The sequence below is a fragment of the Dyella sp. SG609 genome (assembly GCF_012275375.1).
GTDB lineage: Bacteria > Pseudomonadota > Gammaproteobacteria > Xanthomonadales > Rhodanobacteraceae > Dyella_D > Dyella_D marensis.
The window spans coordinates 287,690-344,707 of sequence record NZ_JAAZQJ010000002.1; the positions used below are offsets into that span (position 1 = coordinate 287,690).

48 protein-coding genes (2 of these 48 only partly in view) are annotated in these 57,018 nt (G+C 67.3%); 9 read left to right on the forward strand and 39 right to left on the reverse strand.

Annotated elements, in window-relative coordinates; genetic code table 11:
* The 5 genes from tssF to FHW85_RS04595 all read right to left on the reverse strand — a co-directional run.
* Positions 1 to 799, reverse strand: the 5' portion of a protein-coding gene (tssF, locus tag FHW85_RS04575; RefSeq protein WP_168647510.1) for a type VI secretion system baseplate subunit TssF. Its footprint begins 1,013 nt before the window's first position; 799 of the gene's 1,812 nt are visible here — the first part of the coding sequence; its start codon is at positions 797 to 799; the stop codon falls past the left edge of the window.
* 8 nt (positions 800 to 807) lie between these two features.
* Positions 808 to 1,200 (reverse strand): hypothetical protein, encoded by a 393-nt coding sequence (locus tag FHW85_RS04580; protein WP_168647511.1) that lies wholly within the window; start codon positions 1,198 to 1,200, stop codon positions 808 to 810.
* A gap of 192 nt (positions 1,201 to 1,392) precedes the next feature.
* A complete protein-coding gene (locus tag FHW85_RS04585; protein WP_167257428.1) occupies positions 1,393 to 1,959 on the reverse strand; it encodes a type VI secretion system tube protein Hcp in 567 nt (188 codons plus the stop codon).
* Positions 1,960 to 2,008: 49 nt separating this feature from the next.
* The gene (gene tssC / locus FHW85_RS04590) at positions 2,009 to 4,369 is read right to left on the reverse strand and encodes a type VI secretion system contractile sheath large subunit (RefSeq protein ID WP_168647512.1); all 2,361 of its coding nucleotides are present in this window, start codon (positions 4,367 to 4,369) and stop codon (positions 2,009 to 2,011) included.
* A 1,067-nt stretch (positions 4,370 to 5,436) separates the two neighbouring features.
* Positions 5,437 to 6,450 (reverse strand): sigma-54 dependent transcriptional regulator, encoded by a 1,014-nt coding sequence (locus FHW85_RS04595; protein ID WP_343203624.1) that lies wholly within the window; start codon positions 6,448 to 6,450, stop codon positions 5,437 to 5,439.
* 92 nt (positions 6,451 to 6,542) lie between these two features.
* Here FHW85_RS04595 and FHW85_RS04600 point away from each other — a divergent pair, with 92 nt between their 5' ends.
* Complete coding sequence (locus tag FHW85_RS04600) at positions 6,543 to 7,145, forward strand: SPOR domain-containing protein (protein WP_168647513.1); 603 nt, start codon at positions 6,543 to 6,545, stop codon at positions 7,143 to 7,145.
* Here FHW85_RS04600 and FHW85_RS04605 read toward each other — a convergent pair.
* Positions 7,137 to 7,421: a DUF6150 family protein gene (locus tag FHW85_RS04605; RefSeq protein ID WP_167257432.1), complete on the reverse strand. Its 285-nt coding sequence runs from the start codon at positions 7,419 to 7,421 to the stop codon at positions 7,137 to 7,139. The genes FHW85_RS04600 and FHW85_RS04605 overlap by 9 nt on opposite strands.
* 255 nt (positions 7,422 to 7,676) lie before the next feature.
* Complete coding sequence (locus tag FHW85_RS04610; RefSeq protein WP_168647514.1) at positions 7,677 to 8,516, reverse strand: NAD(P)H-binding protein; 840 nt, start codon at positions 8,514 to 8,516, stop codon at positions 7,677 to 7,679.
* 102 nt (positions 8,517 to 8,618) lie between these two features.
* On the opposite strand from FHW85_RS04610, the gene FHW85_RS04615 reads away from it, so the two are divergent.
* Positions 8,619 to 9,389, forward strand: a complete 771-nt coding sequence (locus tag FHW85_RS04615; protein WP_168647515.1) for a LysR substrate-binding domain-containing protein — start codon at positions 8,619 to 8,621, stop codon at positions 9,387 to 9,389.
* 126 nt (positions 9,390 to 9,515) lie between these two features.
* Here the strand turns inward: FHW85_RS04615 and FHW85_RS04620 are convergent, their stop codons facing one another.
* The 18 genes from FHW85_RS04620 to FHW85_RS04705 all read right to left on the reverse strand — a co-directional run bounded on the left by FHW85_RS04620 (position 9,516) and on the right by FHW85_RS04705 (position 39,551).
* Positions 9,516 to 10,403 (reverse strand): type II secretion system protein GspK, encoded by an 888-nt coding sequence (locus FHW85_RS04620; protein ID WP_168647516.1) that lies wholly within the window; start codon positions 10,401 to 10,403, stop codon positions 9,516 to 9,518.
* Positions 10,400 to 11,092 (reverse strand): prepilin-type N-terminal cleavage/methylation domain-containing protein, encoded by a 693-nt coding sequence (locus tag FHW85_RS04625; RefSeq protein WP_168647517.1) that lies wholly within the window; start codon positions 11,090 to 11,092, stop codon positions 10,400 to 10,402. The genes FHW85_RS04620 and FHW85_RS04625 overlap by 4 nt, the downstream gene beginning before the upstream one ends.
* A complete protein-coding gene (locus tag FHW85_RS04630) occupies positions 11,092 to 11,481 on the reverse strand; it encodes a prepilin-type N-terminal cleavage/methylation domain-containing protein (RefSeq protein WP_168647518.1) in 390 nt (129 codons plus the stop codon). Before FHW85_RS04630 ends, FHW85_RS04625 begins: the two co-directional genes overlap by 1 nt.
* Positions 11,482 to 11,615: 134 nt before the next feature.
* Entirely contained in the window at positions 11,616 to 12,890 is a 1,275-nt protein-coding gene (locus FHW85_RS04635; protein WP_167257438.1) for a substrate-binding domain-containing protein, read from the reverse strand.
* Positions 12,891 to 13,134: 244 nt separating this feature from the next.
* Complete coding sequence (locus FHW85_RS04640) at positions 13,135 to 13,458, reverse strand: hypothetical protein (protein WP_168647519.1); 324 nt, start codon at positions 13,456 to 13,458, stop codon at positions 13,135 to 13,137.
* A gap of 194 nt (positions 13,459 to 13,652) precedes the next feature.
* The gene (locus tag FHW85_RS04645; RefSeq protein WP_168647520.1) at positions 13,653 to 26,747 is read right to left on the reverse strand and encodes a filamentous haemagglutinin family protein; all 13,095 of its coding nucleotides are present in this window, start codon (positions 26,745 to 26,747) and stop codon (positions 13,653 to 13,655) included.
* 244 nt (positions 26,748 to 26,991) lie between these two features.
* Positions 26,992 to 27,342: a hypothetical protein gene (locus tag FHW85_RS04650; RefSeq protein WP_167257441.1), complete on the reverse strand. Its 351-nt coding sequence runs from the start codon at positions 27,340 to 27,342 to the stop codon at positions 26,992 to 26,994.
* Positions 27,339 to 27,956: a hypothetical protein gene (locus FHW85_RS04655; protein WP_168647521.1), complete on the reverse strand. Its 618-nt coding sequence runs from the start codon at positions 27,954 to 27,956 to the stop codon at positions 27,339 to 27,341. The genes FHW85_RS04650 and FHW85_RS04655 overlap by 4 nt, the downstream gene beginning before the upstream one ends.
* A gap of 11 nt (positions 27,957 to 27,967) precedes the next feature.
* Positions 27,968 to 29,707, reverse strand: coding sequence for a putative porin (locus FHW85_RS04660; protein WP_168647522.1), 1,740 nt, complete (start codon positions 29,705 to 29,707; stop codon positions 27,968 to 27,970).
* A gap of 29 nt (positions 29,708 to 29,736) precedes the next feature.
* Positions 29,737 to 30,399 carry an energy transducer TonB gene (locus FHW85_RS04665; RefSeq protein ID WP_168647523.1) on the reverse strand — a complete coding sequence of 221 codons (663 nt, stop codon included), beginning with the start codon at positions 30,397 to 30,399 and terminating at the stop codon, positions 29,737 to 29,739.
* A 2-nt stretch (positions 30,400 to 30,401) separates the two neighbouring features.
* Positions 30,402 to 30,809 (reverse strand): biopolymer transporter ExbD, encoded by a 408-nt coding sequence (locus tag FHW85_RS04670; RefSeq protein WP_167257445.1) that lies wholly within the window; start codon positions 30,807 to 30,809, stop codon positions 30,402 to 30,404.
* A gap of 14 nt (positions 30,810 to 30,823) precedes the next feature.
* A complete protein-coding gene (locus FHW85_RS04675; protein WP_168647524.1) occupies positions 30,824 to 32,614 on the reverse strand; it encodes a DUF2341 domain-containing protein in 1,791 nt (596 codons plus the stop codon).
* A gap of 50 nt (positions 32,615 to 32,664) precedes the next feature.
* Positions 32,665 to 34,263, reverse strand: a complete 1,599-nt coding sequence (locus tag FHW85_RS04680) for a ShlB/FhaC/HecB family hemolysin secretion/activation protein (protein WP_210427708.1) — start codon at positions 34,261 to 34,263, stop codon at positions 32,665 to 32,667.
* Positions 34,264 to 35,126: 863 nt separating this feature from the next.
* Complete coding sequence (locus FHW85_RS04685) at positions 35,127 to 36,098, reverse strand: DUF4880 domain-containing protein (protein ID WP_168647525.1); 972 nt, start codon at positions 36,096 to 36,098, stop codon at positions 35,127 to 35,129.
* 5 nt (positions 36,099 to 36,103) lie between these two features.
* On the reverse strand, positions 36,104 to 36,646 hold the full coding sequence (locus tag FHW85_RS04690) for an RNA polymerase sigma factor (protein ID WP_168647526.1): 543 nt from the start codon (positions 36,644 to 36,646) through the stop codon (positions 36,104 to 36,106).
* Between the two features lie 7 nt (positions 36,647 to 36,653).
* Entirely contained in the window at positions 36,654 to 37,343 is a 690-nt protein-coding gene (locus tag FHW85_RS04695; RefSeq protein WP_168647527.1) for a secretin and TonB N-terminal domain-containing protein, read from the reverse strand.
* 146 nt (positions 37,344 to 37,489) lie between these two features.
* Positions 37,490 to 38,662 (reverse strand): class C beta-lactamase, encoded by a 1,173-nt coding sequence (ampC, locus tag FHW85_RS04700; protein WP_168647528.1) that lies wholly within the window; start codon positions 38,660 to 38,662, stop codon positions 37,490 to 37,492.
* A gap of 118 nt (positions 38,663 to 38,780) precedes the next feature.
* A complete protein-coding gene (locus FHW85_RS04705; protein ID WP_168647529.1) occupies positions 38,781 to 39,551 on the reverse strand; it encodes an SDR family oxidoreductase in 771 nt (256 codons plus the stop codon).
* Between the two features lie 162 nt (positions 39,552 to 39,713).
* Between FHW85_RS04705 and FHW85_RS04710 the strand changes: the two genes are divergently transcribed.
* From FHW85_RS04710 to FHW85_RS04720, 3 genes are all read left to right on the forward strand, one after another.
* Positions 39,714 to 40,607, forward strand: coding sequence for an AraC family transcriptional regulator (locus FHW85_RS04710; protein ID WP_168647530.1), 894 nt, complete (start codon positions 39,714 to 39,716; stop codon positions 40,605 to 40,607).
* Positions 40,608 to 40,712: 105 nt separating this feature from the next.
* Entirely contained in the window at positions 40,713 to 40,910 is a 198-nt protein-coding gene (locus FHW85_RS04715) for a hypothetical protein (RefSeq protein WP_167257453.1), read from the forward strand.
* A gap of 137 nt (positions 40,911 to 41,047) precedes the next feature.
* The gene (locus tag FHW85_RS04720; RefSeq protein ID WP_168647531.1) at positions 41,048 to 41,716 is read left to right on the forward strand and encodes a DoxX family protein; all 669 of its coding nucleotides are present in this window, start codon (positions 41,048 to 41,050) and stop codon (positions 41,714 to 41,716) included.
* Here the strand turns inward: FHW85_RS04720 and FHW85_RS04725 are convergent.
* Positions 41,688 to 42,875, reverse strand: a complete 1,188-nt coding sequence (locus FHW85_RS04725; protein ID WP_168647532.1) for an acyltransferase — start codon at positions 42,873 to 42,875, stop codon at positions 41,688 to 41,690. The genes FHW85_RS04720 and FHW85_RS04725 overlap by 29 nt on opposite strands.
* Positions 42,876 to 42,993: 118 nt before the next feature.
* Complete coding sequence (locus FHW85_RS04730; RefSeq protein ID WP_167257456.1) at positions 42,994 to 43,230, reverse strand: hypothetical protein; 237 nt, start codon at positions 43,228 to 43,230, stop codon at positions 42,994 to 42,996.
* Between the two features lie 97 nt (positions 43,231 to 43,327).
* Between FHW85_RS04730 and gnd the strand changes: the two genes are divergently transcribed.
* Positions 43,328 to 44,233 (forward strand): phosphogluconate dehydrogenase (NAD(+)-dependent, decarboxylating), encoded by a 906-nt coding sequence (gene gnd, locus FHW85_RS04735; RefSeq protein ID WP_168647533.1) that lies wholly within the window; start codon positions 43,328 to 43,330, stop codon positions 44,231 to 44,233.
* A 3-nt stretch (positions 44,234 to 44,236) separates the two neighbouring features.
* On the opposite strand, the gene tkt is transcribed toward gnd, so the two are convergent.
* Together tkt and tal are read right to left on the reverse strand one after the other, a co-directional pair.
* On the reverse strand, positions 44,237 to 46,285 hold the full coding sequence (gene tkt, locus FHW85_RS04740) for a transketolase (protein WP_168647534.1): 2,049 nt from the start codon (positions 46,283 to 46,285) through the stop codon (positions 44,237 to 44,239).
* Between the two features lie 36 nt (positions 46,286 to 46,321).
* A complete protein-coding gene (tal, locus tag FHW85_RS04745) occupies positions 46,322 to 47,404 on the reverse strand; it encodes a transaldolase (RefSeq protein ID WP_168647535.1) in 1,083 nt (360 codons plus the stop codon).
* Positions 47,405 to 47,786: 382 nt separating this feature from the next.
* Between tal and FHW85_RS04750 the strand changes: the two genes are divergently transcribed.
* On the forward strand, positions 47,787 to 48,614 hold the full coding sequence (locus tag FHW85_RS04750; protein WP_168647536.1) for an alpha/beta hydrolase: 828 nt from the start codon (positions 47,787 to 47,789) through the stop codon (positions 48,612 to 48,614).
* A 96-nt stretch (positions 48,615 to 48,710) separates the two neighbouring features.
* Here FHW85_RS04750 and FHW85_RS04755 read toward each other — a convergent pair whose 3' ends face one another.
* From FHW85_RS04755 to dbpA, 6 genes are all read right to left on the reverse strand, one after another.
* Positions 48,711 to 48,995 (reverse strand): hypothetical protein, encoded by a 285-nt coding sequence (locus FHW85_RS04755; RefSeq protein WP_168647537.1) that lies wholly within the window; start codon positions 48,993 to 48,995, stop codon positions 48,711 to 48,713.
* A 59-nt stretch (positions 48,996 to 49,054) separates the two neighbouring features.
* On the reverse strand, positions 49,055 to 50,419 hold the full coding sequence (locus FHW85_RS04760) for an amino acid permease (RefSeq protein ID WP_167257463.1): 1,365 nt from the start codon (positions 50,417 to 50,419) through the stop codon (positions 49,055 to 49,057).
* A 50-nt stretch (positions 50,420 to 50,469) separates the two neighbouring features.
* Positions 50,470 to 50,709 carry a DUF333 domain-containing protein gene (locus FHW85_RS04765; RefSeq protein WP_167257464.1) on the reverse strand — a complete coding sequence of 80 codons (240 nt, stop codon included), beginning with the start codon at positions 50,707 to 50,709 and terminating at the stop codon, positions 50,470 to 50,472.
* An 82-nt stretch (positions 50,710 to 50,791) separates the two neighbouring features.
* A complete protein-coding gene (locus tag FHW85_RS04770; protein WP_168647538.1) occupies positions 50,792 to 51,448 on the reverse strand; it encodes an NADAR family protein in 657 nt (218 codons plus the stop codon).
* A gap of 83 nt (positions 51,449 to 51,531) precedes the next feature.
* A complete protein-coding gene (locus FHW85_RS04775) occupies positions 51,532 to 52,314 on the reverse strand; it encodes an ATP-grasp domain-containing protein (RefSeq protein ID WP_168647539.1) in 783 nt (260 codons plus the stop codon).
* Between the two features lie 44 nt (positions 52,315 to 52,358).
* Positions 52,359 to 53,738: an ATP-dependent RNA helicase DbpA gene (dbpA, locus tag FHW85_RS04780; protein ID WP_168647540.1), complete on the reverse strand. Its 1,380-nt coding sequence runs from the start codon at positions 53,736 to 53,738 to the stop codon at positions 52,359 to 52,361.
* Positions 53,739 to 54,021: 283 nt separating this feature from the next.
* Here dbpA and FHW85_RS04785 point away from each other — a divergent pair, with 283 nt between their 5' ends.
* Together FHW85_RS04785 and FHW85_RS04790 are read left to right on the forward strand one after the other, a co-directional pair.
* Entirely contained in the window at positions 54,022 to 54,300 is a 279-nt protein-coding gene (locus FHW85_RS04785; RefSeq protein ID WP_168647541.1) for a type II toxin-antitoxin system RelE/ParE family toxin, read from the forward strand.
* 9 nt (positions 54,301 to 54,309) lie between these two features.
* A complete protein-coding gene (locus FHW85_RS04790; RefSeq protein ID WP_167257467.1) occupies positions 54,310 to 54,594 on the forward strand; it encodes a HigA family addiction module antitoxin in 285 nt (94 codons plus the stop codon).
* 19 nt (positions 54,595 to 54,613) lie between these two features.
* Here the strand turns inward: FHW85_RS04790 and FHW85_RS04795 are convergent, their stop codons facing one another.
* The 4 genes from FHW85_RS04795 to FHW85_RS04810 form a co-directional block, all read right to left on the reverse strand.
* Positions 54,614 to 55,777 (reverse strand): AAA family ATPase, encoded by a 1,164-nt coding sequence (locus tag FHW85_RS04795; RefSeq protein WP_168647542.1) that lies wholly within the window; start codon positions 55,775 to 55,777, stop codon positions 54,614 to 54,616.
* Between the two features lie 104 nt (positions 55,778 to 55,881).
* The gene (locus FHW85_RS04800) at positions 55,882 to 56,391 is read right to left on the reverse strand and encodes an O-acetyl-ADP-ribose deacetylase (RefSeq protein WP_168647543.1); all 510 of its coding nucleotides are present in this window, start codon (positions 56,389 to 56,391) and stop codon (positions 55,882 to 55,884) included.
* A gap of 15 nt (positions 56,392 to 56,406) precedes the next feature.
* A complete protein-coding gene (locus FHW85_RS04805) occupies positions 56,407 to 56,892 on the reverse strand; it encodes a hypothetical protein (protein WP_168647544.1) in 486 nt (161 codons plus the stop codon).
* A gap of 43 nt (positions 56,893 to 56,935) precedes the next feature.
* Positions 56,936 to 57,018, reverse strand: partial view of a hypothetical protein gene (locus tag FHW85_RS04810; RefSeq protein WP_168647545.1) — the final stretch only. The gene runs 202 nt beyond the window's last position; only the last 83 of its 285 coding nucleotides appear in the window; its start codon lies beyond the right edge, outside the window — the gene reads right to left on this strand; it ends in the stop codon at positions 56,936 to 56,938.

Sequence of the window (57,018 nt, forward strand, 5' to 3'; positions counted from 1 at the left end):
GGAATTTCTGCGGAAAGGCGAAGTATTCCTGCACCAGCCGGTAGCCCGGATGGGTCAGCGGGTTGGCGCCGAGCACCGCTTCCTTGTCGTCGAAGCCGCGCCACTGCAGCTGCGCGGCGTCCAGATAGCGCAGCTCGCCGGTGGCGCGCACGCGCACCGCCATGCGCACCAGGTGCATGGCCAGGCCGTCGTACAAGGCATAAGCCAGCTTGTGGTCGGCATGGATGCAGAAGCGCAGCGACTTCATCTGCATTGCATGCACCGGCTCCTTGCCGGTGCGCGTGATGGTGGCGCTGAGGATGGACGCTGTGCGCGTGTCGTTCGGGTCCAGCGGATAGGCGTTGGCCGCCATCGACTCCACGTGGGTAATCTTCAGCGGCCACAGCGGCGTGTCGTAGCACGTGCGGAAGCGGCAGCGCACCTGCTGGCCGAATTCGTTGGTGGCCAGCGCGTAGACGTAGCGGCCGCGCTCCAGGGTGGCGCCGTGCGCGAAGTTGGCGCCGTCCGGGCGCACTTCGATCTCGCCCACCAGCATCGACGGCAGCGGTGCCTCCAGATGCGGATACAGCAGGCCCATCAGCGCATTGGGCAGCACCGCCTGGTCGGTCTCCAGCTGGTAGCGCAGGCGCCCCGCCATCCAGGCGAAGGACTGCACCAGCATCTCCACGTGCGGGTCGCTGCTGCGCCCGCCGCTCAGCTCCAGCGCCTTGGCGATGGCCGGGAAGGACGCGCCGAAATCTGCCGCCTCGTCGCGCAGCGACGCCAGCTCCTGCTCGAACCACATTTTGAGGCGGGGCACATCGGCATTCATGCCAGGTCGTCCGGGCAAGGCAGTTCGAAACGGAACGTGCTGGGCTGGTCCTCCACCTGCACGGTGCCGTGCACGACCAGCGCATACGGCTTGAGCGCCCTGCCCGTCGCCAGCCATTCCAGCCGCGGCGCGCGCAGGCGCGGTTCGAAGCGCGCGATCGCTTCCAGCAAGCGCGCGCCAAAACGTTCGTGGTCAGGCAGGCCGATGCCGGTGTCGACGATCGGCGGCATGCCGAAGTCGCACACCCGCGCACCGCCCAGGCCTACGTAGGGCCGGCATTCGACGATGCGCTGGATCTGCGCGGCCACCGCGCCGATCGGATCGAACGGCGGCGCCTGTCCCATGTCCGGCTCGCTGCGATTGACCAGCCGCTCCATCAGGAATTGCACGACGATCTCCCGCCCGTATGACTCAACACCACTAGTGGAACCCTTCTCCCTCCGGGAGAAGGTGGCGGCAGCCGGATGAGGGTTCGGCCGGAGCGGTGCACATCACCCTTGCGCTCCGCCCGCACCCTCACCCCAACCCCTCTCCCCGTGCACAAATTGGTAAACGGGGAGAGGGGCTCAAGCACATCATGCTCAGGTAGTGAACTGCCCGATCGGACGGTTGCGCGCGATACTCCAGCCCGCCGCCAGGTTGCCCGAGGTATTCATGTCCGCCTCCTGCACCGTGTACGTCCACAGCACTTCGGTGAAGTTGAGCTTGAACTGCTCGGTGGGCATGTCGTCCGGGTTGGACTGGAATTGGATCTCGCTGATGATCGCGTCGCGCAGCTCGATGGTGAGGATGTTGGCGGTCTTCTCGCCGGAGTTGCGCGCGATATAGATCTTGGTCGGGTTCTTCTCGCCCTTGCCCAGCGGCTGCGCGCGCAGGCAGTACTCGTAGAACTTCACCGACGTCTTGTCCACGTACTTCACGCAGGTGAACTCGGTGATGATCGGGCGGCCCGAGGTACGCGCCGAATTGCTCACGTCGGTGGTGATCTGCTGTTTCATGCCCTGGTGCACCGAGACCAGCTCCAGGCACTGCCCGAGCTTGAGCACCTCGTCGCGCCATTGGTCGTCGATCAGGCTGCCGCCGCCTTTCCAGCCGTTGGGGCCGCCGAAGATCGACGAGTCGCCGGGTTGCAGAAGTATGAGGTCCATGGTCGCTCCAGGTTCTTGATCGGGTGGCGTGGCGGGTCGCGGCTATGCGTCAGCCCGCCGGCAGATCCGCCACCAGGCGAATCGACGTGGTGAGTTCTTCCAGCTGGAAATGCGGCTTGATGAACACGGTGGCCTTGTACGAGCCGGGCGAGCCGGGCACGTCGGTCACGGTTATCTGCGCCGCGCGCAGCGGATAGCTGGCCTTGACCTCCTGCGAGGCGTTGTCGTCCAGCAGCACGTACTGGGCGATCCAGCTGTTGAGGTAGGCCTCGATATTGCCGCGGGTGAGGAAGGCGCCGATCTTCTTGCGCATGATCACCTTGATGTAGTGCGCGAAGCGCGACGCGGCCAGGATGTACGGCAGCATGGCCGAGAGCTTGGCGTTGGCGTTCGCCTCGTCGCTGATGTACTGGCGCGGCAGGTTGGCGGTCTGGCCGCCGAAGAACGCAGCCTGGCCGGTGCCCTTGCAGTTGCACAGCGCGATGAAGCCCAGGTCGTTGAGTTCCTTCTCGCGGCGGTCGGTGATCGACACCTCGGTCGGGCAGATCATGTTCACCAGGTCCGCATCGTCGCGGTAGGTGAATACCGGCAGCCCGTCGACCAGGCCGCCGCCTTCCACGCCGCGGATCGCCGCCGTCCAGTGATACAGCGCGAACGAGTTGGTGATGCGCTCGGCCAGCGCATAGGCGGCATTGCCCCACAGGAAGGCGTTGTGGTCCGGGCCGTCGGGACCGGTCACGGTCTCCTCGTAGCGCAGGCCTTCGGCCGGGCGTGCGTCCTTGCCGTACGGCAGGCGCAGCAGGACGTGCGGCAGGGCCAGCGCCACGTAGCGCGAGTCCTCGCTGCCGCGGAATTCCATCCACTGCGCCAGCTCGGGCGACTCGAACAGCTGGCTGAGATCGCGCGGCTTGGCCAGCTTGTCGAAGCCGTCCAGGCCGAACAGGCCGGGCGCCGCCGCGGCCAGGAACGGCGCGTGCGCGGACGCGGCGATCCTGGTCATATTGGTCAGCAGCGACATGCTGGCCGGCGAGTGGTCGAATTCGTAGCCGCCCAGCAGCAGGCTGTAGGGTGAGCCGCCGTAGGTGCCGAATTCGGCCTCGTAGATCATCTTGAAGATGCAGCTCTGGTCGAACTCGGCCGCCTTCTCCAGCTCCTTGCGCAGTTCGTCGGCGCTGGCGTTGAGCACGCGCAGCTTCAGCAGGCGGCCGCTCTCGGTGCGCGACACCACGTAGAACAGGCCGCGCCAGGTGGCTTCGAGATCCTTGAACGACTTGGTGTGCAGGATCACGTCGAGCTGCCCGCCGATCTGCACGTCGATGCCGCCGGCGCGCTCGTCCATCAGGCCGTTGGAACCCAGCGCCACCTGGTGCAGATCGTTGTTGCCCAGCGGCACCAGGATCTCGTTGGTGAAGCGGCCGGCGAGGCGGCGTGCCTTGCTCAGCGGATCGATCGCAAGAAAGGCCTGCTGCCGCTCGGCCGCGACCGCCGCCTGGCGCTTGGCCAGCTCGGCGGCGGCATCGGCCTGCGCCTGCGCGGCAAGCGCGGCGGCGTCGGCATCGTTCTTGGTCTTGGTCGCATCGACCACCGCCTTGTTGGCGTCGGGCACGGCGTCGCCCTTGGCCTTGCTGGCGGCGTCCTGCGCCTTGGACAGCGCGGCGGCGGCATCGCTGGCGGCCTTCTGCGCGGCGGTGAGCGCGTCCGTGGTGGTCTTGATGTTCGCCGTGGCCGTGACCGATGCGGCGGCCGCCGCATCCGAAGCCTGCTTGGCCGCAGCCGCGGCCTGCGCATTGCCGGCCATCTGCGCGGCCAGCAAGCCGACCAGCGCGCCGGGAATATCGGCGCCCGCCGCGTTCGGCGGCGGGTTGTCCTTGGCGTCGACGGCCGCGCCGGCCCAGTTGTCGGTGGCGTCGGCCGCGAAGCCCGCCTTCAAGGCGGTGATCGCCGCGCCGTCGGTAGTCGACCGGTCGAGCAAGGCGCCCAGCGCGTCGTTGCATTCGGCCATCGACTGCAGCGAGCGCAGGTCGGCGCGCGCGTCGTAGCGCTGGCGCAGGCTGGGCACCGCATTGACCACCGCCAGCGGCTCGAAGTCCGACAGCGCGCTGAAATGCAGCTCGCCGGCAAGCACCTTGCCCCCGCCCGCGATGGTGTCCGCGATGCCGTTGAGTTTGATCATGGGCGAGCTGTCGGCCAGGATCTTGTCGAACGACTCGGCGTCGATATCGCGCATGCGCCGATCCTTGAGCGCCGGCAGCTCACTGGCCGCCAGCTCGCCCGACAGATTGGCGAACATGCCCACGATAAAGGCCAGCTCCACTTTCTCGCTCGAGCCGCCCGTTTCGACGTCGTAGGTGATGCGCACGCGCGGCGGCCGCACGCGCAGCAGCTTCTGTTGAATGCTCTCGACAGTCATGTACAGGCCTCGGTTCGGTGGGCGGCTGCAAAGTCCCTTCTCGCTAACGAACGCTGCCGCACGCGTTGCGGGAGGGATTATTCAAGAGGCGTGCCAACGGAAAGGAATGGCGCCGCGGCGCGATTCTCCGGTGATCGCGAGCAAAATCGCGCACATCGAGCGTGTGCTTTTTCGCACGGCGACAGAGGATGCAAATGCGTTAATTCAAGTGCAATGCCTTGAATTGAAGGCGCGTGCAATGCGTTGCGTGCGGGCGAGATAAAAAGATCACGCTGTGATCGGAATTGCACGGCGGCACCATCGCGCACACGACGCCCTGCGCTTTTTCAGCGCATCGCGTGCAAATGAATGCTTCGATGAAGGGTTCTCGCGAGCACCCGCCCCTCACCCTGCCCTCTCCCCGGAGGGGAGAGGGGTGATGGCGTGAGGCGGGCAGGAACGAAGAACAAAAGCTGGCGCCAGTCCTTGAACATCCTCTTCGCAACGGCACGTTGAAGCACCCGCTACGTAAACGCACTGTGGTTTCGTGTAGACCCAGGTTAATCAAGTTACCGCAGCCGCCCACTGCTCCTTCTAGTCGCGTCGCGAGCCTTTGCTCTTAGGCCATTCTCTCTTTGGTTACTTTCTCTTTGGGCCAGCAAAGAGAAAGTGACTCGGGCGCCGGCAGGCGTCCGAAATGCCCGCTGCATAAGCGGCCCCTTCGCGTCACCGCGAAAACCGAGCGATACCGTTACTGGATCCCGGCCTACACCGGGACGACGAGCAGCGAAGCCGACGACATCATTGCGATGCCGCCACAAAAGAAGCGTCACTCAGCCAACCGGCGCAGCCGCCAAATCTCCCGCGTCCCAAGCCGTCGACACTCGACAACCCCCTCCCCCTCCAACACCCTCAACCCCTCAACCACCACATCAAGCGAAACCTCCACCCCGCCTGGCCTCAACCACCACTGCTGAATCCCTTCCGCAGAATCCGCACACCCCGGACTCGCCTCCAGATAGCGAGCAATCGCATCAGCCACGACACGTACGGAATGACCAGTCACTCGCCCCGCCCGATGGATGGCATCACTCGCCGGAATCTTGCTCCTGTCCGACCACGGAAGCGAGCCTGTACTTGCTCACCAGCTTGCTGAACGCACTGCGGTCCTGCCCGGCCATCCGCGCCGCCTGCGTGATATTGCCCCGCGCCCGCGCCATGGCCGAAGCCACGTAACTGCGCTCGAAATCGGCGATCGCCCGCGCCTTGGCCTGCTTGAAGGCGGCATCGTCGGCGGCCTTGGCCGGCGCCTCGGCCAGATCCTGCGGCGGGCCGCCCTGGATCAGCTGCCCCTCGCACATCAGGTATTCGCGCTGCACGAAGTGTTCCAGCTCGCGCACGTTGCCGGGCCAGCTGTAGCGCTGCAGCGAGGCAAGAAAGCCCGGATCGAAACTCTTGCGCGAAGTCTGCGCGCCATACTGGCGATTGAGCCGCGTAAGGAACGCTTCCGCCAGCTCCATCACGTCGCCGCCGCGTTCGCGCAGCGGCGGCATCACCAGCGGCATCACCTTCAGGCGATACAGCAGGTCGCGGCGGAATTGCCGCGTCTTGACCATTTCATCGAGATTGGCATTGCTGGCCGCGATCAGGCGCACGTCGGTCGAGCGTGTCTGCGTGCCGCCGACGCGCCGGTAGGTGCCGTCCTGCAGGAAACGCAGCAGCGAGGCCTGCGCTTTCGGCGAGAGCGTGTCGATCTCGTCGAGAAACAGCGTGCCGCCCTCGGCTTCGCTGACCAGGCCGGGCGAGGCCTGGCGTGCATCGGTGAAAGCGCCGCGCTCGTGTCCGAACAGTTCGCTTTCCACCAGCGAATCGGCCAGCGCGCCGCAGTTGACGGCGATGAAAGGGCGGGACGCGCGCGCACTCAGGTAGTGCACCGCTCTTGCCCCCAGTTCCTTGCCCGTGCCGGTCTCTCCCCCGATCAGAACGGTCACGTCGAATTTCGCGATACGGCGTATCTGCGCAATGACGTGAGCGAACTGCGGCGAAGATCCAAGCAAGTTGGACTCCGCGATATCGACCATGACGCCCCCTGTACGGGGCATCGCGTCCTTTGCTCCATGCGACTCCCCGGACCGCGGATGTTGCCCCTCGCGGTGCGCGACCGCAATATGCATCGGCCAGGAAAAATTCGCGGATGCCGCGCGTCACGCTGGCGAAATGTCTTTTTCACGTGAAGACGCACAGGCAGATCGATGCGGCAGGGGGGCCGTCCATCATGTTCGCCAAGCTTGGCTTGATCTTGCTGATCCTGTTGTTCGGCGCGCTCGCCTTTGCCGGCGGCATGATGGCGCCCGACGACTGGCGCGCACCGATGCAGGCGTTCGCCGCGCGCTGGCGCGATCGTCCGGTTCTCGCAGCGCCGCATCTTCCTGCGGCAGCCGCTTCCGCCGCGGCACCGGCAGCGGCCGCCAGCGTGGTATCGACCAACGCCTTGCTGGTCACCAGCGACGTGACCGCAGCAGCTCCCGCGCCCGGTCAACCCGCCTACGCCTTGCAGCTGGGCCAGTTCGTCGATGCGGGCGATGCGGATGCGCTGGAGCGCTCGGCGCAGGGGCTTGGCCTGCCGCTGCGGCGCATCGCTGCCGTCGATCCCGACCATGCCGCATGGACGGTGCTTGCCGCCGGCCGCTTCCCCTCGCCCGCCGCCGCGCAGGACGCGGCGCCGCGTGTACAGGCGGTGCTCAAGCTCGCCAGCACGCCGGTGATCCGGCTGCCGGAGAGCAAACCCTCATCGTGAAAAGATGCCGGGCCGCGCGCGCGCCGGGTCGCGCCAGCCGGCTTCGCCCAGGGTCGGCACGAAGCACACGGTGATCTGCGCCATGCCTTGCGAGGTGAAGAACACGCGCTTGGTGGCGGACTGGCGGTCCGGCGTGACGAACCAGCGCTCGTCGCCTATCGCCAGGCCCCAGGACGAGACGCGGCACACCCACAGGTCGGCGATGCCGCGCGCGCTGACCAGCGCCACGCGCACCTCGGCCTCGCCCATCGTGTCGGTTACGTAGATGCGGGCCATGGCTTCCCCTGTGCGAGGGCGAGACATTGAGGTGCAATGGAGTGGACGTCAACTGCCAGCACCGAAGCACGAGGTGGAATCCTTGTCCTTCTGGCGACCCGAAGGTAGTCCCCATGGGAGAGAAGGTGGCGGCAGCCGGATGAGGGTACGGGCGGAGCGGTGCACATCACTCTTGCGCTCCGCCCGTACCCTCACCCCAACCCCTCCCTACCACGGGACTACCTTCGGGTCGCCGATGGGAGATGGGCTTAAGCACTAAGCAAAGCGAGCAGTGTTTGCGCGAGCCCACGCATCGAACGAACGCGGCGCCACGCCAGTGACACGCTGCACCGTCGGCGTCATCGCCCGCCCGCGTCCGTCGCGCACCGCCTCCAGCGACTGCGCCACGCCACGTGCAACCGGCTCGGGAATTCCGCTGGCAACCAATCCCTGCACCGTGTCCTCGATGCTTACGTCCACGCTGCGCAGCGTGCGGCCAAGCAACCCGGAAAGAATGTCCACCTGCTCCGGCACGTTCAGCAGCTCGCCGCCGGTGAGTTCCAGCGTCTGGCCCGCCAGTGAAGCATCCAGCAGCGCGCGCACCGCCACCGCGGCAATGTCTTCCGGCGCGATCATCGGCGCCCTGCCGGTGCCCATGGCGTTGTAGACCACGTCCTCGGCGCGGATCGAATCGGCCCAGCGCAAGGTGTTGGTCATGAAGCCCGAGGGCCGCAGCACGGTGCTGCGCAGGCCGGATGCGGCCAGCGTTTCCTCGTTGGCGCGATGCATTCTTCCCAGGAAGAACTCGGGATCGCCGGCAAGAATGCTGGAGAGAAACACCACGCGCGGCGCGCCGTTCGCTTTCAGCGCCGCGAGCAATGCCGGCAGCGCCGGCGGGTTCGGCCCGGTGTTGAGGAATACCGCCTTCGTGCCCAGTGCCGCGGCGCCCAGGCTGCCGGCATCGCTGAAATCGCCGCGGGCGATTTCGACGCGGTCAGCCAGTTCGCCGAGCTTGTCCGGGTCGCGTGCGAACACGCGCACCGCGTGTCCGGCTGCAAGCAATTGCCGCGCGATATGGCCGCCGATATTGCCGCTCGCGCCAGTGACCAGAAACATGTCCGTCGCCTCGTTGTGGGTGGGGTGCGCGGACGATAGGCTCCGCCCTACATTGGAACAATCCGTCGTTTTGCAACGTTCTGTTGCACAGGTGCAACAATCATGATCGACCTCAACGAGCTGCAGTACTTCGTGCAGGTAGCGCAGGCGCGCAGCTTCACCGCGGCGGGCGCGCACTTCGGCGTGCCCAAGTCCAGCGTCAGCCGCGCCATCGCGGCGCTGGAGCAGCGCCTGGGCGTGCGCCTGATCGAACGCACCACGCGCAGCATGGCGCTGACCGAGGCCGGCGAGATCTACCTGGAGCGCTGCCGCCGCGTGATCGAGGAAGCGGAACTGGCCGACCTGTCGATCGGCACCATGCAGGCCGCGCCGCGCGGGCGCCTGCGCATCGGCGCGCCGATAGCCTTCGCGCGCTTCATGCTCGGCCCGCGCCTGGCGGAATTCGCGCGGCGCTATCCGGAACTGCGCGTGCAGCTGCAGATCACCGCGGGCGAGTCCACGCCGCAGCAGGCCAACCTCGACGTGCTGATCCGCCCCGGCCCGCTGGAGGATTCGTCCTTGCTCGCGCGCCCGCTCGCCACCATCGAGCTCGGCCTCTACGCCAGCCCGTCGTATCTCAAGGGCCGGAAACTGCCCAAGACGCCGGCGGACCTGAGCCAGCTCGACGCGCTGATCACCGCCTGCGGCCCGCTCGGCCAGCCGGCCGAACAGACCATCTGGCGCCTGCACCGCGGCAAGGACGTGCAGGAAGTGCGCGTCGAGGCGCGCCTGTCCGTACCCGACCCCACCATCAATCACCAGCTCGCGCTGGACGGCGCCGGCGTGGCGATCCTGGCGCAGCACGGCGCGGCGCAGGCGGTGGCGAAGAAATAGCTGGTGCGCGTGCTGCCTGCATGGGAACCGGAACCGGTGGAACTGTTCGCGCTGTATCCGGCGCGGCTCAATGCCTCGCCGAAGGTGCGCGCGCTGCTGGAGTTCCTGCGCGGCTGAGCTTCGCGCTCAACCCGCGCCGTCTTCCTGCCAGCGCAGCACGCTGTAGCCCAGGCCGCCCTTCAAGGCCGTCAAGCGGAACGTGACGATCACGCTTGCCGCCGTGCCCTGCCCGTCCGTCGCCGAAGCCACGATGGTGCGCACCAGCCCGCCGCGCCACGCGCCGGCGGACTGGCCGTTCGGCAGCGGCGGCGGCGGTGTGCTGGTGGAAGTCATCGCGCGCAGCGCGGCGTAGCGTTCGGCCTTGGGCATGTCCATGTCCGGCTGGCTGGCCAGCACCAGCGGCGGCGCCAGCGCCAGGGTCGGCTCGGGGCGGCGCGACCACACCGTGATCGCGGGCGCCAGCTTGCGGTACAGCGCGGGCGTCATGCCCAGCACGGTCTGCAGCTGCTCGGGCATGTCGAATTCGCGATAGCGCGGTCCGCCGGCCAGCCCCGCTTCGGCGTAGCGTTTGGCGCCTTCTTCGTGGAACAGCTTGGCGTTCGTGTCGCGCGTCTCCTGGATATTCGCGGCGAGCTGCGTCGCGGTGGCGTCGTCGGCGCCCGCGGCGACGAACAGCCGCTGCAGCACGCGCGGATCGGCCGCGTTGATGTCGACCTTGCCCAGCTCGTCCTGGATGCGGATATCGATATCGTGGTCCTGCAGCCGCAGACGGTAGCGGCGCCCGTCGCCGACCCAGCGCCCGCCGCTGCGGCTGACGCATTCGGCCAGCGCGCGCATGGCGCCGGCTTCGGCGAGATAGCGCAGCTGCACGCGGTTGGAGAGATAGCGGGTCTGGATGGATTCGGTGCGCGCCAGCGTGGCGAAGCCGCCGAGCAGGATGGCCAGCAGCGTGCAGGCCCACAGCACGACGAGCAAGGCGATGCCACGATTGCGACGGCGGTTTGTCGCGCTCATGGCTTCGCTCCGTCCAGCGCCTTGGCCAGGGCGCCGACGTTCAGCGCATACGGGTTCTGGCGGATCGGCGCCTGCAGCCACAGCCAGGCGGTGGCGTCCTCGCGCCCGGCCTTGTTGCCCTCGTCGGCCTTGCCGCGTTCCAGCTCGATGGTCACCAGTTCCGGCGTGCGCCCGGCCACGTTCCAGCGATCGCGCCAGCTCGCTTCGGCGCCTTCGCGATCGCGGCCGTAGTAGCGGAACCGCCCGCCGCGCACGCCTTCCGCCAGCGACTCCGGCTCGAACGCGGCACCGGCGCCGCCGGAAGTCAGCGGAGCGCTGCCCAGCTCCAGCTTCAAGGCACCCTTGCCGTCGTCCACCAGCGCGAGCGCCTGCAGCTGCGGACCGGCACGATCGAGATAGCCCGGCAGCGGCGCGACGAAACGCATGCTGCGCGGCTCGCCTTCGAACACCACGCCGTCGCCTTTCGCATCCAGCTTCCACGGCAGCGCGCGCGCCTGCATCAGGTCGCGGCGCAGGAACTGCTGCAGCGAACGCGCCTCATCATTGCGCTCCAGCGCGGCGGAGCCGGTGTTGACCGAACGCGTGGCGGTCCGGATGCCGTAGAAAACGCCAAGCAGCAGCAGGCTGAGCAGGGCCAGCGCGCTGAGCACTTCCAGCAGGCTGAAACCGCGCGGCGCGATGCGCTGCATTACGGCGTGCCCCGCCGCGCGGTGCGCAACGTGACGTAGGTGAGCTCGCGCGGCCGCCGCGCGTCGCCCCAGAGCACATGCAACTCCACGCGATACAGCATCAGTGCCGCATCCGGCGGCAGCTCGCCGTCCTGCCAGGGCAGCACGCGCAGCCGCCAGCGGTAGTCCTTGTCGAACCTGCCTTCGTGTTCGCCGGGCGCCAGCGGTTCGGCGATGCCCAGCGCGTCGAGCTTGCCCTGCGCGAGCATGTCCGCGTGCGTGGCCTGACCGAGTTTGTCGGTGAGGTTCAGCGAGGCGCTCGCCACGCGCATCAGCGCGGCGACGGCGATCGCCAGCAGCAGGATGGCGGCGATGGTTTCGAGCAGGCTGAAGCCTTGTTGCCGGTTCATAGGCGCACCCTACGCCGCACGCATGACAGCCAGACGCACGAAAAAACACCAGAGAACAAACCTCTGACACACCAAAAAACACAGGAGAGGCAAGCCTCTCCCGTGCGTTCCACGGCAAGTGGAACCGTCGTCGATCAGTTGATGCAGCCGTTGATCTGGGTCTGCGTGATCGAGGTGGCGCTGACGTCCAGGAACGCCAGACCGGTGCCGGCGCCGATGGTGCCCGTGGCGGCGACGATCGAGCTGTTGTACGGGGCGCCGATCAGCGCGCGCACCGAAGCGGCGTCCGCGCCGTTGTTGGCGCTGTTGCCCAGCAGGTAGGACACGGCGACGATCGGATAGCCCGCGGCCGGGGTGGCATACGCGTCCGGCTTCACCAGGGCGATGCAGCTGGTGGACGGGGCGCCGGCGATCGCGGCGAAGGTCGGACGGCCGGTGTTGGCGTCCACGCCGGTGATGGCGTTGTTGTAGACCACGTCGGTGCTGCCGATAGCCACCTTGTGGTTCGTCGCGTCGCCGAGATCGGCCACCGGATCCTTGCCGTCCACCGTGGCCACCGAGCCGAACGCAGCCTGCGCGTTGGCGGCTTCGGCGTAGCCGATGGCGCCCGGCACGCTGAGGATCTGGTTGACGACGTTGGCGTTTCCGCTCTGGCCGTTCCAGTTCGGCGTGGTCGAGGTCAGCGTGAAGTACTTCTGCACCACGTTGACGTACGACTGGTCGGTGACGAAGTGCTTGGCCGGCGTGCTGCCCGGGCAGTTCTTCGACAGGAAGTTGGAGAAGCCGAAGCTGGTGCCGCTGCCGTCGGAACGGTAGACCACCGTGATGGTGTCCGGCGAGGAACCGGCGACGCCCAGGTCGCTCCACTTGGTGATGGCGCCGCTGAACACGCCGCAGACCTGCGCGGTGGTCAGGGCCAGCGTGCCGGACACGGCGGAGTTGTTATAGACGATGGCGATGCCGCCAGCGACGGCCGGGAACTGCACCGGGAAGCTGGAGGAACGGTTGGCAACGTAGTTGTTGTAGTCGGTGGTGGACAGCGGCGAATCCGAGCCGGCGAAGTTCGGCTGGGTCAGCGTGGTGCGGTTGATGTGCGAGTCGCTGGCGCCGAAGCCGGTCGGCGCGGTCGAGCCGTTCGGGCAGGCGTTCTGCACGCTGGTGCCGCTGACGCCGGCGAGGATGTTCTTGCCCGCGCCGCTGCCGGTCTGGCAGTACGAAGCGCCGGTACCCGTCACGCTCTTGTAGGCACCGAGCAGGGAGTTGGCATCCGGCGCATAGTTCAGGCGATTCGACACGTCACCGACGTAGCCCACCGCCGGCAGCGTGGCGCCACCGCCGACCTGGATGGCGGCATGAGCCGAGGAAGCGGCGGCGAAAGCCAGCACCAGGGCGCCCGCAAGCTTCTTCATGCGGGTATTTCCATTAAACCCGAAGATCATGACATACCCCTACTTTGAAAATACCTCCGGAGTGGAGGCCGTGGATTTTGTACAGGCCTGGAATGACGCATCGATTAAAGCTAGATGTAATCGAAAATTTCTTTCCGATGACTCGTTTTTTCCAAATAATCCAAATGACACGGACGAAGACTTATTCGACACCGCCGTCACGCCGCGCATACGGATGCGCGCGGCGCGCGCGTAAAAAGCGCGATCAGGCTCGCGCATCGAATTCGTGCAGCATCGAGATGACTTCCGGATCGAGCTCGCGCTCCTCGCGCAGCGCGCGCAGGTCGGCGCCGCCGAGTTCGCGCAGCACGCTGCGCACCGAGGCGCGGCGCCCCTCGCGGCACCACACGTTAAAAACGCCCACCAGCAGCGGCGCGGCGCTGTGCACGCCGCGCTCGCCCGGCGGCGCGCGGCGGCGCAGGCGCGACCTCAGCAGGTAGGAAAGGCGCGCGTTGAGCGAGGCGATGGGCGATTCGCTGATCTGCCGGATCAGCTCGGGACTGCATTGATCGATCAACCGCTCGGCCATTTTCTCCTGGCGCGCCTCAAGCAATTGGAGCAATGCCTCGGATAATGCGAAAGCCCTGCCCCGACCAGGCTGCTGCACGGTTATTTAACTCCCTGTCGAATGGATTTTCCCGAAAAAGCTAATAAAACTCCGGACAAAATCACGCCGCGGCGTTTCCATGATGGAAACGCCCCATTATCGATGGCGCTGTCGATTTACTCCGCCAGCCGCTTGCGCTCGTCCGCGGTGAGCTGCTGCCTGGCGCGCGTGCCCAGCATGCCGCCGCCCAGCACCTGCACCGGGCTGCTCGGGTCGTACGGCCGCGGCGCGCCGCGGCCGTTGTCCAGGCTCGCGCTGCCGTCGCCGTAGCCGAGCACCTGTACCGAGATCACCGAAGGCTGCTTGCTGCGCGCATCGTCCTGCTGCTGCCTGGCCATGTCCTCGGCGGCCTTGCTCACCGCGCTGGCCGCGGCGCTGGCCGCATTCAGCGCGCCGACGTTGACCGCCTGCGCCACCGGCACGCCGACTTTCTCGCCCTGCACCTGGATGTTGTCGGCGTTGACCACGCGCGCCGCCGCCACGATCAGGTTGCCCGACACGCGGATGCCGGCGTCGCCCGCATCCACCGTGCCGCGCGGCGCCACCAGGTACACGCTGCCGCTGGGCGCGCCCGGCACGGTCTGCAGCGTGGCGATGCCCGCGCCGCTGACCTGGCCGCGCGCATCCAGCCGGCACCAGGCGTCGATGGTGCACAGATAGGTGGGCGGCGGAATCTCGGTGGTGGTCTTGGCGCCCTGGCCGGCGTTGATGTCGCCGTTGGAACTCCACAGCACCAGGTCGCCGCCCTGTTCGGTGAACACGCGGCTCTGCGCCAGCAGCACGCTGCGGTCGGTGAACAGGTTGATGTTGCCCTGCTCCAGGGTCAGCACGCCCATGGTGTTGGGACCGGCCACCACCTTGCCCGAACTGTCGGCGATCACCGGTGGCGCCGAGGCGCTGCCGAGCAGCGCCTGGCCGCCCGGCCCCAGCACGGTGACGTCGCCGCCCTGCTGGGTCTGGATGGTGGTGCTGCGCAGATCCAGATCGCCGGTATCGACGGTGTGCTGCGCGCCGTTCAAGCCGCCCTGGCCCGAACCGTTGGCGGTGTAGCCCAAGTCCGCCGGGAACAGCGTGTCGATCGCCGCATAGCCGCGGGCGTACTGGTTGAAGTAGGTGCTGCTCTTGTCGTTGTAGTCGGCGCCCACCTTGGCCAGGATGCCGAACAGCGCTTCGGACACGAACTGCCGCTGCACGTAGTCCGGCTCCTGCGCGAACAGGCGGCGCGCATCGGCCGGCGCCAGCGTCACGCTGAGCTGGTCCTGCGCATAGCCGGTATCGACCGCGCGCCCGGCCACGCGGCGCTGCATGAAATCCACCAGCTCCGGCATCAGGCTGTCCAGGCCCGGCGCCGTGGCATCCACGTACCTGGCCAGGAAGTCGGCGGTCGCCACGCCCGGCGCGATGCCGAACAGCACGCTGACGTCGGCGCTGGCATGCGGCAGGTAAGGATTGAAGCGGTTGCCGATCGCCTCGATGCCGGTCTCGCCGCTGCTGCGGATGGTGATGTTGTTGGCCACTTCGCCCTGATTGGTGAGCGGCCCGATATTGCGCCCGGCCTCGATGAGGAAGCTGCCCGGCCCGCCCAGCAGCAGGGCCGGCGCAAGCTGGTACGCGCCCGGGTCGTTCTTGACGTCGGGACGGAAGGTCTTGCTCACCGCCATGTCGTAGATGTCGCGGCCGGCCGAGACCAGGGTGACGTCGGCATCGTGCACGTGCTGGCCCAGCAGCGACAGGTTGACGATGTCGCGGCCGGCGCGGATCAGCGCGGGCTTGGACGGCGTCAGCTGCAGCGAGCGGTACGGGAAGCCGGAAGCCGCGGTCACACCGTTGGCGATATCGCCATGCAGCGCATACACGCGCACCGGCTGGTAGTCGCCGCCGTGCAGCGCCACCTGCGGATGCAGCACGCTGCTGTAGACGCTGTTGAGGCTGTCCAGGTAGCCCATGCTCCACAGCGCGCCGAAGTTCGACGGATCGCCCTCGCCCTGCGGATGCAGCGCCGACGGCAGCAGCCCCGCCGCCGCTTCGATCAATCCGAAGCCGTAGGTGTTGTCGCCGGTGCCCAGCTGCATGGTGTAGACCTGCTGGCTCAGCGCGATGTTCTGGTCGGCCAGCAGGCTCAGGTTGCCCAGCGCCGACGGATACAGCGCACCGGCGCCGCGGATGTCCAGGCTGCCGTCGAGCGCGCTCAGGCTGAGGCTGGCCGGCAGGATCGCGCCGGGATTGCGCACGGTGTCGGCATAGCCATAGTCGAACAGCGCACCCGGCAGCCGCAGGCTGTCGAACACCACGTTGCCGGCGACCGAGCCGGCGCTGAAGGAGGAACCGGTGCTGTAGCTCTGCGCATCGCCGCGGCCCGCCGGCAGCACGGCCAGCGCCAGCGGGTTGGCATCGGCCAGCACGTACGAGGGGTTGTAGACGCCGCCGATATCCACGCCGGCGCGCGCCCGCACGTCCAGCTGCGCATCCTGCAGCGCGAACAGCGTGGACACCGGCGTGCTCAGGCCGCCGTACTGGCTGTCGGAAGCCGGCGCGGTGAAGCTGAAGTCGGCGCCGATCGCGCCGCCCGCGGCGATGCTGCCCTGGCCCTTGGCCACGAAATACGTGCCGCTGAGGATGTCGCCGCCGGCATGCACGTCGAGGTTGCCGCCGCCGTAGGTGGTCACGCCCTGGCCGCCGGTATTCGCCTTCCAGGTGGTGGGCAGCGACACGGAGAGCTGGCGGATATCGCCGCCCGCGTCCACCGCCACGTTGCCGCCGGCGCTCATCACGCCCTGGCCGAAGTTGGCGAAGTTGATCGACGAGGCCGAGCCGTCCGCCGCGTTGGCGGTCTGCATCCACGGCCACCAGTACTGCGAGATGTCGGTGCCGGCCACCGTGGTGGCCGCACCGCTGGTGTCGACCACGCGCTGGATGCCGTCGATGTCGCCGCGCGCATCCAGGCTCAGGTCGCCGGCATGTTCCGGATTCACCTGGCCGGTGCTGAGCATGTACGGCGTGGTGGCCAGCGGCGAGTTCCAGTTCGGCCGGATCACGCTCACGCCGGTGGACGTGCCGGTGCCTTGCGCCGGCGTGCCGGCGGTGTAGATCGCCGCGGGTGCCGCCGCATCCAGCCAGCTGATGTCGCCGCCGCTGGCGATCTCGATCGAGCCGCTGCCGGTGCGCACCGTGGTGGGCAGCAGCACGGCCTTGCCGTTGGTCTTGCTCTGCTGGCCGGTCGGCGTGGTGGGCGTAAGCGTGTCGACCACGGCGAAGTGGCCGTCGAGGTTGACGTCGCCCGCGCCGGCCAGCGTGGCCAGCGGATCGACGGCGTCGACCTGCGCGCCGGCCACCAGCCGGTACGAGGTGCTGGAACCGCCCAGCAGCGTCGCCGAAGCGAGCGAGGCGGGGCTGCCGAGCGAAGGCATGTTCGACGGGCTGTTGTTCGCGGCGCTGGCCGGCACCGGCACGGTGGTGCCGCCGCCGGGCTTGAACGGATCGGACTTCGGCGCGAACGGCGCGTAGAACAGCTGGCTGCCGGCGGTGACGTTGCCGACGCTGCCGGACACGTACTTGAAGTACGCGTTGTGGCCGTTGACGTACAGCGCGTAGTCGGTGCTGTACTTGCTGTAGTCGCTGTCCAGCGGCAGCAGCAGCGGCGGCGGCGTGACGATGCGCTTGGCCACCGGGTTGGTGGCGAAGTTGGCCTTCAGCCAGGTCTGGTAGGCGCCGACGTAGTCCTGGTAGACCGGGTAGTCCGCGGGGTTCACCGGCGTCAGCGTGCTCGGCTTGTAGACCAGGAAGCCCTTGGCCGTCGGTCCGCCGATGCGGTTGAAGGTGTAGGCCCAGGCATTGGCGGTGGTGCCGTCGCCGACTTCGCCGATGTATGCCTCGTAGTTGCTGTAGTAGTCGCTCGACTGTCCGGCCAGCGGCGCCTGCAGCGCCTGGTAGTACGGATCGCTGGCGATGCTGACGGTGCCGCCGCCGGGCGTATAGCCCTGCGCGGCGGCGCCGTCGCGCAGCTTGATCGAACCGTTCCACAGCCCGTTGGCATCGAGGAACTGCTGCGACTTCTGGTAATCGGCCAGCGCCTTGCCGTACAGCGGATCGCTCGGGTCGGACTTCGGCGCGAACGGCGCGTAGAACAGCTGGCTGCCCGCGGTGACATTGCCCACGCTGCCGGACACGTACTTGAAGTACGCATTGTGGCCGGTGATGTAGATCGCGTAGTTCGAGCTGTAGCTGGCATAGTCGCTGTTCACCGGCTGCAGCAGCGGCGGCGGCGTGACGATGCGCTTGGCCACCGGGTTGGTGGCGAAGTTGGCTTTCAGCCAGGCCTGGTAGGCGGTGGCGTAGTCCTGGTACGCGGCGTAATCGCCGACATTGAGCGGCGTCAGCGTGCTGGGGCTGTAGACCAGGAAGCCCTTGGCCGTCGGCCCGCCGATACGGTTGTAGGTATAGGCCCAGGCATTGGTGGTGCTGCCGTTGCCGACTTCGCCGATATACGCCTCGTAGTTGGTGTAGTACGCGGCGGTCTGGCCGGTCATGGGCGCCTGCAGCGCCTGGTAGTACGGGTCGCTGGCGATGCTGACGGTGCCGCCGCCCGGCGTATAGCCCTGCGCGGCCGCGCCGTCGCGCAGCTTGACCGTGCCGTTCCACAGCCCGTTCGCGTCCAGGTACTGCTGCGAGACGGTGTAGGCGGCCAGTGCGGTGCCGTAGCCGTGGTCGTCCACCGGCGGCGGCGGTGCCGGCGGATTGGCCAGGGCCGCGCCGTTGTTCTGCTGATAGAAGCCGTCGGTGATGCTCGCGGCCAGATCCAGGTCGCCCGCGGCGCGCACCGTCAGCATCGGCGCCATGCCGTTGTAGCGGTAGGCCAGCGCGATGCTGCCGTCGCTCTGCGTGGTGCCGGCGCCAAGGTTCCAGTGGGTCAGCACCGCGATGTCGCCGCCGCGCGTGCCGTCGGCCGGATTGACCAGCTCGATACCCGGGCGCAGCTGCAGGTTGGCGATGCCGGCGTAGCGCGCGCCGAAGGCATAGCCCGGCTGCTGCACGTAGCGCATCAGCGTGCCGGCGCCCTTGCTGGCGTCGCCGCCGACGTAGCCGTAGAAACCGGCATGGTCGCCATTGGCCTGCTTCGGGACGAAATAATTGTTCTGCAGGTATTGCTTGAGCTGCGCATCGTCGGCAGGCGGCGGCAGGATCTTGCCGCTGGCATCGGTCCAGGTGCCGGCGACCAGCGACGGCGTGCCGCCGGTGCTGGTGGCATACCAGCCGGCCGGATCGATCAGCCCGTCGAAGTGTTTGGACGGATCGGCCGAGGCGTCCTTGGTGCTCCAGCGCGCGTAAGGCTCCAGCGTCACCACGCGCGCGCCCTTGACGCTGGCGCCGCCGCCGTCCAGCGCGATGCGCACGTCGCCGTTGGCGAGCAGCGGCGCGCGCAGGCTCAGCGAGCCGCCGGAGAACGCATCCGCCGAACCGCCGGACACGTCGATCAGCGCCTGCGCGCCCAGATGGATGGAACCGGAATCGGCGTACTGCACGTTCTGGTAGCCGTACTGGCTGTTGAGCGTGCCGTCCGTGTTGCCGCCGGTGCCGATCACCACGTCGCCGCCGCGCTGCGCGGCCACGCTGCTGGTGGCGATCAGGCTGCCTTCGACGTCCACGCCGCGCTCGCCGTACAGCTCGATGCGGCTGCCCGAAGGCGCCGACGCATCGACGCGCCCGTCGATCGCCACCGTGCCGCCGGCCGCGGTGAGGAACACCTTCTGCGCGCGCAGCGTGTTGCCGGCCGACAGATGCAGGTCGCCCGCGCCGGTGGTCAGCTGGAACAGGCCGGTGGCGCCCGCGGCCGCCGCCATCTGCGCGGCGGCATCCAGATCGATCGCGGTGCCGCTGCCCAGGGTGAGATAGCCGCCGCGGTAACCGTCCTTGGCCTGGCCGCGCAAGGTGCCGGCCAGCGACAGCGCCGCACCCGCTTCAGCATCGAGGCTGCCCGCATCGCCGCCGCGCGCGGCGCCGGAGAAGTCCAGCGTGGCGCCCTGCGCCAGGCCGATGCCGCCGTGGTCGGCCAGCAGCGTGAGCGTGCCGCCGGCCGCATACGTGGTGGTGTCGAAGAAGGTCTTGTTGATACCGCCGACCGTGAGCAGCGCGCCGCTGTTCATGGTCAGGTCGCCGCTGGTGGCATGCACGCCGAGCTGGCCGGCAGGCGCCGCCACCGTGGTGCCGATCGACACGCTGCCGCCGGTGAGATTGAGCGCGCCGCCCAGGTGTTCGCCGCCGATCGCGCCCGGCGTACCGACGATGCGCAGCGCGCCGATGGTGATCAGCTGCGTATTGGCGCCGTCGCCGGCAAGCAGCCACGGCGTGCTGAGGTTGACGTCCAGGCTGCCGAAGTCGAAGCGGCCGGTGCCCAGGCCCTGCATGCCCTGCGCCGCCGTGGCGGAAAAGCCGCCGAAGCCGCGCAGGCCGGTGTTGCCGGCGCCGAAATCCACTTCGCCCGCATGCGCCGTGAACTGGCCGCTGCCGGCCGCGAACGTGCCGTTGGCCGCGCCCAGGTCGTTGGACAGGCCGAGCTTGCCGCCGGCCTGGATGTCCACCGTGCCGCCGTCGCTGGCGAAGGCGCCCGCGCTGAGGTTCAGGTCGTGCGCCAGGTCGATGCGCACGTTGCCGAGGAAGTTCATGTCGCCGCGGCTGCGCAAGGTGACGCTCTGCGCGCCGCGCAGCAGGTTGAGCGTGTCGCCGCCGATCACGAAGCCGCTGGTGCCGCCCGGCGCGCCGGCGCCGTCGCCGAGGAAGCTGATGCGGTTGCTGTTGGCGTCGATCGCCTGCGCCGAGAGTTCCGCGCTGGCATCCACATGGGTGTTGCCGGTGGCATCCAGGGTCAGCGCCGCGCCGCCGTCGATGCGCGCATCCGCGGCGATGCTCAGCGCGCCGCCCGGGTTCGCCGAAACGTTGTTGCGCACGATGCCTGCCGCGCCGTTCTGCGAGACGCGCAGCAGCGCGCCGTCGCCGCTGACCGCGGCGATCGCCTGGCCGTTGGCGCCGGTGCCCGCGACGACGCCGAACACCAGCGGCAGGCTGGCCACGCCGGTGCCCTGCCCGCTGGCGCGCAGCACGCTGCCGGAAGCCAGCAGCACGCCCTGCGCGCCGCTGTTCGCACCGCCATTGGCAGTGAGCAGGATTTCCGCGCCCTGCAGCGGATGCGCCGCGTCGTTGGCCAGCAGCACGCTGTCCGCCACCACGGTGACGTGGTCGCCGTCGGTGCCGCGCTGGCGCGTGCCGCCCAGCAGCAGGCTGCCGGCGCCCAGCGTGCTCAGGCCGTCGGCCGAGAGTGTGAGATAGCCGTCGCGCGCCGTGCTGTCGGCGCCGGCGATCTGGATCGCCTGCGCCGCGATATCCACCTGCGAGCCGCGGCCGCCCTTGGCCGGCGCGGCGGTAAGCGTGGCGCCGAGATCGAGCGTGCGGGTGGCGGCCAGGCTCAGCCGGCCGGCATCCGCGGCCAGCGCCGGCGCCACCTGGGCAGCCTTGCTGGCGAGATTGCCGAAGAAGATGTCGGCATCGCTCAGCGTGTATTGCGAGTACTGCTGCCAGACCTGGCCCGACTGCACCAGGAAGCTGGTGTTGCGTGCATCGCGCGCGCCGCTCAGCGCGTCGGCGAAGTAGCCGCTGATCGCCAGCGTGCCGTCCGGCCGCACTGCGTTCGCGCCGAGCACGCTGTCCGTCGCGCCGGTGTCCTGCACCACGCGGTAGGCGCCCGGCAAGGTCGCGTAGCGCGCCGGCAGCAGCGTGTAGTAGCCCGCCGGCAGGCCGGGCGCACCCGAGAGGTAAACCGTCTGGCCCACCGAGGGACCGGCGCCGCCCTGCTTGGCGAACGCGGCGTCGTAAGCCGATACCGGCGCCTGATAGCCGGGCAGGATCGCGTAGATCGCGCGGCCGTCCGCGTACTGCGGCACCTGCGCGGACGCCGTGCCGCTGTAGCTGGTGCCGTACTGCGCCAGCACGTCGCGCGTGCCGCCGGTGCCGCTCACCCATTCGGCCGCCTGCAGATGGCCGCCGCCGGAAAGATCGATGCCGGCGCCCGCATCCAGCGCGAGGCCGGCGCCGTTGAGCGCGATCTGCTTGGACGGCGGCGCGGTGAGATCCGGCGTGTCGTTGGTGGGATCGGCGTCGTAGCGCCACTGCACGCCGTCGATGGTGCGCCCGTAAGGCACGGTGGCGCCGCCGAGCGAGACCGAGGTGAGGCTGCCCGGCGCCAGGTGCACCGACTGGGTCACGGCCAGCGGGAACAGCTTCGGGTCTGCACCGAGCGCGCCGGCCTGCGCCGCCGCATCGGTCACGCCCAGGATCAGGCTGCCCGACGGCGCGCGCAGCGTGCCCTGCTGCTCGATATGGTTGGCGCTGAGCAGCAGCGTGCCGCCGGCGGACAGCGGCGTGGCGCTGCTGCCGTTGGGCAGGATGCTGAGCGTGGTGTCGATCGCAGTGCCGCTCGCGTCCTTCAAACCTGCACCGTTCGCCACGATGGCGAAGCGGTAGTCGGTGGCCGGATACAGCTGCGCCGCCTTGAAGCTCAGGTTGCCGGTGCTGTACAGCAGGCCCGGCTGCGCCTTGCCATTGGCATAGGCGAGCAAGGCCGGCGCCTGGAAGCGGATGTCCGAGGCAGACGCAAAATCCGCCGCGTTCCAGCGCTGCAGATTCAGCCAGCCGCCGATATCGATGAAGTTCGCCTGTACCGACAGCGTGCCATCGCCGGCCATCGCTATCGGCGCCGCGCCCGGCACCACGCCGCCGGTGAGGTTGACGTACGGCGCGGCGATGCTGACGTGGCCGTTGCCGCTGGCATAAGCCGTCGCGTTGCCGGCCAGGCCGGTCGCGCCTGCCGGCAGCGCCTGGATCGCGGGGGCGTTGACGATGAAGGCGCGGCCCAGCGAGAGATGCACGTCGCCCGCGAAACCGAGCGGCACGGCGGTGGCGAAGTCGGTGGTGCTGCCCTGCGACGCATCGGGGCCGATCGCCAGCGTGCCGATGCCGGAACCGGCAAGCCGGTCGGCGGCGAAATGCAGCAGGCCCGAAGGCGCCGCCGCCTCGACCGCGCCGCCGCTCTGCGCGCCCTGCGGCAGCAACATGCCGGACTGCTGGATCAACACGCCGCTCGCCTGCGGCGCACCGTTCTGGCCCTGCTTGTGGCCCAGGCCGACCAGGCTCAGCGTGCCGCCTTCGGCCTGCGCCGCGCCGCCCGTGGCCTGCAGCTGTCCGTCGAAGTACAAGCCCGCCGCGGCGGCCAGCCGGATGCTGCCGGCGTCGCTCCATACCGGCGTGCTGAGGTAGCGCGTGGCATTACCCAGGCCGCCGGGATCGCTCGCCGGCAACTGGAAGTTGTCCGCCACACCGGCGACGTCGATGCGGCTGCCCTGCTCGGCCACGACGTAGCCGCCGTTGCCCTGCAGCGTCACCGCGCCGCCATCCAGCACCGTGCCGGTGCGCGGCAGCTGCGGCGTGCCGTCCGCACCGGCCACCGCGGCGGCCCAGGGATCGATCAAGGCCACACCGGAAGCATCCAGCACAGCTGATGCGCCCAGCCACACGCGCGGCGTCACCTTCGGCAGGCCCGCATTGCGCGACAGCGCATTCGTGGAAACGCTGATGCTGCCGCCCGGTGCGCTCAGCACGCCCAGCACGGTGGTGGCCTGCGTGCCGGCCAGCGCGATGCTGCCGCCCGCATCCACCGCGATCTGCGCGCCCTCGCCCACCGACACCGAACCGCTCACGCCGGCGTACTGCGGCGCGCCCTTCGATGGATCGTTGGGATTGACCGACCAGTCGAGGTACTGACCGCCGCTCAGCGAGAAACCCGGGCCGGCGCTGCTGTCGCGCGTGGCATAGCGGTGATACGCATCGAGCACGCCGACCGTGGCATAGATACCGGCCGGATGCGCGGCATCCCGTGCATACAGGTCGCTGCCGGTGGGCGCGGTAAGCAGCGCCTGGTAGTCCGCCAGCAGGTTGCCGCGCGTCACGCGCACCTGGGTGCCCGGCGCGACGATGCCGTCGGTGAGCGCGGTAAGCGCGTAGCGGTCGAAACCCTGGCCGGCGAAGAAGCCGGCGTCCAGGTACAGGCCATTGGCCATCGGCATCGCCGCGCGATCGCCGCCGACCTGCACGTAGTTCGCCTGCAGGGTCAGCGTGCCGCCGCCGCTGAAGCCGTAGCCCAGCAAGGTGCCGTCCAGGCGCAGCGCACCGTGGTCCAGCGCCCTGGCCTGCTGGAATTCCGCCTTGACGTTGCCATAGGTGACCAGGCTGATATCGCCGCCCTGGCCGGCCGGCACGCCGTTCTTCAGCTGCACGCGCGCATCGGCGCCGACATAGCCGCCGCCGGAAACATCGAGCGTGCTACCCGTGTCGAGCAGCACCGAGCCGGTGGCGTCGGAGTTGTTCGGGCCGATCGAGGCATTCGCGGTCAACGCGATCCTACCGCCGTCGACATAGCGGTTGCCCACGCGCGCATCGGCGGCCAGGCCGCTGTCGTTCACCCACAGGCCGCGCGTGCTCAGCGTCGCGCCGTTGCCGATGGTGATGTCCGGACGCAGCATGCTGCCATCGGCCGCCTGCATGGCCGGCGTATCCAGCCCGGGGCCGTTCGAAGTGAGGCTGATCGAACCGGACGGCGTGCTGATGTTGCCGAGCACCGTCACGCGGCTGGCGGTGTACGCCACGCTGCCGCCGGGACGCAGCGCCAGCATGGCGCCGGCCTGCTGCAGGATCTGCGAACCGCTGTCGCCGGTGGACAAGGCGATGCTGGTGAAGCCCGCGCCGCTCAGCATGCCGGTGGAGATCGGCAGCCACCAGCGCAGGTCGCTGTCATGCGCGGTGCCGGCCGGCTGCGCGGCCGTGACCGTGTCCCATACCGTATCCGCATCGAAGCCCGGCGCAAGCTGGTCCAGCGCCAGCGTGGACTGCTGCAGCAGGATGCCCGGCGCGTAGCTGTAGCGCGTGTCCAGGCCGATCGGCGGCACGCTGAAACGGAACGTGCCGCCGGCCGGCTGCTTGCCCTGCCCGACCTGGTTGCGGCCGGCGAAGGACTGCGCCGAGACGTCGCCGTCCAGCACCAGCGCATGGCCGGCCTGCACGTCGAGCGTGCCGGCGTCGCCGCCGGCGATAAAGCCGGGATTCCAGCGGCGCGAGCCGGCCAGCATGCCGTTGTTGTAGGTCTGGCTGATGCCCCAGCGCACGTGGTCCTGCGTGTACTGGCCGGCATAGCCGACATACGTCATGTCGGGATCGGCCGCGGCGATGTCGTACACGCGGCCGTTGGCGCCGAGCAGGTTCGGCGTTTCGATCCAGCCGGCCTGGTAGGAGAGAAAGCCGCCGTCGAGATTGAGCTGCGAACCGGAGCGGACGATCACTTCGCCGCCGTGCAGCGACACCGCGCCGCCCCTGGTCATCAGCTGGTCGACCGTGCGCGGCACGTTCTCCACATAGCCGGCCACGTTGAGGATGGGGCTGCCCACCCAGTCCAGGCCGTCCGCGCGCGTGCCGCTCTGCGTGCTGTCGACCAGCACGTTCTTCTGCGTGTACAGGAAACCGTTGCGCAGCAGCGGCGAATTGGCCAGTTCGTTCTGGCCCACGCGCGCCACGTTGACCAGCAGCGCCGACATCGGCAGCACCACGTTGGCCAGGCCGGAGACGTCGATCACCGCACCGCTGTCCACGTAGACGCGGCCCGCCGTCGGCGAGGTGTCCTGCGCATAGGTGTGCGCGGCGATCGCCACGGCGGCGCCCGGCGCTTCCAGCAGCGAGCCGGATTGCAGGTTCACGGTGGCGCCGTCCAGGCTCAGCGTGCTGCCCTTGAACGCGGCGTTCGCCGCGGCGCTGGACGAGGTGGTGCTGCCGTCCTTCTCCGGCAGCACCGTGGTGACCGAACCCGGCGCCAGCAGCAGCACGCCGCCGCGCACGAAATCCAGCAGGCCGCCCGCACCGCTGGCCTGGTCGCGCGCATTCAGCTCGATGCTGCCCGGAAAGGCCACGCTGGTCGAAGCCAGCGCGATGCCGGCCTGGGTCACGTCGTGGCCGAGCATGTGCACGCTGCCGCGGCGCGCCTGCACCAGGCCGGTGTTGATCACGCTGCCCATCGGCGCGTTGGGGCCGGAGCCGTCGTTGATGCCGGCGATGCCGAGCGCGGCATTGACGCCGTCGGCGCCGGCCGGGTTGTAGAACGCGGTGCCGCCGGCCAGGAAAGCCTGGCCATCGTCGGCGACGATCGCGCCGGCGTTGGACACGTGCGGCGCGGCGATCAGGGCAAAGCCCTGCTTGCCGGTGGTGATGCTGGCGCCCTTCTCGATCACCACGTCGTGGCTGCGGCCATCGGTGAACACACCGTTGACCAGCAAGGCGGTGGTCGAAGCCTGGTCGGCGATGCCGCCGTTGAGGAAGCGCGCATTGCTGGCCGCGATGTCGCTGCTGAACAGGCTGAGCGAACTGGCCAGCAGCGAATGCGTATTCACCTGGCTGCCGGCGCCGAACAGGATGCCGTTGCGGTTGAGCAGATAGACCGAACCCTCGGCCTTGATCTGGCCGAAGATCCTGCTCGGCGCGCCGCTGGGGTCCTGAATGCGGTTGAGCGCGATCCAGTCGTTGCTGCCGTTGGACTGGTTGCCGCCGCTCTGGTTGAAGTACAGCGTGGTGTTGCGGCCGACGTTGAAGCTGTCCCAGGTGAGGATGGCCTTGGACGAGGTCTGCTTCACCTCCACCGTGGTCCTGCCGCCGGCCGCACTTTGCACCGGCGCGTTGGCGTTCTGCCACAGCGCGGGATTGCGCACCGCGTCGGCCGCCATCTGGAGGCCGCCCGCGGCGATGCCGTCGGGCACCGGCGACACCAGCTGCTGCGCCGCCTGTTGTGCGGCCTGTTGCGCGCTGAGCTGCGCGGCCACTGCCTGTGCGGCTTGATTGAGGTTGGCGATGGACTGCTGCACCACGCGCTGCTGCAGCAGCTGCGGCGCGTTCTGCACGGACAGATTGTTCGGCGTCGGCGCCGGCGCATTGCCGTTGGGCGCGCCGGCCTGTCCGCCGCGCTGCGCCGCCAGCCAGGCCTGGCTCAGCACCGGCGGATTGCCCGCATGCGCCTGCATCGCCGCGCCCATCGCCAGCGCCGCGGCGATCCATTGCGCCAGCGGGCGGCGTCCGGGGACGCTGCGTGGAGTGATGACGCTTGCCTTCGCCGAATCGACCGCCTTGATCACGCGTTTGCCTCGTTAGCTTTGCCGCGCGGCGCGCGGCCGCGGCTTCTTCCGGTTAGACCTTCACGGAGCTGAAGGACTGAACTGGTGTCATGGAAACTTCATATGGACGGCCGAATTGCTACGCATCGTCGCGTCCCACGGCGTAGGTTGGGGTGAGCCGCAGGCGAACCCCAACGATGCGAGACGTCCGAAGGTGACGATGTTGGGGTTCGCCTGCGGCTCACCCCAACCTACGCCGGTATCGTCAGTGGCCACCGGTCGCTCCCGGCGGCATCCGTTGCGGATACGTCGGCGCAGGCCGCTGCGGAACCACGCTGTGTCCAAGACTGGAACCCATGCGATGTTCCAGCGCCGCCGCGTTGTACTGCCCCACCTGCCGATTCGACGGCTCGCCGCTCACCGCATCCAGCAATGGCGGTGGCGGCGCCGCCTTCTTGCTGCCGTCGCCACTCAACTGCCGGCCGAGACAGTCGTACGCCAGCACCGCATGCTGATTGACGCTGACGTCGACGCAGCTTTCCTGCTGCTGCGCCCACGCATGGCCCGCGATCAGGCAGCCCCACGCGACCAGCACGCGGGCTGCCCGGCGCTTCACGGCTGCCGCCCCACGGGCGCGACGTAGCGCTGCTCGTACAGGCGGTCGCCATAAGCCTGCGCGGCGTTCTCCAGCTTCACCCGTGCCGACGCGGCGAACGGCTGGCGCGCGCCGAACACCGAGCCCATGTCCATATGCACATAGGCATCGAGGATCTCCTGCCCCACCTCGTACAACTTCTGGTTGCGCGCGCCGCAGGTGACCAGCGATTGCTTCGCTTCGTCCAGCTGCGCCTGGAACGCGCCGTCGCGGCCCTGCTGCTCCTTCAGCTTCGCCACCGCGTCGGCGTTGTCCTTGCGCGCCTGCTGCAAGGCCGTCTCCGCCTGCTGCCTGGCGCCGCGTTCGGCGGCCACCGCCTTGCCGTCGCCGGCGGAAGCGCGCAGCTTCACCAGCTCGGCCTGCGCCTGTTCCAATGACTTGCGCGCCTGGTCGCGCTCACCCTCGATACCCGCCTTCTGCGCCTGCCATGCGGCTTGTTGCCCCTGCAGGTCCTGCAGCTGGCTGCGTGCGTCGCGCAGCTGGGTGCGCAGCTGTTCTTCCAGACTTTGCGCGAACGCGCCCTGGGCCAGCATCAGCGCCGCCATGGCGACGCCCGTGCGTATCACGGTCTTCATCGTCGCCTCCATCAGAACTTGCTGTTGATCTCGAGCTGCACCACGTCGATCGACAGCGGCGGACCGAATACCTGCCTGGCGTTGAAATAGCGCGCGGTCAGCCAGGTGCGCTCGGCGATGCCGTAGTCGGCGCTGACGATAAAGCCCTTGGCATTGGTGCCGCCTAGGTGGAAGTTGGGATCGGTGAGGCCGTCGAGCACCGCATCCGGCTGCAGGTACTTGTAGCCGAACGCCACATTCCAGTCGTGCGCCTTCATCGGGCTGGGATTGCCCAGGATGCCGCGCAGCAGCCAGCCCACCGGGCCGCTCTTGTACGGGCCGGATTCGTTGGCCGCGGTGCTGGCCTCGTAGTTGTTCACCGGCTGGCCCAGGCCGTTGGGATAGCGCTGGAACGCGTCCTTGGCGTGGTAGGCCAGGTTGCGCACGTAGTCGGCCTGCACGCGCACCGGCGTGCTGCCCACCGCGAAATCGAACTGGCTGGTGAGGTTGAGCAGGTGGTAGTCGTAGGCCAGGCCGACCAGCTGCGGCTGCGCGTAGTTACCCGGCGAGGACGGGTCCGGCACGATGTTGCGCAGCAGGAATACCGAGTTGCCCTTCTGCATGTACTGCGGCGCGTCGTCGTCGGTGCTGCAGAAATTGATGCCGGTATAGATCGGGCACGGCTGCGACAGGCTGCCGCGCATCTTGTCGTAGTAGTAGTACGCCAGCGCGGCGCTCCACTGCATGTCCTCGTCGATCTTCCAGTGCGCGCCCAGCTGTACCGCGGACAGCCACTTCTGGTCGCTGCGGTTCTTCTGGTAGCCGAAGGCCTGGCTGGGCGTGTCGTTGCCGGCGTACTGGATCGGGAACACGCCGGCATTGGCGAAGCCCTCGATATCGCTGGCCAGCTTCCAGCGGCCCTGCCCGACGATGCCGTCGAAGTTGAGCTCCGGCGAGTAGATCAGGTCGGTGGCGAAGAACGGATTGGCGAAGCGGCCGGCGGTGAGCGCGCCCCACTCCAGCGGCTGCCAGCGCAGCCAGGCGCGGTCCAGCCACAGGTTCTTCTTGGCCAGGCCGCCGCCCAGCGCCTGGGTGGTCGATACCGGATTGTTGTCGTTGCCCGAGCCGATGCGGATGCCGGCGGTGATGGTGTCGCCCAGCTTCACGTCCACGCCCAGGTGCGCCTGGATCGACAGGATGTTCGGGCGGTTCTGCTGGGTGTTGGCGATGGGCGGATTGACGCCGCGGCCGATCTGGTTGACGTCGAACGGACCGCCGCGGTTGAGCGCGGCGTAATCGATGAAGTACGGCGAGTTGCTGCGGCTGAAGTAGCGGCCCTCGTCGCGCACGCGGATGTCGCCGGACCAGGCGATGCGGTCCAGCCATTCCGGCAGCGCATCCGGCTGCGCCCAGTGCTCGCTGCGCGCCTGCGCGATCACTTCCTGCTTGACCTGCTCGCGGATCTCGTTGCGCACGCTCTGCGGCACGTAGGGCACGCGCACGTCGCCGGGCTGCGCGCCGTCGTTCGCGGCCAGCGCGGACGGGGCCTGCGCCTTCTGCGCCTGCGCAGCTTCGGCATTCGCCTCGGCGATCAGGCCGTCGGCATCGGCCTGGGTGATCAGGCCCTTCTTCACCATCAGGCGGATCAGGTTGATGGTGGCGCTGGGCGACGGCGCGGCGTTCTGCGCCAGCGCGGCCGGCGCGGCGCCGGCCAGCAGCAGGCCGATCGCCAGGCACAGTGCGCGTTGCTTGGAAAACCTCGAAACATCCATGATCTGCTCCAGAGAAAAGAATGGCGTGCTCATACAGGTCGCCTGCCGCGGATGGACGCGCGCACCGGCATGCTCAGGCGCGGCGGCGGCGGGCTATCGATGCTCAGGCCGCGCAGCACCTCGAGCAGCGCTTCGTCGGTGGCGGGCGCGCCGCTGGGCGCGAGCATTTCGGCGCGGGTGATGCGGCCGCTGGGGTCGATCCACAGGCTGACCTTCACTTCGAACACCAGGCGCCGCGTGCGCTCGTCGCGCTGAATCGCCTGCTGCAAGGCATAGCCGAGGTATTGCTCGTACGAGGAACCGCCGACGCCGTTGCCGCCGCCGGCGCCGACCATGCCGCCGCCGTCGCCCGCGCCGATGTTGAAGCTGTCGTTGCCGGCCTGCGCCGCGCCGTTGATGGTCACCTGCCGCGCCACGTCGGGCGCCTTCGGCGCTTCCACCGGCTTGGCCGGTTCGTTCGGCTTCGGGAGTTCCTGCCTGGTCTCTTCCAGCTTCTGCGGTTCCGGCGGTTTTTCCTTCGGCGGCGGCGGAGGCGGCGGCAGTGGCGTGATGGTGGGCACGCGCGGCGCCTCGCGCCGCACGCCGACCTGGTGCCCGGCGTAGTGCCAGACCAGGGCGCCGGCCAGCAGCACGGCGGCGATGCCGATGATGCGTCCGCGCCAGCGTTTCGGACTCGGTCCGGACTTGTTCATCGTCAACCGCCCGGCGCCTTGCCGGTGACCAGGCCGACCTGCGAGAGATCCAGCCGGCGCAGCAGGTCGAGGATGTCGACCACCTTCTGGTACTGCACGTTGGCGTCGCCCTTGACGATGATCGGGAATTCCGGCGTCAGCGCCTTCTGCGTGCGCAGCCGCGCTTCGAGTTCGCCGAGGGTCACCGGAAACGCATCGAGGAAGATCTGCCCGCTGTCGGACACGGTGATCGCCTTGGTCTGCGGCTTGGCCAGGCTGACCGAGGCGCTGGCCTTGGGCAGGTTGACTTTCACGCCCTGCACCGAGGCGGTGGTCATGATGATGAAGATCACCAGCAGCACGTAGGCGAGATCCAGCATCGGCGTGATGTTGATGTCGTCGTAGGGCTTGTCGTCGTCCTGTACCTGCATGGCCGCGCCCTCCCTTAAGCCGCCGCGCCGAGGTCGGCGTCGCGGTGCAGTTCGGCCAGGCGGGTGACGAACTCGTCGACGAACACCTGCATGTTCGCGGTGACCGCCTTGTTGCGCGTCAGCAGGTAGTTGTAGCCAAACAGCGCCGGGATCGCGACGAACAGGCCGGCCACCGTGGCCAGCAGCGCGGCGGAAATGCCCGGCGCGATGGCGTTGACGTTGACGTCGCCCGCGGCGGCGATCGCCGCGAAGGTGATCATCACGCCGACCACCGTGCCGAGCAGGCCCAGGAACGGGCCGCCGGAGATGGCGATGGTGAGCATGACCATCGAGCGCGACAGCTTCTGGTTCTCGCGCACCAGGGTGGAATCCATCACCGCGCGGATCGCCTCGATCGATTCGGTGGCGATCACCAGGCGGCCCTTGGCGTCCTTGCGGCGCCACACTTCCTTCTTGCCCACTTCGTAGAGGCGGTACAGCGAGGAGTCGGCCAGGTCGCGCGGCGTGCCTTCGTCGCCCATGCCGAGCAGGTTGATGCCGAGGTCGCGGTAGCGCTCCAGGAAGCGGTCGTTGGCGTTGGTGACGCTGCTGACGTAGCGGCCCTTCTGCCACATCACCATCCAGGAGATCGCCGCCATCACCAGCAGGATGGCGATCACCACCCAGGCGTCGAGCGTGACCGACTTGATGATGACGCCGAAGTAGCCGAAGCCGGCGCCGGATTTCTTTTCGTCCTCGCCGTACTGCACCAGCTTCGATTCGGCGCCCTGCGACAGTGCGTCGACGCCGATCGCGGCCGCCGAGCGCGCTACGCGCGACAGGCGCACTTCGTCCATCAGGCCAAGGAAATTCGCCAGCGCCGCGCCCTGCCCGGCCGCATCGCCGCCCAGCGTGGCGGCGGAACCCAGCGCCGGCATCGCGGCAGCCAGCGTCGAATACTTCTGGCCATTGACGTAGAGCGTGGCCTGCTGCGCGTCGAAAGTAACGGCGAGCTGCGTCCACTGCCCGGCCTTGAGCGGCTCGCCCGCGGCGCTGCGCTGCGCGCCCTGGCCGGCGTTCGCTTCCACATAGGGCGCGCCGCCGTCGAGGCCGATCACCACCGCGCGGCCGTCCTGGTGCCGCGCGTAGATGGCGGTGGGCGTGGTGGGCAGCGCGTCCAGCTTGATCCACGCGCTGAAGGTGAAGGCGCCGCCGGCCGCCGCGTTGAGCGAAGCGCTGGATGGCAATGTCACCACCTGGTTGCCGTCGAAACGCGCGGCCTTGCCGACGATGCCGCCGTCCACCGGCTGTACGCTGCCGGACTGCGCATGGTTGCCGTAGGCGGTGGCGTCCTTGGGCGCGCCCGCGGCGGCTTCCTCGAAGTGGTAGACCAGGGTGTGGTCGGCGTCGAACGCGGCCGGGCCGCTGCTCTGCGCGGTGGCCTTGGGGTTGCCGTAGTACATCCAGATGGTCTGCTTCGCATTGGCCGGCAGTTCGCTCACGTCCACCCAGACCTGGCCCACGCCCATCACCGGATCGAAGCTGTCGATCTGGTAGTTCAGCGGCGTCTTGCCGTCGGCGGCGATGAAACGCAGGTCCGCGCCGTCCTTCGCCACGCCGTCGAACTGGAAGTTGCCCGGATGCAGGCGGATCAGCACCGGCATGCGGCCCGGCGACTGCGGCAGCGGCGCGCCGGTGGGGCTGGTGTCCAGCGTGATGGATTTGCGGTAGGACCAGTCGTCGTTCCACCAGGCCGACTCGGCCGCCAGCGAGAGGCGCGGCAGGCAGGCCAGGCACAGCAGCCACGCAAGGATCAGGTAACGCATCGTCGTTGCACCCCTAGAAGAAAAAGAAAGCCGTGTCATCGCCGCGCTCCTCAAAGCCCGGCCTTGAGGCTGAACAGCCAGCGCCCGTCGTGGGCGCGCGTGCGCGAGCCGTCCTTGAGCGGCCAGGCGTATTCCAGTTCGCCGCTGACGGTGTCGAACAAGGTGAAGCGCGTACCCAGGCCCGTGCTGAGCAAGGTGAAGCGGCCGCGCTGCTCCGGCAGCGGATCGATCAGCAGGATGCGCGAGCCGTCGACGAACCAGTGGAAGCGCCACTCGTTCACGTACTTGCCGAACCACGAAGCCACCGACGGGCTGCGCAGTTCCACCGTGGCCGAGCCGCCGTTGTCGCCGGTGTCTTCCGCCGACAGGAAACCGCGCACGCTGTTGGCGCCGCCGGCGGCGAACTGCTCGCTGGACACCAGCGGCGAATCGGCCAGCTGCCCGCTGGCGTGGAAGGCGAACGCATAGCCGTTGGCAAATGCGCGCGTGTAGTTGGCATCCACGCGCAGGTAGGCAAAGTTCTGCCGCGCGTTGTAGCGCTGGTTGTCGAATTCGAGACGCCCGCTGCCGGCGCCGCGCACGCCGAAGTTGCCGGCGATGGACAGGCCCAGCGAGGAGCTGTCGCGCGTGCGCTGGCCGGTATAGGCCACCGTCAGCGGGTAGTAGGTGATCGGCACCGCCTGCTGCTGCTCGCCCACGGTCAGGCGCTGGTCGAAATGCTTGCGCGCCACGCTGAGCGAGAACGACTGGCCGTAGTCGCCCAGGGTCGGCAGGTTGCGGATCGCCTGCAGGCTCACCGCATTGCCCTTGCCCAGCACCGTGGTGCCGCCGAGCGTGTTGGCATTGCTGTTGGACTTGTAGCCGGAACCGAGCAGGCTCCATTGGCTGTCGAGCGGCGCCAGGTAGGACAGTGCATACACCTCGACGGCGTGGCGATCCTGCGGCGCCACGATGTAGGTGGCGGAAACGGTATGGCCCAGCTGCCACAGATTGTCGTAGCGCACGTTGCCGACGGTGCGCAGCGCGGGCGTGTCGGCGCTGTGGTCGTTGTTGACCTCAAGGCTGGCGTGCAGCGGATAGCTGTCTTCCACCTTCAGCGTGACGTCCATGGTCTGCGGCAGGCTGCCGGGCTTCAGCAGCGGCACCACCTGCCGGCCCGGCTGGCGGTTCACCTGCGCGAGCTGTTCCTGTGCCTGGTTGAAGTTCGGCACCGCGCCTTCGGCCAGCGCCGGCACCGCTTCGCGGATAGCCTGCGGCGAGTGGTAGCGCGAGCCTTCCACGCGCACGCGGCCGATGCTGTTCTCGGTGACCTTCAGCAGCAGCACGCCGCCGCGCACCTGCTGCGGCGGCACTTCCACCGTGACCGACTGGTAGCCCCTGGCCTGGTAGATCTTCTGCAGCGCGTCGCGCGCGCCGTGCACGTCGTCCAGGCTGCGTCCCGGCCCCAGGAACGGCTCCACCGCCTGCTCGATCTCCACCGCCTGCAGCAGCGTATTGCCGCGCACCAGGTATTCGTTGACGTCGAAGCGCTGCGGCGCTTCCTGCGCCGGAGCGGCGGCCTGCTGCGCCTGCACCGTGTTCCAGGCCAGCGCCAGCATGACGGCGAGAGCCAGCGGCCGGCGGCCCTTCATCGCGACGCTCCGATCCATGCGGTCGTCCCTTTCCTGATGTCCCCGTAGCTAAGCGCCGACGCATAACCGCCTCGCGACAGCCACATGTCCGATCCAAGGCCACCCATGCATGCGGGCCGTCCATACGGCCGAACCGCTTTGACAATGAAACGCACACCATCCCCCGGGGCGCGCCACACCAGCCGCGCCCATAGCCCGATCGAGATTTCCGGCACACCCACAAGCGCACCGGGCGAAGAAATTCCGGTGGGCATCCCAGCCCGTACCGCCTTCCTTTGCCCTTAGACGGAACCCTTCCGAGGGAACTGAACCTGCGTCACGAAAAATTCATGACGGAGGATGTTTCGGCTTGTTTGCGGCCAGCAATGACATGGGAATGTCATATGGATGGACATGCTGGACGTGGAATTCACGCGGCAAAGAAGAGCAAGCGGGAGCTTTTGCACATGAGGCAAGACCCCACGCGACGCTCCGCCCGGCCCCTCACCCTGCCCTCTCCCCGGAGGGGAGAGGGGTGATGTCGTGAGGTAGGCAGGGGCGAAGAGCAGAAGCTGGCCGCAGTTCTTGAACGTCCTCTCGGCAACGGCACGTTGAAGCGCGCGTTACGTAAACGCACTGCCGTTTCGTGTAGACCCAGGTTAATCAGGCTACCGCAGCCGCCCACTGCTCCTTCTAGTCGCGTCGCGAGCCGTTGCTCTTAGGCTATTTCTCTTTGGTTACTTTCTCTTTGAGCCAGCAAAGAGAAAGTGACTCGGGCGCCGGCAGGCGTCCGAAATGCCCGCTGCATAAGCGGCCAGTTCGCGTCACCGCGAAAATCAAACGATACCGTTACTGGATCCCGGCCCACGCCGGGATGCCGAACCTAAGAGCGCAAGCGCCCATCAACTCAGGAGAACGATGCCCCCCGGCAACTCCGTCACTCGAGCGCCGAAGGCCTCCCGAATCAACGTCGCAACATCCGCCAGCTGATTAAGCGAAAACCGCGCATGCACCATCCGCGCCCCCAACACATCGTTGGTCAACACCAACCTCCCCGGCCGATAGCGATTAATCTCCGCCACCACATACGACAACGGCCGGTTATCAAACACCAACACCCGCCGCCGCCAAGCCATCGCCTGCTCAAGATCCGCCGACGCCGGCGGCGTCAGTTCACGCTCACCGTAACTGGCCCGCTGCGCAGCACCGAGCGCCTCACTCTGCCCACGGTAGTCAACGCGCACCGAGCCATCCAGTGCGGTGACCTCCACGTCGCCCCCAAGGCAACGCACATTGCACTGCGACCCCGGCTTGGCCAGCAGGCCACCCTTCGCCGCCCACACCGTAAAATTCCCGGCGCCCTCAGCCAGCTGCAGCTGAATCTCTCCATCCAGCAATTCGATGCCGGCCAACTGGTCATCCACCTTGCGCAGATTGAACGCAGTCTGCGTATTCATCTCCACCGTGACCCCAGGCGCAACCTGCACCGAACGCTGTTCACCGGTCGCAGTGCGGAAATCCGCCGCCATATCGGAGATACCGGGCCACAGCCGGAACGGCGGCTGCGCCAGCAGCAACGCCGCAGCGGAAGCCGCCACCGCCCCGCCCAGAAAAGCGCGCCGCGTCATGCGCCGCGGCGCCACCGCAGGCGCCCGCTCGCGCTGAGCCACATGGGCCGACGCGGCACCCAGCCGCTCCCACATCAACCGCGTCTCGGCGAACGCACGCGCATGCGCCACGCTCTGCGCCACCCAGTGGCGAAAACCCTGGGCATCCGCAGCCGTGGCGCGGCCGGATTTGAGCAGCAGCAGCCAGTCGCGCGCCTCGCGGTGCAGCGGCGAATCGTGGCTCAGGCTGGCGGAATTCGGTTCCATACCCTTCAAGACGCTTTTCCGGCCCCGGGACCGAACCGTTGCACCACGCGGCGATCCAGGCGCTCGCCGCAATGCTCCAGGGCCCTCTTCAGTTCCTTGCCCACCATGCGCACCGAAATGCGGAAACGGTCGGCGATTTCCTGCTGCGGCAGGTCGTCCACCCGGGCGGCGATCAGAATCTCGCGCTGGCGCAGGGTGAGCTCGCCCATGGCATGCTCCAGCGCGGCGATCTCGATGCGGGCATGGGCGATGCGCGCCGGGTCCAGCGCCTCGTCGGCGATGTGCAGCAGGTCTTCGACCTCTTCGCCGGTGAGGTAGCGCGATTCGGCCTGGCGCTGGTCGGCCGCCACGTTGAGCGCCATGCGGAACAGATAGCCGGCCGGGTTGTGCGAGACCGGCGAGCTGTCGCCCAGGCGCTCCACGCGCAGATAGGTTTCCTGCAATACGTCGTTGACCAGTTCGTCCGAGCCCAACCGCCGGCGCAACCGCTTGCGCAGCTCCGGTTGCCATTCCAGGAACAGGCCCATCAGCGACAGCGAGGTCGACATCGCCAACTCAGCAGTGCGCCGGACGCGAGGCGCCGGCGGGCAGCAGCAACAATGTGAGCGGCTGGGCCAGGCCAGGCGGCGGCGGATCGACATGCAAACCGCCAAGGATCGACTCCACTGCCTTGTCGCGCTCTTCGCGCCCCGTGCTGCCGAGCAGGCGCAGGCGATACAACTGGCCGGAGCCGTCGACCCAGACCTGCAGGGCGAGGCGATATTCGCCCGGGCGCGTGAGCGACGTGCGGCAGAGCGCGGCTTCCACCGCGGTCTGCAAGGCGGCGCCGTAGCTGGCGACGACGGTGTCGGCGGTTTCCGCGGGTGCAGCGGACGGCGCCATGTTGGCGATGCCTATGTCGGTGTCCACCGCGGGCATCAAGGTAAAAGCCTTGTCCGAGGTGTAGCGCTCGCGCAGCCCCGTGCCCGCCAGCAGCCGACGCAACGCGTCCTCCGGCGTGAATTCCCCGCGCACGCCGGGGGACACACGCCCCACCAGCAGGCGCTCGTCAACCAGCAAGGCCTGTCCCGTCACGTCGCTGAATGCCCTCACCGCGCTACTCAAAGGCTGCGGACCGATGTCGAAAGACCAGCGCCCGCGCGCATCGTCGGCCGGCCCCACGTCCGCCACCTGCTGCTCCACGGCATGGCCCGCCCCCCCACAAAACCCACACGCTGCCAACAGCACCCACCAGGCGTACTTCATAGACCGTCTCCGGATCGCCGGTCGGCCCGACCTCGCGCCGGGTGAGGCTTTATACATCGGCTACACGTTTTGGGAGGCTAGCAGTGGGTTGTGTCAGTTCTGTAACTGTGGCGTAAGGCAAGGCCCGGTTCACCGTTGTGCTTCGATCAGTGCGTGGCTCCGCCCAACCCATCCGGATCCATCATCTTCAACACCTCATACGCAAACTCCACCCTCGCCTCAGTCGGATGGCTGCGATTGGTGAGGATCACCAGCCCCAGCTTCTTCGCCGGCACGAAGGCGATGTAGGCGCCGAAGCCGTTGGTGGCGCCGGTCTTGTTCACCAGCACGGCGTCAGTGGGCGGATGCGGGGGCTTGATCGCGGTCACGGGCTGGTCTTCGCGGATCATCCGGCTGCTATTGCCGCGCAGCAGGTCGTCGCGGGTGACGGGATAGGGGTACTGCTCCCAGGCCAGGTCCTGGATCATGGGGCCGCTCCGGTAGTAGGCGATGCGGGTGTCTGCGATGGCGCGGCGGATGAGCGCATCGACCGGCGTTTCGCCAAGCTGCACGTGGACGTAATGCAGCAGGTCTTTCGCGCTGGAGATCACGCCGTATGCTTCGTCGCCAAGCACACCGGGGTTGACGTGCACGGGGCTGTCGTCGCCGTTGTAGCCCTGCGCGTAATCGGCCTTTTTGTCAGCCGGTATGCGGATAAAGGTATCGGCCAGACCCAGCTTGGGCAGCAGCGTGTGCTCGACCGCGTCGGCATAGTGCTGGCCCATCCGGCCGGCGGTGATCAGGCCGAGCATGCCGATGCTCGGATTGGAATAGCTGCGCCTGGTGCCTTCCGGGTAGCGCGGTTGCCACGCTTTCAGCCAATCGATGAGTTGCCGATGATTGCCCACTTCGTCAGGCACCTGCAGCGGAAAACCTCCGGCAGTGTGCGTACCCAGGTCGAACAGCGCGACCTTGCCGAACGGCTTGCCTTTAAATTCCGGCAGGTAATCCTCGACTTGATTATCGAGCGACAGCTTGCCTTCGGCCTGCGCATAAGTGGCCAGCGTCGCGATAAAGGTCTTGCTGATCGAACCCAGCTCGAACAGCGTGTCGCTGCTCACCTTCCGCTTGCTCTGCTTCGATGCCACGCCGAAGTTGTAGTAGCACTCCTTGCCGTCCACGGTGATGGCGATGGCCATGCCGGGGATGTGGTTGTCGCGCATGAAAGTATCGGCGATGCGGCGCAGTTCGCTGTCGAAGTCCGGTTGGGTGACGGCGTGGACGGAACCTGCGGCCAGCAGCAGGCCGGCGGTGCAGAAGCTGGTGAAAAAAGACGGCAAGGTAATGGCTCCGATCCGATGGCGGTGCGGGATAGTAAAAGCCTCGCTGCACCGCCATCGGGCGAAATCCTGGCAATCGGCGGGCAAGCGCCTCGCCGATGCCAACCGGGAGGCTGCCTCAGATCAGCATGCCGCCGGATACCTCGATGCGCTGCGCATTGACCCAGCGATTGTCCTCCATCAGCAGCGAGGCGATCATCGGGCCGATATCGTCCGGCAGGCCGGGGCGTCCAAGCGCGGTAGATTCCGCCACGCGACGGTTGATCTCGGGATTGTCGCGCACCATGCCGCCGCTGAAATCGGTTTCCACCGCGCCGGGCGCCACCGTGTTGACGGCAATGCCGCGCGGGCCCAGCTCCTTGGCCAGATAGCGCGTCAGCACTTCGACCGCGCCCTTCATCGAGGCATACGGCGCGCTGCCGGGGAACGAAAAGCGAGTCAGGCCGCTGGAGATGTTGACGATACGGCCGCCGTCGTTGATCAGCGGCAGCATTTTCTGGGTGAGGAAGAACACGCCCTTGAAGTGCACGCGGTACAGGCTGTCCATGTCTTCTTCCGTGGTCTCGGCGATCGGCGCGTGGTGCGAGGTGCCGGCGTTGTTGACCAGGTAGTCGAAGCGCTCCGCACCCAGCGCGGCCAGCGCCTTGCGCACCTCGCCGACGAAGCCGTCGAACTGCGCGGTATCGCCGGTGTCGAGCTGCAAGGCGATGGCTTTGCGTCCGGCTTCGGCGGCTAGCCGGGTTACCTCGGCGGCCTCCGCCTGGTTGGCGCGGTAGGTAAAGACGCTGTCCACGCCGCGGCGCGCGAGGTGCAGCACGGTGTTGCGGCCGAGGCCACGGCTTCCGCCGGTGACGATGGCGATCTTGTTTCCGGTGACGCTGGTATTCATGGCAGACCTGCGGGGAGGAGGAAAACGGCGGCAAGCTTAGGCGCCGCCAGCGCCGCATCGAATGCCGGAACCGGCCGTGTTCTTGCCCGATCCTGCTCGGGCCCCGTTGCCGGGGGCGAGAATGGCGCTAGCATCCATTGCATGCATACCGGGGATTGCGCCATGGCTGACACGCTGATCGATATCGTCAAGCGCCATACCGGCGGGCGTGGCGGCGAAGGCTTCCACGAAACGCCGATCAAAGGCGTTTCGTTCATCCGCGCCGATCGACGGCAGCAGCATCCCACGCACCTGGTATCGCAGCGGGTGCTGTGCGTGGTGGTGCAAGGCGCCAAGTGCAGCATCTTCGGTGGCCGGCGCTACGACTACAGCGCCGGACAGGCGCTGGTGGTCAGCGTGCACATGCCGGGCCTCAGCCGCGTCACGCGCGCCAGTCCGGCGGAGCCTTATCTGTGCGTGGTGATCGAGTTCGATCCCGCGGCGATGCGCGAGATGCTGGAGAGCATGCCGGCGCCGCCACCGCTGTCGGGCAGCGCGCAGCGTGGCATCTTCGTTGCCGACTTCACCGGCCCCACTACCGAATGCGTGCTGCGCCTGGCGCGCCTGCTCGACACGCCGGACGCGATTGCGGTGCTGGCGCCGATGATCAAGCGCGAACTCTGCTACTGGCTGCTGGCCGGGCCGCATGGAGGGGAGATTGCCGATGTGGTGCTCGGCTCCGGACATACCCAGCGCATGATGAAAGCCCTGCACCGCCTGCGCGACCAGTTCCGCAAACCGGTGCGCATCGACGAGCTGGCTGCGATTGCCCGCCTCAGCCCATCGGCCTTCCATCGCCAGTTCAAGGCGCTTACGGCGATGACGCCGCTGCAGTACCAGAAACAGCTGCGCCTGCTAGAAGCGCGCGATCTGATGATGGCGGGCGCAGCGAACGCGGAATCGGCGGCCTACCGCGTGGGCTACGAAAGCCCTTCGCAGTTCAGCCGCGAATACGCCCGGATGTTCGGCGCGCCGCCGCGGCGGGATGTGGTGGCTTTGAGCACGGCGGTAGCTTGAGGCGCGGCACCGGCCTCTCGTGAAAAACGAGTGAAATGACCTCCCGCATTCGCTTCTCGGGGGCAGTAGGTGTACGGTGAATCTTTCCCGCCCGCGGAGACTGCGATGAACCAGCCCCCGAAAGACATCTCGCTAGCCGAAATCCACTCTGCCTACGCGAGCAAGCCGGTGGACAAGAAAAAAGCCCCGGTGGGCGAGAAAGTGAAGAGCTATACCAAGTCCAACCACTACGACCGCGACCCGAACCATACCGGCGAAGCGCCGTCCAAGCCGGACGTCAAGCGTCCGGGCACCCGGAAGTAACCCTGCCACTCCGGGACATCTCTTCCGCGCATATGGCCGCCCCGCCCCAGGCCGCGTCCCACGGGACTTCCGGCACGGGCGGGCCGGCGGTGAAGCCTGGGTAGACTCGCCCACCTTCCCAACGCAACCCGCAGCCCATGTCGGATACCTCGGTCTTTCTGGCGCATGCGGGGATCGCGGCGCTGCTCGCCCTGGGCATTCTTCTCCTACCCATCCGTACGCAAGGGCGGCGGACGCTGTCGGCCATCGTGGTGGGCGCGTGCCTGCTTCTGGGCCTGGCATGGCTGGCCGGCGTGGCGCTGTTGCCGGTGGTGCCGGATGCGATGAAGAACCTCCTGCGCCAACTGACGAGCGGCACCGTGTCACTCGGCCCGTGGCTGGTGGGCATGGCGGCGGTGGCGACGGTCGATGCGGCCAGGCAGCGGTCCCACGGCACGCAGGCTGCCGCCAGGCTGGCCGCGGCGCTATCGGTTTACGTCGCGCTCAACTTCATCGGCTTCGAGATCGGCAAGGCCCTGCACGATGCACAGATGCGGCAGTTCTTCCAGGCTTCCGGTTATCCGGTGTGGTCGATGTACGTGGTGATGGCGGTCGAAAGCCTGTGCGCCTTTGCACTGCTGCTGCGCCCCCTGCGCCCGGTGGCGGCAGCGGTGCTCGCGCTGATGATGCTCGGCGCCATCGCCACGCATGTGCGCAACGGCGATCCATTCGGCGATGCGCTCGATGCCCTGCGCATGCTGCTGGCCGCGGCCTGCGTGCTACTGCTGGCGCAGCGGCTCAAAGCACGCGGGCGATTCCGGGGATAAGCCGCAGGATCGCCGTGGTCAGCCAGCTGAGCAGCACGGCTCCCACGAAGACGATCAGCGCCTTTTCGAACGCCGGCAGCGGCCGGTCGAGCAGCGTCCACTGCAGCCAGGTCACGAACACGTAGTGCACCAGATAGATGCCATAGGCATTGCGCGACAAGCTGTTGCCGATCCGGCCGCCGCGCTTGAAAAAACGCAGGAACAGCGCGAGGAAGGCGATGCACGACACCGCGCAGGAGGCGACGAAGGCGAGGTTCTCCGCAATGCGCCAGATATCCGTTGACGCTGCCGCGCCCTGCGCCTTGGCCAGGCCCATCTGAATGGCCACCAGCAGCACGTACACCACCGGCGCCGAAACCAGCCAATCCCGCCATTGCCGCGCCAGCGGGCCATCCGGCGCGAGCAGCCCTTGCTCGAACGTCATGGCACCCATGCCGATGCCCACTACGAAGTACAGCGCATAGATCGGCGCGCGGCTGATCTGCACGAAGAACGGGCCGAAACTGAGCCAGGCCTGCGGATCCACCGTATGCGTCGCCGGCAGATAGACCAGCGCCGAAAGGCCCGCCAACACACCGAACAGCACGATCGGCTTCTGCCCTGTCAGCCGGCGCCCGAGCGCCGCGCCGGCTTTCGGCGCAAGCGCATACACGCCCGCAGCAAGCACACCGAACACCAGCAAGACCCAGAGAAACCAGGCCGGCCCCGCCGGCCACACGCTCAAGCGCATCCAGTCCTGCAGAAACGCCAGCACACCCAGGCCGCCACCGCCGCCACCGCTTATCCGCCAGGCCGGGTAATACGCCAGCGGCGCGAGCACGGCGGCGGCATACATGAAGGGCACCGCAAGGCGCAGCAGCCGCTCGCCGATGAAATCCACGGCGCCGCGGCGCGCCAGCGCAGGCCACACGAACAGGCCGGAGACCAGGAACATCAGCGCCATGAAGAACACGTCGTTGAAGCCGACCACCCACTCCGCGCCGGGCAGGCGCACGCTGTCCACCACCGGGAAGGCCGTCCAAAGCAAGGCCGGCGCGTTGAACGGAGCCGCCGGCGGCGCATAGGGGTGATAGGCGAGCAGGCTGTGATGCAGCAGCACCAGGAGCGTGACGAAGGAACGCAGTCGATCCAGGGCTACGTTGCGCGGCGTGGCGGTCATGGGGCTCGCGGTGGAAGGAGGAGGATGGCGGTGAGAAGGCAGATTATCGTGCCGTGCGGCCGCCTTCCATCAATCGCCCCTCCACCGAGACGATAAGGCCCTAGAAATACGCGGACGTTTAAGCGGGCGGACTCCATTTCTGCGCAACCAGCCATTCGCTGCGCAGCACCGCGGCATAGATTTCCCCCGCCTTTGCCTTGCCGCCCGTCGCTTCCATGATCGCGTGCGTGCGCGCGGCCTGTGCGGTGAGGCCAGGCTTGCGCCTCGCTTCGCCCAGCAGCTGCCACTGCCCCGCAGCGGTCTGCTTCAGCACGACGAAACCAGGTGACACAGGTTGTTGCGAACGTTCGGCCATGGGAGCGTCCTCGGTTTTCGCGGCGAATACATGTCGCCGGCTGCTCCGATGGTTCATCATGCCGCTCTGCCATGACAACCCACGCGAGGAACCCACCATGAAACTCGGCATGATCGGCCTGGGCAGGATGGGCGCCAATATGGCGCAGCGGCTGATGCGCGGCGGCCACGCCATCGTCGGCTTCGATCCGCAACCGGCTGCGCGCAAGGCGCTCGAAGACAAGGGCGCCGCCTCGGCGGAATCGCTGGCCGCGCTGGTCGCCACCCTGCCCGCGCCGCGCGCGCTGTGGCTGATGGTACCGGCGGGCGATCCCACGGATGCCAGTCTCGATACGCTGCTGCCGCTGCTCGCCGCGGGCGACACCGTGATCGACGGCGGCAACTCCTACTACAAGGACACCCAGCACCGCGCGAAGCGCTTCGCCGAGCACGGCATCGCCTATGTCGACAGCGGCACCAGCGGCGGCATCTGGGGCCTGGACGAGGGCTACAGCCTGATGATCGGCGGCGACGAAGCGGCGGTCGAGCGCTTGCGTCCTGTTTTCGAGACGCTTGCGCCGGCGCCCGATCGTGGCTGGGCGCGCGTCGGGCCGGTCGGTGCCGGCCACTACACCAAGATGGTCCACAACGGCATCGAGTACGGCCTGATGCAGGCGTATGCCGAAGGCTTCTCGATCCTCAAGCACAAAGCCGAATTCGCGCTCGACCTGCACCGGATCGCCGAGATCTGGCGCCACGGCAGCGTGGTGCGTTCCTGGCTGCTCGACCTCACCGCCGACGCGCTGGGCAAGAACCCGGAGATGGCCGGCATCGCGCCGTACGTGCCGGATTCCGGCGAAGGCCGCTGGACGGTGGACGAGGCGATCGAGCTCAATGTGCCCGTGCCGGTGATCGCGCAATCGCTGATCGAACGCTTGCGTTCGCGCGACAAGGAATCCTTCGCCGACAAGCTGCTGGCCTCCATGCGCAACGAGTTCGGCGGGCATGCCGTCGCCAAGGAATAAGCACTACCTGGCGAGCAGCGCCTTGGCGCGGGCGTAGACCCCGTCCGCGGTAAAGCCGAATTTCTCCAGCAGCACTTCGGCCGGCGCCGACGCGCCGAAGTGCTCGATGCCCAGCATGTCGCCGCGCGGGCCGATATAGCGTTCCCAGCCCTGGGACACGCCAAGCTCCACGGCCAGCCGGGCGCCGACCGAAGGCGGCAGCACCTCGTCGCGTTGCTCCTGGCTCAATGCGTCGAACAGTTTCCAGCACGGCATCGACACGCAACGCACCGCCACGCCATCGCTTTGCAGGCGTTCCGCGGCGGCCACGATCAGGCTCACTTCCGAGCCGCTGGCGATCAGGATCAGCTCGGGCTTGCGGCCCGGCGTATCGAACAGCACGTAGCCGCCGCGGCGCAGGCCGTCGGCCGCCGCGCAGCGCTCGCGATCCAGCGTGGGCACCTTCTGCCGGGTCAGTGCGAGCAGCACCGGGCGATCCTTGGTTTCCATGGCCACGCGCCAGGCCACCGCGGTCTCGTTGGCATCGGCGGGGCGGATCAGCAACAGGTTGGGAATCGCGCGCAAGTTCGCCAGCTGCTCCACCGGCTGATGTGTCGGTCCGTCCTCGCCCAGCGCCACGCTGTCGTGGGTGAACACGTGGATCACGTGCAGTTTCATCAGCGCCGCCAGCCGTACCGGCGGCCGCATATAGTCGGAGAAGATCAGGAAGGTAGAGCCGAACGGAATCATGCCGCCATGCGCCGCCAGGCCGTTGGCGATGGCGCCCATCGCGTGCTCGCGCACACCGAAGTGGACATTGCGGCCGGCATAGCTCCAGCCGGCGGAGTCGGTGCCTTGCAGGTCGGCGCCCTGCGCCGCGCCGGGATGGAAATCGCCCTGCCCCTTCAACGCCGTCATGGTCGACGGATCGAGATCGGCCGAACCGCCGGTGAAACCGGGTACTTTCGACACGAAGGCGTTCATCACCTTGCCGGAAGCATCGCGCGTGGCCATGCCCTTGGCGTCGGCTGGAAAGCTGGGAATGCCGGCATCCCAGTCCTTGGGAAGCTCGCGCCGGATCAGCAGCTGCAAGTCCTCGTGGAGGCCCGGAAAGGCCTGCGCGTAGGCCGCCATCCGTTCATTCCACGCCGCCTCCCACCGCTCACCGCGCCGCTGCGCCTGGCGGAAATGCGCCAGCGCATCGTTGGGAATCAGGAAGTCCGGCTCCGTCGGCCAACCCAGCTTCTGCTTGGTCTTGCGCACGCTCTCTTCGCCCAGCGGCGAGCCATGCGCCTTGAACTGGTCCTGCTCCGGCGAACCATAGCCCAGGTGCGTGCGCACCAGGATCATGGTCGGCCGCGTGGTCTTCGCGCGCGCGGTCTCCAGTGCCGCGTCCAGCGCGATCAGGTCGTTGCCGTCCGCCACCGCGATGGTATGCCAGCCGTAGGCATCGAAACGGCGCCGCACGTCCTCGCCGAAGGTGATGTCGGTGCCGGCGGAGAGCGTCACCGAATTCTGGTCGTACAGGCAGATCAGCTTGCCCAGCTTGAGGTCTCCCGCCAGCGACGCGGCTTCGGAGGCCACGCCTTCCATCAGGTCGCCGTCACTCACGAGGGCATAGGTGCAGTGGTCGATCACCGTATGCCCGGGACGGTTGTAGCGCGCCGCCAGTTGCGCTTCGGCGATGGCCATGCCCACCGCATTGGCCATGCCCTGCCCCAGCGGGCCGGTGGTGGTTTCCACGCCGGGCGTGTGGCCGCGTTCCGGATGTCCCGGCGTCTTGCTGCCCCATTGACGGAATTGCTTGATGTCGTCCAGCGAGAGGTCGAAGCCGGTGAGGTGCAGCAGGCTGTAAAGCAATGCCGAGCCGTGGCCGGCCGAAAGCACGAAACGGTCGCGGTCGAACCAGTCCGGGTTGGCCGGGTGGTATTTCAGCCAGCGCGTCCACAGCACGTAGGCCATCGGCGCCGCGTCGAGCGGCAGGCCGGGGTGCCCGCTGTTGGCTTTCTGCACCATGTCCACCGACAGGAAGCGGATGGTGTTGATGCATTTCTGGTCGAGATCGTCCGCCATGCGGGTCACCTGATGTCGTGAAGGGGAATGCGCCGCTCAGGCGCCAGCCAGCCGCCCGCTCTTTTCGGCGATGCGCTGCAGCAGTTGCTTCCAGGACTTCACGAACGAAGCCGCGCCTTCCTGCTGCAGCTGCTGCGCGAGCGCGTCGATATCCACGCCGGCATCGGCAAAGCGCGCCAGCACCTGTTCCGCATCGCCGCCGTCGGTGCGCATGGCGCTGCCGACCGTGCCGTGGTCCGCGAACGCGAGCAGCGTCTTGTCGGGCATGGTGTCGATGGTGTCCGGCGCAGCCAATGCCTCGACGTACAAGGTGTCGGAGGCCTTCGGGTCCTTGCTGCCGGTGCTGGCCCACAACAAACGCTGCGGACGTGCGCCGGCCTCGGCCAATGCCTGCCAGCGCTTCGACGCCAGCTGCTCCCGGTAGGCCTGGTACACGCGCCCGCCGATCGCGATGCCGAGCCGGTTGCGCAATTCCTCCGGCACCTTGTCCTGCACCGCCACGTCCCAGCGGCTGACGAACAGCGAAGCGACCGAGCCCACGCGCGGATCCAGCCCGGCCTCCAGGCGGCGTTCGATGCCGCGCATATAGGCTTGCGCCACCGCCACGTATTGCTCGCGCGAGAACAGCAGGGTCACATTGATCGGCACGCCGGCGTAGATCGATGCTTCGATCGCCGGCACACCCTCCGGCGTGCCGGGAATCTTTACGTAGAGATTCGGGCGCTGCGCCTTGTCGTGGATGTCGCTGGCGGAACGGATGCTGCCTTCGGTGTCGTGCGCCAGCAGCGGCGACACTTCCATCGACACCCAGCCATCGGCCTGCTGGCTCGCCTTGAATGCCGGACGGAACAGGTCGGCGGCACGGCGCAGATCGTCCAGCGCCAGCTCGATGAAAAGATCCTCGCCGGCCAGGCCCGCGCGCGCCTTTGCGCGGATATCGCCGTCGTAGGCGCGGCCTTCGCCGATGGCGGCGTTGAAGATGCTCGGGTTGGAAGTAAGCCCGGTGATCGACAGTTCGTCGATATAGCGGCGCAAGCTGCCGTCGTCGAGCATGTCGCGGGTGATGTTGTCCAGCCAGAGGCTCTGGCCGAGCTGGCGCAATTGCTGGATGGGCTTCATGGTTGGCCTCGAAGGGATGCTGGCGGCTTCGACATGGCGGCGTGGTCTGCGCTTGGGCATGCGTTCCGGCCAGGGCAAAGCTGGACTGTGCTGCAGCCGCCGTTAAATCCAGGCATGCAACGCGCCCACGCCATGCATGCGCGCGGGCTCGCGTCCGCTTCGGCGGGTACGGCGCAGGGTCACGAAGGCGTAGCAGCGGCGATACATGCTTCAGGCCTTGAACGGGCGTGGCAAAAGAAATGCCAACCGCGCCGACAAGGAAACACTGTGTCATCCACGAAGCGCTGTGACTTTGGCGCCGCCGGCGATACGCTGGCTGCCTTTGCGTAGCATGCTCGGCAGCTGCGCAGAGACCTCAGCCTTCATCCACGGAGTGCACGCCATGACCGACAAGATCGTTACCAAAGACGGAGTCGAGATCTTCTACAAGGACTGGGGCAAGGGGCAGCCCATCGTCTTCAGCCATGGCTGGCCGCTGTCCTCGGACGACTGGGACGCCCAGATGCTGTTCTTCCTGGACCACGGCTACCGCGTGATCGCGCACGATCGCCGCGGCCACGGCCGTTCCACCCAGACCGACACCGGCAACGACATGGAGCATTATGCGGCCGACCTCGCCGCCCTCACCGAGGCGCTGGACCTGCGCGACGCCATCCATATCGGCCACTCCACCGGCGGCGGCGAAGTGGCGGCCTATGTGGCGCGCCACGGCCAGAAGCGCACGGCCAAGATCGTGCTGATCGGCGCGGTGCCGCCGATCATGGTGAAGAGCGCCAACAACCCGGGCGGCACGCCGATCGAAGTGTTCGACGATTTCCGCAAGCAGCTGGTGGCCAATCGCGCGCAGTTCTTCCTGGATATCCCCGCCGGCCCGTTCTACGGCTTCAATCGCCCGGGCGCCAAGGTCTCCGACGGCATTGTCCGCAACTGGTGGCGCCAGGGCATGATGGGCGGCACCAAGGCCCATTACGACTGCATCAAGGCCTTCTCGGAAACGGATTTCACCGAGGACCTGAAGAAGATCGAGCAGCCCGCCCTGGTGCTGCACGGCGACGACGACCAAGTGGTGCCGTACCAGGATGCCGGCGTACTGTCGGCGAAGATCCTGAAGAACGCCACCTTGAAGATCTATCCCGGCTTTCCGCACGGGATGGCGACGACGCATGCGGATGTGATCAATAACGACATCCTGAGCTTCATCAAAGCTTGATGTGCCGATGGCGGCTTCGTGGAAGCACGAGGCCGCCTATCTCTGATGGCACGTTGTCCACCGGCATGATCCCCTTCGAACTGCCTCCCGGCCTGCTCAGTAAAGCGCAGCCAGCACGATACCCGCCGGCACGACTACCAGTGCTGCCGCCAGCAAGGAACGACGGCGGGCCCCGGCGAAAGATCGTCCCGATAGCCACAGCGTTCCCATCAGACACGCGATGCCGAGCAGCAAGATGGTCGTCGAAACGTCGTGCTGTCTTTTGATGACGGACTCCGGCACCGTCGGCGCCGGATCACCGAACTGCGACATGACGCCGTACCAGGCCAGCAGCCAGCCAAGCATCACCAGCGCCAAAGCCGTATTGGCGGATCGCCCCATACCCGCTCCCCCCGTGGACAGCCATTCCCATCCGTCGCCCAGGGCCCTTCGGCCGCCTTCTACGCGACCGCTTTACGGCCCAGCCCGAATACGTAGTACAGCACCGTCAACGACACCAGCCACAGCGGCCCGACCACCAGGGCCACGCGCGTGTCGGGAAAATAAGCCATCAAGCCGACCACCAGCAGCAGGAACGCCAGCGCCAGATACGAGGCGTAGGGAAAGAACGGCATGCGGAAGACCAGCTGCTCGCGTGCCGCATCGCTCAGGCTGCGGCGGTACTTCATCTGCGTGATCAGCACGATGCCCCAGGTCCAGATCGCGCCGAAGGTCGCCGCCGAGGTAACCCATACGAACACTTTCGCCGGCACCAGGTAATTGAGCAGCACGCCCAGCAGCAAGGCCACGAGCGACACCAGGATCGCCCGGTTCGGAATGCCGGTGCCCGATGTCACGGCAAACGTGCGCGGCGCCTGCCCTTGCTGGGCCAGGTTGTAAAGCATGCGGCCGGTGCTGTAGATGCCGCCATTGCAGGACGACAGCGCCGCGGTCAGCACCACGAAGTTGATGATGCCCGCGGCCGACTTGATGCCCAGCCGCTCGAAGGTCATCACGAACGGGCTGCCCTGCGTGCCCAGCTCGTTCCACGGGTAGATCGACAGGATCACGAACAGTGCGCCGACATAGAAGATCAGGATGCGCCAGAACACCGAGTTGATCGCATCGGGAATGGATTTCTTCGGGTTGTCCGCCTCGCCCGCGGTAAGGCCGATCATCTCCACGCCCAGATACGCGAACATCACCATCTGCAAGGCCATCAGCATGCCCTTGGCGCCGTTGGGCATGAAGCCGCCATGCGTCCACAGGTTGCTGATGCCGGTCGGCACGCCCTGGTTGCCAAGGCCGAACACGATCATGGCGCCGCCGCCGAGAATCATGAGCACGATGGTCACCACCTTGATCATGGCGAACCAGAATTCGAACTCGCCGTACGCCTTCACCGCCGCCAGATTGACCGCGCCCATGGTCACCAGCGCCGCCAGCGCCCAGATCCACTGCGGCACATCCGGGAACCACACGCCCATGTAGACGCCCACCGCGGTGATCTCCGCGATGCAGGTCATCAGCCACATGAACCAGTAATTCCAGCCGGTGAGATAACCCGGCAGCGGCCCGAGATAATCCTGCGCATAACGGCTGAAGGAGCCGGCCACCGGATTCTGCACGGCCATTTCGCCGAGCGCGCGCATGATGATGAAGATCGCCAGGCCGCCGAGCACGTAGGAAAGCAGGATGGCGGGGCCGGCGAGCCGGATCGCATTGGCGGAACCGAGAAACAGGCCCACGCCGATGGCCGAACCCAGCGCCATCAGGCGGATGTGGCGCTCCTGGAGGCCGCGTTGCAACGAGTCGTTGGTGTGCATGAGGAGTCCGTTGGAAGGGCGGTAGGTCTTTGCTGTCTGCTGCCTGCGAACTACTTGTGGTCCCGGCGGAAGAGCTCCCACTCTTCGATCCGCTCACCGCCGGGCAAGGTGCAATAACCCGTTTCCCCACCGTCCTTGCCTTTGGCGATGTCCAGCTTGCCGCCGAGCTGCTGGCAGTAGACGGAGGCGGGGTTGGCCATCTGCGCGGAGCGTGGCGGGGTTGCCGGTTCCCGTTGCGAGGCGCATGCGGCAAGCAAGCCGGCGAAAGTCGCGAGAATGAGCAGCTTCATGGCCCGATGCCCCTGGGAGGATGGTTGGCGGAGTCTACGGCGGTGAGGCTTGGCGGAACACCCTTGGCGTGTATCCGTGGCCTCATGCTCCCGACCTGACCTCCGAATCCGGCCATGCGAGCTGCCACATGACTGGAACCGGGAAATAAGCATCGAAATGAAGCTTGGCTTCGCCAGCCAGCGAAGTATGGAACCTTTGCGCCCGACTCAGGACATCCTCGCCCCGCCCCATCCGCCAGAACATATCCGATGGCTCGATATCCGGATGCGCCAGCCACGGCGGCACCTGAAACGGTACCGGCCATGGCGCCAGCTCCGCTCGAACCTGTTCGAGCAACTCCCCAAGCCGGTTCCTGCCGCTGCCGTCGCCGCCATCGGCCCAATAGCGATCGTTCTTCGTATGTTCGACCAGCGTGGCACTCCCCGTAGAGGCCAGTGCCGCGGCAAGTGCAGGATGCTGCTCGAACTTTGCGCGCAACGCTTTCAGCATCACGCCATCGCGCAACACATTCCATTCCGGCCTGAAAGAACGATGGCGCTCACGCCCCAGCTGCGCGGCCAGGAACGGTGTCCTGGCATCGGCCACGGCATCGACGTCGGCTGCGTCGGAGAATTTGGCCGCCTGGAAGAAATGCTCCGTCGTCGACCAGACGCGGCCCTCGATAAGAACCGAATGCCTGGAGAAGTTGGAAAAACAGCCGTAGGGTTTGTCCGTTTCGTAGAAGAATATGTCGACCATCGATGCTCTCGCCTGTTCGCCCTGCGCCGGAGGAGCTAACGCCTGACATCCCGTTAATTAAGGGCCTGGAGCATCGTCACTCCTTATACCCCCTTGGCCATTAGAGAAACGAATGCCTCCAATGGCCATTTCTTGCGTGACGACACCTGTCCGTCCCCCAGCTCTATGAGCCTGGATCCACCCTCGGTAGCTTCGACTATATCCACAGAAAAGAACGGACTTTCTATAAGCCCCGCCAGGCTCCGTACGATATCCGGCACTTCTCCTTCCCTTGAATAACCCTGTCCGCGAAAAACGAAGTATCGCTCTTCAGTATCAGGCTTCAGCTGCTCGTACTTGCGTATGCAAACGCCGCCCTCGATCTGCCCACGGTATTGCTCGATAAGCTGCACGATCTCACCGATCTCCGCGGCAGTGGCTGCCACTGATCCGCGCATGGTCGTAAGAGACTTGACGTAGTCTTTGACAAAGTACGCGGGCCACGCGTGGCCAGAAACCGCCGCAGCAAAATCGGCATCCCTCGATACGAATATCGTCTCCGGGGTAAAACCCTCGCACTGCTGATACCACTCTGGCAGGTGATGGCAAAGGCGATACTGCTCAGGAGTCGTCACCGAAATCCCGCCTTTGGCTCGAATGGCTTCACACAGGCGCGCATAGTCACCGACAGTAAGCATCCAGCCTCGATATAGAACCGGCTCTCCATCAGGCCAGGGCTGCCATAGCTTGAAAACGCCCTGGTCGAAGTCCAGCGACGAAAACAGCGAACAGGCCAGGCCGGCCTCCTGCATCGCACGGTATTCGTCCGCGTACTCCGCATCCGGAACACGCTTATCGAATGGATCAGAAGGAAACAGCAGATGCATGGGTCCCCTCTCCCTGAGCCCGAGGAAGCCTCAAATTCAGCGACTTAACCCAGCGTCCGCACCCGAAAATTACGTCCCTTGATCTTGCCCGCGCGCAGACGCTCCAGCGCCTTGCTCGCCAGGGATCGACTTACAGCGACGTAGGCCCGGGTGGCAAACACATCGATCTTGCCGACGTCGTCCGCCTTCAGGCCGGCGTCTCCCGTAAGCGCACCGAGGATATCGCCAGGACGAAGCTTGTCCTGCCGCCCCGCATCGATCACCAGCGTTTTCATCGGCGCCAGGTTCAAGGTCTTTCCGCGCGGCGCCGAAAGCTTGAGCGCATGCCACGCCAGCGGCTGGCCGAGCACCTGCTCGATATTGTCGGCCTTGGGCTTCTCGCGCGGCGTGCACAGCGTGATCGCCAGGCCGGTCTGCCCTGCGCGGCCGGTGCGGCCGATGCGATGGGTATGCGTATCGGGATCGTGCGCGATGTCGTAGCTCACCACCAGCGGCAAGGCGGTAATGTCGAGTCCGCGCGCGGCCACGTCGGTGGCCACCAGCACGGCGCAGCTGCGGTTGGCGAATTGCACGAGCACTTCGTCGCGGTCGCGCTGTTCCATGTCGCCGTGCAGGGCGAGTGCGGAGAAGCCGCGCTGGTCCAGCTCCAAGGCCACGGCATCGACATCGCGGCGCATATTGCAGAACACCAGCGCATGCTGGCCGCGTTCGCCGGTAAGCAATTGCGCCAGCGCATCGAGCTTGCGCGCAGGATCCACCTCGACGAAGCGCTGCTCGATAGCGGGCTTGGTATCGGCCGGCGCCGCCACCGTGATCTCGACCGGATCGCGCTGCAGGCGCCGGCTCACCTCGCGGATGTCTTCCGGATAAGTGGCGGAGAACAACAGCGTCTGATGGTGCTTGGCGATGCGCCCGACGATATCGTCGATGGCCTCGCTGAAGCCCATGTCCAGCATGCGGTCCGCCTCGTCCAGCACCAGCACCTGGATGCCGCCGCCATGCAGGCTGCCGCGCTTGAGGTGTTCCTGCACGCGGCCCGGCGTGCCGACCACGATGTGCGGATCGTGCGTGAGCGAAGCCAGCTGCGGCCCCAGCGGCATGCCGCCGCACAGGGTCAGCAGCTTGACGTTGGGGATATTGGCGGCGAGCTTGCGGATGGACTTGCTGACCTGGTCGGCCAGCTCGCGCGTCGGACACAGCACAAGCGCCTGCAGGCGGATCGTCTCCACGCTCAGCGACTGCAGCAGGCTGAGGCCGAAGGCGGCGGTCTTGCCGCTGCCGGTCTGCGCCTGGGCGATCACGTCGCGCCCCTCCAGCATGGGCGGCAGGCTCTGCGCCTGGATCGGGGTCATCTCGTCGTAGCCCAGCGCCTGGACGCTGGCGAGCAAGGCGGGCTTGAGGGGGAGCGTGGTGAAAGCGGTCATGCGGCATGATCGCACGGGCAGCCCCATAAGACATGTCCTAGCGCCAGGAAACTCCTGCTGTCGGCGGACTCCCGGCTTGCGTAGGGGAACGCCTTTTTATGTAGTCCTGCCCAGAGACGCCCGCCAAATTTGCAAAACTTGTGGATGAAGCGACATTGATCGCTGTATATCGATGCTATACAGTACGCATCGATCGTCCATCCGTGATCGCCAGGCTATCGACATGGCGTAATGAGGCCCCAAAGCCTCATGCACGGGCTCAACCAGTCTCTGGGGCAGGCAGATGATCAGGAGTTTTCGCCACAAGGGCGTAAGGAAATTCTATGAGACCGGCTCGATCGCAGGCATCCAGGCGCATCACCGATCGCGCCTGCGCATCCTGCTTACAGCGCTGGATGCAGCCGTCGCGCCCTCCGACATGGGGGCGCCAGGCTGGGAGCTTCATCCGCTGAAAGGCGAGTTCGCAGGGCTTTGGTCGGTCAAGGTCAACGGCAACTGGCGGCTGACCTTCGCCTTCGAAGGCAAGAACGCCATCCTGGTGGACTATCAGGACTATCACTGAGGAAACATCATGTCCCGCATGCACAACCCCGCCCATCCCGGTGAAGTACTGCGTGAATACCTCGGCGAACTTTCGGTCACGGAGGCGGCTGAGCGCCTTGGCATCACGCGGGTTTCCCTCTCCCGCATCCTCAACGGCCGCAACGGCATCTCCGCCGACATGGCCCTGCGCCTGGAAGCGGCGCTCGGCACCAGCGCGGAAATGTGGACGACGATGCAGGCTCAGTTCGACCTGTGGGAGGCGCGGCGCAAGAAGCGTCCGAAGATCGTGCCGTTTCCGCCGGCGGCTGCCTGAGCGGCTGGCGGCATCGCCGTCACCTCTCCGGCCAATACCAAGCCGGCTCGTCCAACTCCCTCAGCCCCACCACCCGCGTCTGGCTCAGGTTCTTCTCCAGCGCCACCACGTTGCAACCCGGCGCATCCTCCAGCGCTGCGATCAAGCGCCCCGCGTGCGACACCACCCATACCTGGCTGCGCTTCGAAGCCTGCACGATCAGCCTCGCCAAGGCCGGCAGCAGATCCGGATGCAGGCTGGTCTCCGGCTCGTTCAGCACCATCAGCGGAGGCGGCCTGGGGGTGTGCAGGGCGGCGATCCAGAGCAGGTAGCGCAGCGTGCCGTCGGAGAGTTCGGCAGCGGAGAGCGGACGCAGCAGGCCGTGCTGCGAGAACAGCAGATTGAAGCGGCCACCGCCGGTCTCGACATGGACGGAGCCGCCCGGAAAGGCATCTTCCACCGCCGCGGCCAGCGCCCGCGTATCGCCGATCTCGACGATGGTCTGCCAGGCCGCCGCCAGATCGCCACCGTCGTGGCTGAGCACCGGCGTGCGCGTACCCAAGGGGGTCATGCGTGCGGGAGCATCGCGGTCGGAACGGAAATGATCGTAGAAGCGCCATTGGCGGATTCTCTCGCGCATCACCATCGCTTCGGGCGCACGCTCGGCGTCGGCCAGCTGGGCAAACAGGCTCTCGAATACGTTCAGATGTTCGGCCATCACGCGCCAGTTGCGGCCCTCCTTGGTGCGGGCCAGCGCGCCGCGGCGATCGATCAGTACGTTGGCTGGCCGCAGGAAAGGCCCTGCCCAGATAGCTTCGCGCTTGATTTCCGGATCGAACTGAAAAACCGATGCGCCGGCCGGCACAGGCAGGCCCAGGTCGATGGCATAGCCAAAATCATCACCGGCAAAACCCAGCTTGAGCGCCACCGGCTCCTGCCGCGGCAGCCCCTGGATCGGTATCTCGCCGGTAATCATGCGGCGCGTGATCTTCTCCGGCCCCGCCCACAAGGTGGACGACAAACCACCCTCACGCGCCAGCGCGCTCACCACGCCGCCATGCGCGGTTTCCGCCAGCAGGCGCAGGGCGCGGTAGAGGTTGGACTTGCCGCTGCCGTTGGCACCTGTGATGAGATTGAGCCGGCCGAGCGGGATGGTGAGCGAGCGCAGGGAGCGGTAGTTGGCGACGGCCAGGGTGTTGATCATGGGTGCGTCCAGGCGAGGGCCCGCCTGCGCGGGATGCCGGGAGCTTCCGTGGCTGTTGGCTCACTTCATGAGACAGCGTCAAAAAAAGCAGGCGCCCATAAGGCCTATGACGCGAGCGCCTCTTCGTATATCGCAAGATCATGGGGCGAGAAGCAGCAAAAGATCACTTCCCGTATCGCTTGCGTCTCACCCAAGGTCGCACGCACCGTCGCAACCGCAACACCCGCTGCTAGTTCGATCGGGTAGCCATAGATGCCGGTGCTGATGCTGGGAAACGCCAGCGTCCCGGCGCTATGCTCTATCGCCAGTTGGATCGAACGCCGATAGCAGGAAGCCAGCAGAGCCGCCTCCCCTTCCCCGCCGCCACGCCAGACCGGCCCTACGGTATGGACGATATGCCTTGCGGACAGGCGGTAGCCCTTGGTGATCTTCGCATCGCCGGTCTTGCAGCCGCCCAGCAGGCGGCATTCATGCACCAGCTCGGGCCCGGCCGCCCGGTGAATGGCGCCATCCACACCTCCGCCACCGAGCAGGGAGGAATTGGCAGCATTGACGATAGCATCGACGTCGAGGGTGGTGATGTCGGCGCGGATGGCGCGGAGAACGGAGGTCATCGGGTAACTCCCTGCTCAATAAGCGCTCACCGCGACGGACAGCACCATGCCGCCGACCTGATCATCCCGATCAAACCGGATGGTGACATCGCGGTCGCGACGGGTCGCTACGTAGCCGAATGTCAGGTCGATGCGGCTCAAGTCGGTGCCCCAGCCAAAGCGCGTGCCAGGCGACAGGCAAGCCATCGCCAGAAGGGCGTTATTGCCGGCGAACTCGACATCGCCACGCGCCATCAGGTCATCGCATGCCGCCTTGGCAGGGGCGTAGCCATCATGGTCGCAATACTTGGCTGAGAACGCGTTCTCCTTCATGCCTTTGAAGGGACCACCCCAGGATGTGTGGAATTCGAACTTGCGGGTTTCTTTCGCCCGCACCGAAACCACGAATGCGCGCAGATGAGGGCATAACGTGTCCTTCGGCATAGCCGACACGCGCGGGCACCACACAAGGGCCGCGCAAAAAAGGCCAAGGATCGAAGACCTGGCGAAGCTGCTGTTCAAATCGCCCCCTGCGCTGTCCGTATCGATTCGCCGATATATCCATTCAATTCACACCTGCGCGCTGGTGGCGCAGGGCAAGCCAAAAATACCCTGCCGCGCCCCCACCGAGACCAAAGCATATGGCCG

What these genes read in the sequence shown, in the direction of transcription:
- FHW85_RS04585 (WP_167257428.1), bottom strand. Translation starts at nt 1,959, where the DNA reads ATGGACCTCATACTTCTGCAACCCGGCGACTCGTCGATCTTCGGCGGC.
- tssC (WP_168647512.1), bottom strand. Translation starts at nt 4,369, where the DNA reads ATGACTGTCGAGAGCATTCAACAGAAGCTGCTGCGCGTGCGGCCGCCG.
- FHW85_RS04595 (WP_343203624.1), bottom strand. Translation starts at nt 6,450, where the DNA reads ATGCCCCGTACAGGGGGCGTCATGGTCGATATCGCGGAGTCCAACTTG.
- FHW85_RS04600 (WP_168647513.1), top strand. Translation starts at nt 6,543, where the DNA reads ATGCCGCGCGTCACGCTGGCGAAATGTCTTTTTCACGTGAAGACGCAC.
- FHW85_RS04605 (WP_167257432.1), bottom strand. Translation starts at nt 7,421, where the DNA reads ATGGCCCGCATCTACGTAACCGACACGATGGGCGAGGCCGAGGTGCGC.
- FHW85_RS04610 (WP_168647514.1), bottom strand. Translation starts at nt 8,516, where the DNA reads ATGTTTCTGGTCACTGGCGCGAGCGGCAATATCGGCGGCCATATCGCG.
- FHW85_RS04615 (WP_168647515.1), top strand. Translation starts at nt 8,619, where the DNA reads ATGATCGACCTCAACGAGCTGCAGTACTTCGTGCAGGTAGCGCAGGCG.
- FHW85_RS04620 (WP_168647516.1), bottom strand. Translation starts at nt 10,403, where the DNA reads ATGAGCGCGACAAACCGCCGTCGCAATCGTGGCATCGCCTTGCTCGTC.
- FHW85_RS04625 (WP_168647517.1), bottom strand. Translation starts at nt 11,092, where the DNA reads ATGCAGCGCATCGCGCCGCGCGGTTTCAGCCTGCTGGAAGTGCTCAGC.
- FHW85_RS04630 (WP_168647518.1), bottom strand. Translation starts at nt 11,481, where the DNA reads ATGAACCGGCAACAAGGCTTCAGCCTGCTCGAAACCATCGCCGCCATC.
- FHW85_RS04635 (WP_167257438.1), bottom strand. Translation starts at nt 12,890, where the DNA reads ATGAAGAAGCTTGCGGGCGCCCTGGTGCTGGCTTTCGCCGCCGCTTCC.
- FHW85_RS04640 (WP_168647519.1), bottom strand. Translation starts at nt 13,458, where the DNA reads ATGGCCGAGCGGTTGATCGATCAATGCAGTCCCGAGCTGATCCGGCAG.
- FHW85_RS04655 (WP_168647521.1), bottom strand. Translation starts at nt 27,956, where the DNA reads ATGAAGACCGTGATACGCACGGGCGTCGCCATGGCGGCGCTGATGCTG.
- FHW85_RS04660 (WP_168647522.1), bottom strand. Translation starts at nt 29,707, where the DNA reads ATGGATGTTTCGAGGTTTTCCAAGCAACGCGCACTGTGCCTGGCGATC.
- FHW85_RS04665 (WP_168647523.1), bottom strand. Translation starts at nt 30,399, where the DNA reads ATGAACAAGTCCGGACCGAGTCCGAAACGCTGGCGCGGACGCATCATC.
- FHW85_RS04670 (WP_167257445.1), bottom strand. Translation starts at nt 30,809, where the DNA reads ATGCAGGTACAGGACGACGACAAGCCCTACGACGACATCAACATCACG.
- FHW85_RS04675 (WP_168647524.1), bottom strand. Translation starts at nt 32,614, where the DNA reads ATGCGTTACCTGATCCTTGCGTGGCTGCTGTGCCTGGCCTGCCTGCCG.
- FHW85_RS04680 (WP_210427708.1), bottom strand. Translation starts at nt 34,263, where the DNA reads ATGGATCGGAGCGTCGCGATGAAGGGCCGCCGGCCGCTGGCTCTCGCC.
- FHW85_RS04685 (WP_168647525.1), bottom strand. Translation starts at nt 36,098, where the DNA reads ATGGAACCGAATTCCGCCAGCCTGAGCCACGATTCGCCGCTGCACCGC.
- FHW85_RS04690 (WP_168647526.1), bottom strand. Translation starts at nt 36,646, where the DNA reads ATGTCGACCTCGCTGTCGCTGATGGGCCTGTTCCTGGAATGGCAACCG.
- FHW85_RS04695 (WP_168647527.1), bottom strand. Translation starts at nt 37,343, where the DNA reads ATGAAGTACGCCTGGTGGGTGCTGTTGGCAGCGTGTGGGTTTTGTGGG.
- FHW85_RS04705 (WP_168647529.1), bottom strand. Translation starts at nt 39,551, where the DNA reads ATGAATACCAGCGTCACCGGAAACAAGATCGCCATCGTCACCGGCGGA.
- FHW85_RS04710 (WP_168647530.1), top strand. Translation starts at nt 39,714, where the DNA reads ATGGCTGACACGCTGATCGATATCGTCAAGCGCCATACCGGCGGGCGT.
- FHW85_RS04715 (WP_167257453.1), top strand. Translation starts at nt 40,713, where the DNA reads ATGAACCAGCCCCCGAAAGACATCTCGCTAGCCGAAATCCACTCTGCC.
- FHW85_RS04720 (WP_168647531.1), top strand. Translation starts at nt 41,048, where the DNA reads ATGTCGGATACCTCGGTCTTTCTGGCGCATGCGGGGATCGCGGCGCTG.
- FHW85_RS04725 (WP_168647532.1), bottom strand. Translation starts at nt 42,875, where the DNA reads ATGACCGCCACGCCGCGCAACGTAGCCCTGGATCGACTGCGTTCCTTC.
- FHW85_RS04730 (WP_167257456.1), bottom strand. Translation starts at nt 43,230, where the DNA reads ATGGCCGAACGTTCGCAACAACCTGTGTCACCTGGTTTCGTCGTGCTG.
- gnd (WP_168647533.1), top strand. Translation starts at nt 43,328, where the DNA reads ATGAAACTCGGCATGATCGGCCTGGGCAGGATGGGCGCCAATATGGCG.
- tkt (WP_168647534.1), bottom strand. Translation starts at nt 46,285, where the DNA reads ATGGCGGACGATCTCGACCAGAAATGCATCAACACCATCCGCTTCCTG.
- tal (WP_168647535.1), bottom strand. Translation starts at nt 47,404, where the DNA reads ATGAAGCCCATCCAGCAATTGCGCCAGCTCGGCCAGAGCCTCTGGCTG.
- FHW85_RS04750 (WP_168647536.1), top strand. Translation starts at nt 47,787, where the DNA reads ATGACCGACAAGATCGTTACCAAAGACGGAGTCGAGATCTTCTACAAG.
- FHW85_RS04755 (WP_168647537.1), bottom strand. Translation starts at nt 48,995, where the DNA reads ATGGGGCGATCCGCCAATACGGCTTTGGCGCTGGTGATGCTTGGCTGG.
- FHW85_RS04760 (WP_167257463.1), bottom strand. Translation starts at nt 50,419, where the DNA reads ATGCACACCAACGACTCGTTGCAACGCGGCCTCCAGGAGCGCCACATC.
- FHW85_RS04765 (WP_167257464.1), bottom strand. Translation starts at nt 50,709, where the DNA reads ATGAAGCTGCTCATTCTCGCGACTTTCGCCGGCTTGCTTGCCGCATGC.
- FHW85_RS04770 (WP_168647538.1), bottom strand. Translation starts at nt 51,448, where the DNA reads ATGGTCGACATATTCTTCTACGAAACGGACAAACCCTACGGCTGTTTT.
- FHW85_RS04775 (WP_168647539.1), bottom strand. Translation starts at nt 52,314, where the DNA reads ATGCATCTGCTGTTTCCTTCTGATCCATTCGATAAGCGTGTTCCGGAT.
- dbpA (WP_168647540.1), bottom strand. Translation starts at nt 53,738, where the DNA reads ATGACCGCTTTCACCACGCTCCCCCTCAAGCCCGCCTTGCTCGCCAGC.
- FHW85_RS04785 (WP_168647541.1), top strand. Translation starts at nt 54,022, where the DNA reads ATGATCAGGAGTTTTCGCCACAAGGGCGTAAGGAAATTCTATGAGACC.
- FHW85_RS04790 (WP_167257467.1), top strand. Translation starts at nt 54,310, where the DNA reads ATGTCCCGCATGCACAACCCCGCCCATCCCGGTGAAGTACTGCGTGAA.
- FHW85_RS04795 (WP_168647542.1), bottom strand. Translation starts at nt 55,777, where the DNA reads ATGATCAACACCCTGGCCGTCGCCAACTACCGCTCCCTGCGCTCGCTC.
- FHW85_RS04800 (WP_168647543.1), bottom strand. Translation starts at nt 56,391, where the DNA reads ATGACCTCCGTTCTCCGCGCCATCCGCGCCGACATCACCACCCTCGAC.